General features: G+C 69.3%; 49 protein-coding genes (2 of these 49 only partly in view). 27 read left to right on the top strand and 22 right to left on the bottom strand.

Annotated features, from left to right (window positions below; genetic code table 11):
- Positions 1-388, bottom strand: the beginning of a protein-coding gene (ntrB, locus tag ACAV_RS14880; protein ID WP_013595396.1) for a nitrate ABC transporter permease. 560 nt of this gene lie to the left of the window's left edge; the window shows 388 of its 948 coding nt (coding positions 1-388); its start codon is at positions 386-388; its stop codon lies off the left edge, out of view.
- 40 nt (positions 389-428) lie between these two features.
- A complete protein-coding gene (locus ACAV_RS14875) occupies positions 429-1,673 on the bottom strand; it encodes a CmpA/NrtA family ABC transporter substrate-binding protein (protein WP_013595395.1) in 1,245 nt (414 codons plus the stop codon).
- A 452-nt stretch (positions 1,674-2,125) separates the two neighbouring features.
- Between ACAV_RS14875 and ACAV_RS14870 the strand changes: the two genes are divergently transcribed.
- Positions 2,126-2,596, top strand: coding sequence for a hypothetical protein (locus ACAV_RS14870; RefSeq protein ID WP_013595394.1), 471 nt, complete (start codon positions 2,126-2,128; stop codon positions 2,594-2,596).
- Between the two features lie 24 nt (positions 2,597-2,620).
- Here ACAV_RS14870 and ACAV_RS14865 read toward each other — a convergent pair whose 3' ends face one another.
- The gene (locus ACAV_RS14865) at positions 2,621-3,247 is read right to left on the bottom strand and encodes an ANTAR domain-containing response regulator (RefSeq protein WP_011795264.1); all 627 of its coding nucleotides are present in this window, start codon (positions 3,245-3,247) and stop codon (positions 2,621-2,623) included.
- A 167-nt stretch (positions 3,248-3,414) separates the two neighbouring features.
- Here ACAV_RS14865 and ACAV_RS14860 point away from each other — a divergent pair, with 167 nt between their 5' ends.
- Complete coding sequence (locus ACAV_RS14860) at positions 3,415-4,599, top strand: branched-chain amino acid ABC transporter substrate-binding protein (RefSeq protein ID WP_013595393.1); 1,185 nt, start codon at positions 3,415-3,417, stop codon at positions 4,597-4,599.
- A gap of 72 nt (positions 4,600-4,671) precedes the next feature.
- Complete coding sequence (tsaD, locus tag ACAV_RS14855) at positions 4,672-5,718, top strand: tRNA (adenosine(37)-N6)-threonylcarbamoyltransferase complex transferase subunit TsaD (protein ID WP_013595392.1); 1,047 nt, start codon at positions 4,672-4,674, stop codon at positions 5,716-5,718.
- A 102-nt stretch (positions 5,719-5,820) separates the two neighbouring features.
- Here the strand turns inward: tsaD and ACAV_RS14850 are convergent, their stop codons facing one another.
- Positions 5,821-6,195 (bottom strand): Hsp20/alpha crystallin family protein, encoded by a 375-nt coding sequence (locus ACAV_RS14850; protein ID WP_013595391.1) that lies wholly within the window; start codon positions 6,193-6,195, stop codon positions 5,821-5,823.
- Between the two features lie 244 nt (positions 6,196-6,439).
- On the opposite strand from ACAV_RS14850, the gene ACAV_RS14845 reads away from it, so the two are divergent.
- The 3 genes from ACAV_RS14845 to ACAV_RS14835 all read left to right on the top strand — a co-directional run bounded on the left by ACAV_RS14845 (position 6,440) and on the right by ACAV_RS14835 (position 9,795).
- Positions 6,440-7,318 (top strand): DUF2242 domain-containing protein, encoded by an 879-nt coding sequence (locus ACAV_RS14845; protein WP_013595390.1) that lies wholly within the window; start codon positions 6,440-6,442, stop codon positions 7,316-7,318.
- A gap of 126 nt (positions 7,319-7,444) precedes the next feature.
- Entirely contained in the window at positions 7,445-8,797 is a 1,353-nt protein-coding gene (locus ACAV_RS14840; protein WP_013595389.1) for a branched-chain amino acid ABC transporter substrate-binding protein, read from the top strand.
- Between the two features lie 98 nt (positions 8,798-8,895).
- A complete protein-coding gene (locus ACAV_RS14835) occupies positions 8,896-9,795 on the top strand; it encodes a hypothetical protein (RefSeq protein WP_041828788.1) in 900 nt (299 codons plus the stop codon).
- A gap of 52 nt (positions 9,796-9,847) precedes the next feature.
- On the opposite strand, the gene ACAV_RS14830 is transcribed toward ACAV_RS14835, so the two are convergent.
- Both ACAV_RS14830 and ACAV_RS14825 read right to left on the bottom strand, forming a co-directional pair.
- The gene (locus ACAV_RS14830; protein WP_157768774.1) at positions 9,848-11,428 is read right to left on the bottom strand and encodes a choice-of-anchor Q domain-containing protein; all 1,581 of its coding nucleotides are present in this window, start codon (positions 11,426-11,428) and stop codon (positions 9,848-9,850) included.
- A 265-nt stretch (positions 11,429-11,693) separates the two neighbouring features.
- On the bottom strand, positions 11,694-12,236 hold the full coding sequence (locus ACAV_RS14825; protein ID WP_041828787.1) for a TetR/AcrR family transcriptional regulator: 543 nt from the start codon (positions 12,234-12,236) through the stop codon (positions 11,694-11,696).
- 105 nt (positions 12,237-12,341) lie between these two features.
- On the opposite strand from ACAV_RS14825, the gene ACAV_RS14820 reads away from it, so the two are divergent.
- On the top strand, positions 12,342-13,883 hold the full coding sequence (locus ACAV_RS14820; protein ID WP_013595385.1) for an MFS transporter: 1,542 nt from the start codon (positions 12,342-12,344) through the stop codon (positions 13,881-13,883).
- A 55-nt stretch (positions 13,884-13,938) separates the two neighbouring features.
- Here the strand turns inward: ACAV_RS14820 and ACAV_RS14815 are convergent, their stop codons facing one another.
- From ACAV_RS14815 to ACAV_RS14795, 5 genes are all read right to left on the bottom strand, one after another.
- Positions 13,939-15,135 carry an NnrS family protein gene (locus tag ACAV_RS14815; RefSeq protein WP_013595384.1) on the bottom strand — a complete coding sequence of 399 codons (1,197 nt, stop codon included), beginning with the start codon at positions 15,133-15,135 and terminating at the stop codon, positions 13,939-13,941.
- 122 nt (positions 15,136-15,257) lie between these two features.
- Positions 15,258-16,442: a lipid-transfer protein gene (locus tag ACAV_RS14810; protein WP_013595383.1), complete on the bottom strand. Its 1,185-nt coding sequence runs from the start codon at positions 16,440-16,442 to the stop codon at positions 15,258-15,260.
- On the bottom strand, positions 16,439-17,998 hold the full coding sequence (locus ACAV_RS14805; RefSeq protein ID WP_013595382.1) for an AMP-binding protein: 1,560 nt from the start codon (positions 17,996-17,998) through the stop codon (positions 16,439-16,441). The genes ACAV_RS14810 and ACAV_RS14805 overlap by 4 nt, the downstream gene beginning before the upstream one ends.
- Before the next feature lie 44 nt (positions 17,999-18,042).
- Positions 18,043-19,188: a DUF5938 domain-containing protein gene (locus ACAV_RS14800; RefSeq protein WP_013595381.1), complete on the bottom strand. Its 1,146-nt coding sequence runs from the start codon at positions 19,186-19,188 to the stop codon at positions 18,043-18,045.
- 32 nt (positions 19,189-19,220) lie between these two features.
- A complete protein-coding gene (locus ACAV_RS14795; protein ID WP_013595380.1) occupies positions 19,221-20,024 on the bottom strand; it encodes an SDR family NAD(P)-dependent oxidoreductase in 804 nt (267 codons plus the stop codon).
- 129 nt (positions 20,025-20,153) lie between these two features.
- Here ACAV_RS14795 and ACAV_RS14790 point away from each other — a divergent pair, with 129 nt between their 5' ends.
- Positions 20,154-20,846, top strand: coding sequence for a TetR/AcrR family transcriptional regulator (locus ACAV_RS14790; protein ID WP_013595379.1), 693 nt, complete (start codon positions 20,154-20,156; stop codon positions 20,844-20,846).
- A gap of 31 nt (positions 20,847-20,877) precedes the next feature.
- Here ACAV_RS14790 and mltB read toward each other — a convergent pair whose 3' ends face one another.
- The 4 genes from mltB to ACAV_RS14770 are packed head-to-tail and all read right to left on the bottom strand — an operon-like array spanning position 20,878 to position 26,002.
- Positions 20,878-21,975 (bottom strand): lytic murein transglycosylase B, encoded by a 1,098-nt coding sequence (gene mltB / locus ACAV_RS14785; RefSeq protein ID WP_013595378.1) that lies wholly within the window; start codon positions 21,973-21,975, stop codon positions 20,878-20,880.
- 40 nt (positions 21,976-22,015) lie between these two features.
- On the bottom strand, positions 22,016-24,070 hold the full coding sequence (locus ACAV_RS14780) for a transglutaminase TgpA family protein (protein ID WP_013595377.1): 2,055 nt from the start codon (positions 24,068-24,070) through the stop codon (positions 22,016-22,018).
- A 49-nt stretch (positions 24,071-24,119) separates the two neighbouring features.
- Complete coding sequence (locus ACAV_RS14775) at positions 24,120-25,085, bottom strand: DUF58 domain-containing protein (protein WP_013595376.1); 966 nt, start codon at positions 25,083-25,085, stop codon at positions 24,120-24,122.
- Entirely contained in the window at positions 25,082-26,002 is a 921-nt protein-coding gene (locus tag ACAV_RS14770) for an AAA family ATPase (RefSeq protein ID WP_013595375.1), read from the bottom strand. The genes ACAV_RS14775 and ACAV_RS14770 overlap by 4 nt, the downstream gene beginning before the upstream one ends.
- Positions 26,003-26,044: 42 nt before the next feature.
- On the opposite strand from ACAV_RS14770, the gene ACAV_RS14765 reads away from it, so the two are divergent.
- The 9 genes from ACAV_RS14765 (at position 26,045) to ACAV_RS14730 (ending at position 37,039) form a co-directional block, all read left to right on the top strand.
- Positions 26,045-27,001: a histone deacetylase family protein gene (locus ACAV_RS14765; RefSeq protein WP_013595374.1), complete on the top strand. Its 957-nt coding sequence runs from the start codon at positions 26,045-26,047 to the stop codon at positions 26,999-27,001.
- A gap of 43 nt (positions 27,002-27,044) precedes the next feature.
- On the top strand, positions 27,045-27,875 hold the full coding sequence (locus tag ACAV_RS14760; protein ID WP_013595373.1) for an enoyl-CoA hydratase: 831 nt from the start codon (positions 27,045-27,047) through the stop codon (positions 27,873-27,875).
- Positions 27,876-28,231: 356 nt separating this feature from the next.
- Complete coding sequence (gene aave2166, locus ACAV_RS24145; protein ID WP_013595372.1) at positions 28,232-29,311, top strand: type III secretion system YopJ family effector Aave2166; 1,080 nt, start codon at positions 28,232-28,234, stop codon at positions 29,309-29,311.
- A gap of 248 nt (positions 29,312-29,559) precedes the next feature.
- On the top strand, positions 29,560-30,873 hold the full coding sequence (locus ACAV_RS14755; RefSeq protein ID WP_013595371.1) for a mechanosensitive ion channel family protein: 1,314 nt from the start codon (positions 29,560-29,562) through the stop codon (positions 30,871-30,873).
- A gap of 163 nt (positions 30,874-31,036) precedes the next feature.
- Positions 31,037-31,786, top strand: a complete 750-nt coding sequence (locus ACAV_RS14750; protein WP_013595370.1) for an electron transfer flavoprotein subunit beta/FixA family protein — start codon at positions 31,037-31,039, stop codon at positions 31,784-31,786.
- Positions 31,787-31,812: 26 nt separating this feature from the next.
- The gene (locus ACAV_RS14745) at positions 31,813-32,745 is read left to right on the top strand and encodes an electron transfer flavoprotein subunit alpha/FixB family protein (protein ID WP_013595369.1); all 933 of its coding nucleotides are present in this window, start codon (positions 31,813-31,815) and stop codon (positions 32,743-32,745) included.
- 127 nt (positions 32,746-32,872) lie between these two features.
- Positions 32,873-34,666, top strand: a complete 1,794-nt coding sequence (locus tag ACAV_RS14740; protein WP_013595368.1) for an acyl-CoA dehydrogenase — start codon at positions 32,873-32,875, stop codon at positions 34,664-34,666.
- 71 nt (positions 34,667-34,737) lie between these two features.
- Entirely contained in the window at positions 34,738-35,694 is a 957-nt protein-coding gene (locus tag ACAV_RS14735; RefSeq protein WP_013595367.1) for an NAD(P)H-dependent flavin oxidoreductase, read from the top strand.
- 160 nt (positions 35,695-35,854) lie between these two features.
- Entirely contained in the window at positions 35,855-37,039 is a 1,185-nt protein-coding gene (locus ACAV_RS14730; protein ID WP_013595366.1) for an acyltransferase family protein, read from the top strand.
- A gap of 103 nt (positions 37,040-37,142) precedes the next feature.
- Here the strand turns inward: ACAV_RS14730 and ACAV_RS25115 are convergent, their stop codons facing one another.
- The gene (locus ACAV_RS25115; protein WP_244875474.1) at positions 37,143-37,757 is read right to left on the bottom strand and encodes a hypothetical protein; all 615 of its coding nucleotides are present in this window, start codon (positions 37,755-37,757) and stop codon (positions 37,143-37,145) included.
- 137 nt (positions 37,758-37,894) lie between these two features.
- Between ACAV_RS25115 and ACAV_RS14720 the strand changes: the two genes are divergently transcribed.
- The gene (locus ACAV_RS14720) at positions 37,895-39,013 is read left to right on the top strand and encodes a PA0069 family radical SAM protein (protein ID WP_013595364.1); all 1,119 of its coding nucleotides are present in this window, start codon (positions 37,895-37,897) and stop codon (positions 39,011-39,013) included.
- 25 nt (positions 39,014-39,038) lie between these two features.
- On the opposite strand, the gene ACAV_RS14715 is transcribed toward ACAV_RS14720, so the two are convergent.
- Both ACAV_RS14715 and ACAV_RS25110 read right to left on the bottom strand, forming a co-directional pair.
- Entirely contained in the window at positions 39,039-39,956 is a 918-nt protein-coding gene (locus tag ACAV_RS14715; protein WP_013595363.1) for a DMT family transporter, read from the bottom strand.
- 208 nt (positions 39,957-40,164) lie between these two features.
- Positions 40,165-41,328, bottom strand: coding sequence for a hypothetical protein (locus tag ACAV_RS25110; RefSeq protein WP_244875473.1), 1,164 nt, complete (start codon positions 41,326-41,328; stop codon positions 40,165-40,167).
- A gap of 139 nt (positions 41,329-41,467) precedes the next feature.
- Between ACAV_RS25110 and ACAV_RS14705 the strand changes: the two genes are divergently transcribed.
- Together ACAV_RS14705 and ACAV_RS14700 are read left to right on the top strand one after the other, a co-directional pair.
- The gene (locus ACAV_RS14705; RefSeq protein WP_013595361.1) at positions 41,468-42,166 is read left to right on the top strand and encodes an HAD-IA family hydrolase; all 699 of its coding nucleotides are present in this window, start codon (positions 41,468-41,470) and stop codon (positions 42,164-42,166) included.
- Positions 42,163-43,344: an amidohydrolase gene (locus ACAV_RS14700; RefSeq protein ID WP_013595360.1), complete on the top strand. Its 1,182-nt coding sequence runs from the start codon at positions 42,163-42,165 to the stop codon at positions 43,342-43,344. The genes ACAV_RS14705 and ACAV_RS14700 overlap by 4 nt, the downstream gene beginning before the upstream one ends.
- A gap of 663 nt (positions 43,345-44,007) precedes the next feature.
- Here ACAV_RS14700 and ACAV_RS14695 read toward each other — a convergent pair.
- The 4 genes from ACAV_RS14695 to ACAV_RS14680 form a co-directional block, all read right to left on the bottom strand.
- The gene (locus ACAV_RS14695; RefSeq protein ID WP_013595359.1) at positions 44,008-44,502 is read right to left on the bottom strand and encodes an Lrp/AsnC family transcriptional regulator; all 495 of its coding nucleotides are present in this window, start codon (positions 44,500-44,502) and stop codon (positions 44,008-44,010) included.
- Positions 44,503-44,570: 68 nt separating this feature from the next.
- A complete protein-coding gene (locus tag ACAV_RS14690) occupies positions 44,571-45,974 on the bottom strand; it encodes an aspartate aminotransferase family protein (protein WP_013595358.1) in 1,404 nt (467 codons plus the stop codon).
- A 163-nt stretch (positions 45,975-46,137) separates the two neighbouring features.
- Positions 46,138-47,064, bottom strand: coding sequence for a 2-hydroxyacid dehydrogenase (locus ACAV_RS14685; RefSeq protein WP_013595357.1), 927 nt, complete (start codon positions 47,062-47,064; stop codon positions 46,138-46,140).
- Positions 47,064-47,957, bottom strand: a complete 894-nt coding sequence (locus ACAV_RS14680) for a GNAT family N-acetyltransferase (RefSeq protein ID WP_013595356.1) — start codon at positions 47,955-47,957, stop codon at positions 47,064-47,066. Before ACAV_RS14680 ends, ACAV_RS14685 begins: the two co-directional genes overlap by 1 nt.
- Positions 47,958-48,581: 624 nt before the next feature.
- On the opposite strand from ACAV_RS14680, the gene ACAV_RS14675 reads away from it, so the two are divergent.
- From ACAV_RS14675 to ACAV_RS14645, 7 genes are all read left to right on the top strand, one after another.
- Positions 48,582-49,247: a haloacid dehalogenase type II gene (locus ACAV_RS14675; protein WP_013595355.1), complete on the top strand. Its 666-nt coding sequence runs from the start codon at positions 48,582-48,584 to the stop codon at positions 49,245-49,247.
- Positions 49,248-49,304: 57 nt separating this feature from the next.
- Positions 49,305-50,594 (top strand): NAD(P)/FAD-dependent oxidoreductase, encoded by a 1,290-nt coding sequence (locus ACAV_RS14670; RefSeq protein ID WP_013595354.1) that lies wholly within the window; start codon positions 49,305-49,307, stop codon positions 50,592-50,594.
- Positions 50,595-50,668: 74 nt separating this feature from the next.
- Positions 50,669-52,288 carry an ABC transporter substrate-binding protein gene (locus ACAV_RS14665; protein WP_013595353.1) on the top strand — a complete coding sequence of 540 codons (1,620 nt, stop codon included), beginning with the start codon at positions 50,669-50,671 and terminating at the stop codon, positions 52,286-52,288.
- A 297-nt stretch (positions 52,289-52,585) separates the two neighbouring features.
- Positions 52,586-53,542 carry an ABC transporter permease gene (locus ACAV_RS14660; RefSeq protein WP_013595352.1) on the top strand — a complete coding sequence of 319 codons (957 nt, stop codon included), beginning with the start codon at positions 52,586-52,588 and terminating at the stop codon, positions 53,540-53,542.
- Positions 53,543-53,573: 31 nt separating this feature from the next.
- Positions 53,574-54,473 (top strand): ABC transporter permease, encoded by a 900-nt coding sequence (locus ACAV_RS14655; protein ID WP_013595351.1) that lies wholly within the window; start codon positions 53,574-53,576, stop codon positions 54,471-54,473.
- Positions 54,473-56,113 (top strand): ABC transporter ATP-binding protein, encoded by a 1,641-nt coding sequence (locus ACAV_RS14650; RefSeq protein WP_013595350.1) that lies wholly within the window; start codon positions 54,473-54,475, stop codon positions 56,111-56,113. The genes ACAV_RS14655 and ACAV_RS14650 overlap by 1 nt, the downstream gene beginning before the upstream one ends.
- A gap of 21 nt (positions 56,114-56,134) precedes the next feature.
- Positions 56,135-56,243, top strand: partial view of a tartrate dehydrogenase gene (locus tag ACAV_RS14645; protein WP_013595349.1) — the 5' end (the start) only. It continues 983 nt past the right edge of the window; the window shows 109 of its 1,092 coding nt (coding positions 1-109); it begins with the start codon at positions 56,135-56,137; its stop codon lies off the right edge, out of view.

Raw genomic sequence — 56,243 nt, 5'->3', positions numbered from 1 at the left:
CGGCTACGCGCTCGAGCGAGGCCAGCACGTTCCAGCCCACGCCCTGGTCGTTGGGGCCGTTGCGGTAGAACGGGTCGCTGAAGATCTCCACGGCCTGCTTCCAGGTGTCGGCCGGGTTGGGAATGCTCCCGCCCGTGGTGGTGGAGACGATGGCCCACACCACCAGCAGCAGGCCGATGCCGCAGGCGGGCGGCAGCACCGCGAGCCAGAAACGGCGCAGGGCGGCGGCGGTGTCGCGCGGTGCCGGGACGGCAGCGGCGGGTGCTGCGGGGGCGGGCGGGGAGGCGGTCTTCATTGTGGGTGCGGGGGAGGAGGGGGCCGGGGCGGAATGCGCGGCGGTGGCTGCGGTGGCGGGCTCCGGGGGAGCATGGAAGACGGCGCTGACCATGGTGGACTCCTTCGCGGGTGATCGGGGTGGGGGCCGGCGCTCAGGCCTTGATCTTGAAACCGTCCGCGTATTTCGCGGGGTCCTTGCCGTCCCAGACGATGCCGTCCACCAGCTTGCTGGTGCGCATGTCGCTCTTGGGCAGCGGGGCCTTGGCGGCCGCGGCGGCCTGCTTGTAGAGGTCGATGCGGTTGATGGACTTCGCGACGCCGAGGTAGTCGGGGTGGTCCTTGATCAGCCCCCAGCGCTTGTGCTGGGTGAGGAACCACATGCCGTCCGACAGGTACGGGAAGTTCACCGCGCCGTCGTTGTAGAACTTCATGTAGTCCGGGTCGTCCCAGGTCTTGCCCAGGCCGTCCTGGTAGCGGCCCAGGATGCGCTGGTTGATGGCGTCCACGCCGGTGTTCACGTAGGCCTTGCCGGCGATGGTCTCGGCCATCTTGTTCTTGTTGGCCAGGCTTTCGTCGATCCAGCGGCCGGCCTCCAGGATGGCTGCGGTCACGGCGCGGGCCGTGTTGGGGTACTTCTGCACGAACTCCGACGTGGTGCCGAGCACCTTCTCGGGATGGTCCTTCCAGATCGCCTGGGTGGTGGTGGCGGTGATGCCGATGCCGTCCATGATGGCGCGGTGGTTCCAGGGCTCGCCCACGCAGAAGCCGTCCATGTTGCCCACGCGCATGTTGGCCACCATCTGCGGCGGCGGCACGGTGATCACCTTGGCGCCCTTCATCGGGTCGATGCCGTTGGCCGCCAGCCAGTAGTAGAGCCACATCGCGTGCGTGCCGGTGGGGAAGGTCTGCGCGAAGGTGTATTCGCGTTTTTCCGTGGCCATCAGCTTGGCGAGCGAGGCGCCGTTCACGGCGCCCTTCTCTGCGAGCTTCCTGGAGAGCGTGATCGCCTGGCCGTTGTTGTTGAGGGTCATGAGCACGGCCATGTCCTTCTTGGGGCCGCCCACGCCCAGGTGCACGCCATAGACGAGGCCGTAGAGCACGTGGGCGAAGTCCAGTTCGCCGTTCACCAGCTTGTCGCGCACACCCGCCCAGCTGGCTTCCTTGCTGGGGATGATCTTCACGCCGTACTTCTGGTCGATGCCCAGCACCGAGGCCATCACCACGCTGGCGCAGTCCGTGAGCGGGATGAAGCCGATCTTCACTTCCTTCTTCTCGGGCGCATCGGAGCCCGCGGCATGCACCAGGGAGCGCAGCGCCGGGCTCACGCCCGCGGCGCCCACCGCGGCGGCCTGCAGCACGGTGCGGCGGTGGAGGCTGGTTTTCGAGAGATCGGTCATCGGGGCTTCCTTGAAGAGTGAAATAAAAAAGGCGTCCACACCGCCTCGCGGCGGTGGCCGCGAGGGGTGGGGACGCCTTTGTCCGGTGGTCGGGACGCCATCCGCCGTTGGATGGAAAGCCCGAAGACCCAGCGATGGGTGCTGGCGAGGGTTATGCAAGGCCTATGCCAGAGGATTCACCAGCGGTTTGCTCCTGACGCGATGCCGCGGGTGATGCGGAAAGCCGTGCGCGCAGGGCCTGAATGGTGCAGTGCCGCAAGCCCGGCGCACCCTCTTCGTGCGCAGGGCGCCACGGGTTTGTGCATGCCGGCCCGTGGAGTTCGCATCGAGGGCCATCGTTTCGGACCTGCGCTGCCGCCGGGCGTCGCATTCACTAAAAATCGCGGCAGTGTTGCCCGGTGGCATCGTCCATCGGTGCAGCGAAATTTCACTTAAATTTCTCAGCAATACCCATGTTCAACAGAGTTACAGGAGGCGGATGGAATCCGTACCCGACCTTCAATGTGTCCCCGAACAGTTCGCCCGAGCGTGCCCAGCAGGAATCCCACGACAAGGTCGCCAGTTGGGACTTTTCCGCCAGCCCGCCGCGCGCTGCGAACCGCCCACCCAGGGCCGCGGCGGAATCGTCTTCTTCCATGGCGCCCAGGGGGCTGACCTTTTCCGCGAGCACGAAGTACGAAGGCCGAGGCCCCCTCGACGAACGGCACGTCTCGGGTGACGGTGGCGATCCCAAGATGAGAAAGCAGCTCTGGCGCAACTCGAAAGCGGGTGGCTTGCTGCACAGCTATCCGCATGGGCTGCCCGACAATCTCAAAAAAGAAATCAAGGACGGCACGGCACTGAATGCGACCCCCCACGAGGGCAAGGCCGTCTATGAGCTCTACAAGAAGATGGTGAAAGAGAAGGCCAAGGGACTGATGTAGCCTCTTCTCGGCCGTCGCCCCCTGTCAGCCCAGCAGCTCGAAGGCATCGAGCATGCGCTGGGCGACTTCCGCCAGCTTCAGGCCCTTGTCCATCGCGAGCTTGCGCAGCTTGTCGTAGGCGGCCTGCTCCGTGAGGCCGTGGCGCTGCATGAGCAGGCCCTTGGCGCGGTCGATGGTCTTGCGGTCCTGCAGCGCGCCGCGGGCGTCGGCCAGTTCGGCCTTCAGGGCCTGTTCGTGCTGGAAGCGTGCCATCGCCACGTCCAGGATCGGGCGGATGCGCTGCGGCGCGAGCCCGGCCACGATGTAGGCGGTCACGCCCGCGGCCACGGCATCGCGCACATGGGAGGTGTCCTCGTCGTTGGTGAACAGCACGATGGGGCGGGGCGCCTCGCGCGTGGCCATCACCACGTGCTCCAGTGCGTCGCGCGCGGCGCTTTCCGCATCCACGATCACCATGTCGGGCTGCAGCTGCGCGATGCGCTCGCTCAGGAAGACGTCCGCCGGCAGCGTCGCCACCAGGTTGAAGCCGTTTTCCAGCAGGCCGATGCGCAGCGCGCGCGAACGCTCGGCCTGCTCCTGGGCATGCTCGTCTTCCTCCCCGGGCGTGGACAGGTCCGGGGCCACCACCACGATGCGCAGCGACTCGTTCATATCCCCAGCCTACAGCAAGAAACACGCCAAATTGGTGCAACGCGGCCGCGTCGTGCCGGGATTGGAACTTGCTATCAGGCAGGAGTTACCCGATAGCGTACGGGGCAAGGCTCTTATATACCTTGCGTCCCATGAATCAACCGAACTCAATGGATGGAGCGACCGTGATGCAGACGACGAGGCAGGGGATGGACGGGGTGGTGGGGCGGGACGGCCGGCGCGCGGCTCTGGCGGGACTGGCGATGGCGTGCGCCGCGCTGTCGCTGGCGGGCTGCAGCCGCGTGCCGGACACGGTGAAGATCGGCGTGGCCCAGCCGCTGTCGGGCCCGCTCGCGGCGCTGGGGCAGGACATGCTCAATGGCGTGAAGCTGGCGGTGGACGAACTGAACCAGTCCGGCTTCATGGTGGATGGCAAGCGTGTCACCCTGGAGGTGGTGGCCCAGGACGATCGCGCGGACGCCGCCACCGGCAAGACCGTGGCGCAACAGCTGGTCGAATCGGGCGTGGTGGCCGTGGTGGGCCACCTGAACTCCGGCGTCAGCATCGAGGCCGCACCCATCTACGCCGCCAAGGGCATCCCGCAGCTGGCCATCTCCACCCATCCGCACTTCACGGAGCTGGGATTCCCGGGCACCTTCCGGCTCGTCGCGAACGACGCCCTGCAGGCGCGCGCCATGGGCTCTTTCGCAGCAACGCAGCTGTCCGCCTCCAGCTACGCCGTGCTCGACGACGGCACGCCGTACGGCAAGGGCCTGGCCGACGGTGCAGCGGCGCAGATCGCGCAGGACAAGCGCAAGGTCTCGGTGCGCGAGTCCTTCGACGACAAGACCACCGACTTCAAGGCACTCGCCGGCAAGCTCCAGCAGGAGCGGGTGGACGTGATCGTCACCACCCTCAACGACTTCCAGGTGCTCGCCCTCATCGATGCGCTGGTGCAGGCGAACTACACCCGCGTCAGCATCCTGGGCGGCGACACCATCAAGACCACCGACATGCTCAAGGGCGACCGCAAGCTGGCGGCCATCTACGCCACCTCGCCCGTGCTGGAGGCGCGCGAGTTCATCGCGGGCCGGCAGTTCCTGGACCGCTACGACCGCGCCTTCAAGCGGGCACCGGCCTATGGAGGCCACTACAGCTACGACGCTACCTACGTGCTCTCGGCGGCCATCCAGCAGGCCAAATCGGCCGATCCGCGCGAGATCACGAAGGCGCTCCACGCCATCAACGGCTACGCCCCCGTCACCGGCACCATGAAGTGGGACGACAAGGGCGAGCAGCGCTACGGCGCCGTCGGCGTGTACGGCATGCGCGCGGGCCAGTGGGAGCTGCGCATGCGGTCCGACCGCTGGTGAGCGGTGGCGCCGCAGGCCGGCAATGAACGGGTTGCGGCGGCGGCCGGCCAGGGCGCCTACACTTGCGCGCCTATGGTCAAGAGTCAGCTCATCCTCGGAATCGAATCCTCCTGCGACGAAACCGGCGTGGCCCTGGTGCGCGCGCCGGCGGACGGCAGCGTGCCCACGCTGCTCGCCCATGCCCTGCACAGCCAGATCGAAATGCACCAGGCCTACGGCGGCGTGGTGCCCGAGCTGGCGAGCCGCGACCACATCCGGCGCGTGCTGCCGCTGACCGAGACCGTGCTGGCCGAGGCAGACTGCCGCCTCGCGGAGGTGGACGTGGTGGCCTACACGCGCGGGCCGGGCCTGGCCGGTGCTCTGCTCGTGGGGGCGGGCGTGGCCTGCGCCCTGGGTGCGTCCCTGGACAGGCCGGTGCTGGGCGTGCACCACCTGGAGGGCCATTTGCTGTCGCCCTTCCTGAGCGCCGACCCGCCGGAATTCCCCTTCGTCGCGCTGCTGGTCTCGGGCGGCCACACGCAGTTGATGCGCGTGGACGGCGTGGGCCGCTACGAGTTGCTGGGCGAGACCATCGACGATGCGGCCGGTGAGGCCTTCGACAAGTCCGCGAAGCTGCTGGGCCTGGGATACCCGGGCGGGCCCGCACTGTCCCGGCTGGCGGAGCAGGGCGACGACGCGGCCTTCAAGCTGCCGCGGCCTCTGCTGCACAGCGGCAACCTCGATTTCTCGTTCGCCGGCCTCAAGACGGCGGTGCTCACGCAGGCGAAGAAGCTCGGCGACGACCTTCCATCACGCAAGGCCGACCTGGCCGCCAGCACGCAGGCGGCCATCGTCGACGTGCTCGTGAAGAAAACCCTGGCGGCACTGCAGCAGTCCGGCCTGCGCCGCGTGGTGGTGGCCGGCGGCGTGGGGGCCAACCGGCGGTTGCGCGCGCAACTGGATGCCGCCTGCGCCCGCATGGGCGTGCGCGTGCACTATCCCGAATTGCACCTGTGCACCGACAACGGCGCGATGATCGCGATGGCCGCCGCCATGCGCCTCCAGGCGGGGCGCGAGGCCCCCAACCGCGAGTACGCTTTCGACGTGAAGCCGCGCTGGCCGCTGGACGCACTGGCGTAGCGGACCTGCCCAGGCACGCGGGACCCGGGCAAAAAAAAGCGCCCGGGCCAGCGAAGGCACGGGCGCAAGGGCGACAACCGAGGGCGGAGCCGGATGCGCCGATCAGCCGATGGCGAGTTGGGTGGCGCGGCTTTGCGGCACCGCCTTGGCGAGTACCAGCGTGAGCACGCCGTTCTCGAGCCTGGCGGAACTGGCGGATGCGTCGATCTCTTCGGCCAGTTCCCAGGCGCGCTGCACCTGTCGGGGCGCGCCTTCGACGCTGGAGAGCCGCACCTGCTGGCCCTCGATGGTCACGTTGAGCTGTTCGCGGGCCAGGCCCGGAACGTCGATCTGCAGTGTCACGGTCTTGTCGTCCTGCGACACCGTGGTGCCCTGGCTGGCCAGGGTGCTCTGCATGAAGCGCTGCAGCGCGAAATCTGCAGGAGCGGCGGGACGGGCGCCATAGGCGGTGCGGCGGATGACGGGGGCGAAGAACATGTAGGAACTCCTTGAAAAGGGCGGCGCACGGAGCGCCTGGAACACTGTGGGACGCGGCGCCCGGGTTCGCCGCTTGGGATGCAGATGCGCATGCCCCAGCGCTTTTCAAGGGGTTTTTTCGCGCAGGGAACCCTGCGTGCCACGGCAGAATCGCACCCTGTGTTGCGAGAGGTTACAACCCCTTCGCAACCGCGCGAAATCGCAACCAGCACAATGCAGGGTCAGGAATCCTGCCGCCAAGCCCATGCCTTTTTGCCTTCAAGACATCCTGCGACCGCATTCCCGCCCGCACCCCCACCCGTATGACCGCCCGCTGCGTGCGGCCGCTGCCGCGGCTGCCGTCGCCATGCTCGCCGGCTGCACGGGGGTGCCCAACTCCATGCCGGGCCTGGACCGGGCCTCCCGCTTCGATCCCGACGATTTCAACACCAGCGCCAGCATCTACACGCGCCACATCGACGCGCCCCCCGCCAGAGTGTGCGAGGGCGCCCGCCGCGCGCTGCTGAGCCAGGGCTACCTCGTGGGCACTGCCAGCGCGGAAGTGGTGGCCGGCCGCAAGTACTTCCAGCCGTCCACCGACATCCACTACCAGGTGGAGATGCGCGTCGTCTGCGCCTCCGAAGGGCCGGAGAAGCAGCGCACGGCGGTCTTCGCCAGTGCACTGCAGGACCGCTACGTCATCAAGAAGATCAACAATTCGGCCTCCCTTGGCGTGGGGGCGCTGGGCTCGCTGTCGCTGCCCGTGACGGCCAGCGACGACACCCTTGTGAAGGTGGGCAGCGAAACCGTCACCGACGCACGCTTCTACGACCGTTTCTTCCAGGTCTTCGACCGATTCATTCCGCCGCGCGAGGCACCCACGGAGGTGGGGCAGGCCTCGCCCAAGGTGCCCAAGACGCCCGATACCGAGGCCATGGTGCGCGAGGCGCGCGAGTCCGGCGAGGTGAAGGATCCGGCCGAAGGCCCTGTCAAAACCTCTCCGGTCGCACCGCAGCGCGCGCCGGCCTCCGACCCGCTGCCCGAGGTGCTGCCGTACCCCGTGTTCGCGACGCCGCCGGTCCCGCCCGCTTCCGCGGCCTCGGCGCCCGCGATTCCCTCGGGGCCACCTACCATCTCTCCCTGACCGACCTGGCCGGGGCGGCACCGCCCGCCGCGGTCCCGCCACCGGTCCGGGCCCGGCGCTGCCGTTCCGGCGAGACGCCCCCCGGGCCGCGCGGGTGCCCCTTCGCGCCATTCCCTCACCGCTTCCATGAACGCTTTCATTCCGCGCCTCTCGTTCCCGGCACCTGCCGTGGCCCGCCACGCTGCCGCCGCGCTCGCGGCCACCCTTGCGATGCTGGGCGCTGTTCAGCCGGCCGGCGCGGCCTCCGCGTCCACGCCTGCCGCGTCGGCGCCGTCGCCCGCTGCCGCGCCCATCAGGATCGCGCTGATCGAAAGCCTGTCCGGCCCGTTCGCCAACACGGGTGAGGCCGTGTACCGCAATGTGCTCTGGGCCACCGAGCGGGTGAATGCCCGTGGCGGCGTGAAGCTGCCCGCCGCGGCGGGCGGTGCGCGCCCGCTGGTGCTGGAGCGCTACGACAGCAAGGGCCAGAACGAGGAGGCGCTGTCCGCGCTGCGCGCGGCCATCGATGCCGGCGCGCGCGTCGTGCTGCAGGGCAATTCGTCGGCCACGGCGGCCGTGCTGATAGAGGCCATCAACAAGCACAACGAGCGAGATCCGGCGCGGCGCGTGCTGTTCCTGAACTATTCCGCCGTCGATCCCATCCTGACCAACGAAAAGTGCAGCTTCTGGCACTTCCGCTTCGATGCCCATGCCGACATGCGCATGGCGGCCCTGATGCAGGCCATCCGTGCCGACAATGACCTGCAGGGCGTGTACCTGATCGGCCAGGACTACAGCTTCGGCCAGGCCGTGCTGCGCGAGGCGCGGCGCCAGCTGGCCGCGCAGCGGCCGGACGTGAAGATCCTCGGCGAGGAACTGCATCCCGTGGGCCGCGTGAAGGATTTCGCGCCCTATGCGGTGAAGATCCAGGCCAGCGGCGCGCAGGCCGTGGTCACCGGCAACTGGGGCAACGACCTCACGCTGCTGGTCAAGGCCGCGCGCGAGGTGGGCTATGCCGGCACCTTCTACACCTTCTACGGCAATGCCCTGGGGGCGCCCGCGGCCCTGAGCGACGCCGGAGTGGACAAGGTCGTGGCGGTGGCCGACTGGCTGCCCAACGTGCCCACGAAGGAGAGCGAGGCCTTCTACCGGTCGTTCCGCCAGCGGTTTCCCAGCCCCGCCGACGACTACGTGCACATGCGCATGCAGCTCATGGTCGAATCGCTCGCCGAATCGATGGAGCGCGCCGGCACGACCGACACCACCGCCGTCGCCCGCGCGATGGAAAGCTCGCGCGTGCAGCTGGCCGGGCAGGCCGGCGCCATGCGCGCCGCCGACCACCAGTTCCAGCAGCCGCTGGTGGTCGGCGTGATGGAGCGCGCGGGCACGCCGGGCGTGCCGTTCGACGTGGAGGGTTCGGGCTACGGGTTCCGCGTGGTGCGGCGGATCGCGGCGGAGCAGGCCGAGATGCCCTCGCGGTGCGAGATGCGGCGGCCGTAAGACGCCGTTCGCGCGGCTGAAGAGGCATTCGCGCTGCGCTGCCGGGGTCGCCCGGCGGGGCGCGAAGATCGTGAAAGTAGCTTTCTGCTTTCACTGTGATGGACTTCTTTCAGACCTCTCCCGCCTTGTACGATCCCGCGGCCTATGCCGCTTTCCGGCACCAGACCGCTGCGCGCGGCAATTCCGCCGGATCGCCCCCTGAGTCCCCTCGGGGCTCCTCTTCGTTTTCCACCCATGCGCTGCGCGAAGCGTTGCCGTCCCTTCCGCGCCGCGCGAGCGGCCACCACCACGAAGCTCCGATGGCAATGGCGATGGCGCCGGCGTGGGGAGTTCCGGCGGCCATGCACGCAAGCGCTGTCTCGCATGCTGTCCCTTCATCCACCGTGACCCCACAGGTGGCCCACGCATGGCTCAACGTGTCCTCGTCGCTGCGATACGACACGGATGACCAGAGGATTACCCAGGCGATCCAGGATCTCTTCTTCGTGTTCGCGCATTCTCCGACCTTTCGCCAGACCATGCAGGCAGTCCAGGCAGGCGGCCCGGTGAACATCCGCGTCGATCCCGAGGTGGCTACCGGGTATTGCGATACCTTGCAGCGGACCGTGGTCCTGGGCGATATCTACATGCGCAGCCGCTCCCATGCCGTGGCCATTCTCGCTTTCGAACTGACCAATGCCTCCCTGGCGAATGCATTCGCTGCGCACTATGAAGCGGCGGCAAGAACCCGGATGACTCCCCGTGAATTCGCCGACGGCATGGAGCGGGTCGAATACAACACCATACGCGCCTGCCAGGCCGCCTATCTGGAGGCGCGCCCGGCGTTGCAGGAGGAGGGCATCGACAACCCGGGTTCGTGGAACTGCCGGATTACCCCGGAAGGATATGCCGAGCCGGCGATCGCTTCGGAAGAGGACGCATTGCGCAGTACACAGATGTCGGGCCATTTCGGCCGCTACGAGCAGGGCTACGCCGGCATGCTCGCTCAGATGCGCTGACCCGCCCCCCGCCGGTGCCGGAGGCGGCGGCGGGGGGGCGTCAGGGTGGCGTTCAGCGCACTTCCACGGCCCCGATGTCGCAGCGGCTGGTGTCGCGCGCCACGCCGCGCTGGTCGGTGGCTTCGCAGCCGGCGCCGGCCTTCAGCACGGCGCTGCCGGAGCCGGGCAGCATGGTCGGCGTGGGGCCGCCGTTGTCGGCCGGGGCGGCGAGCAGCGGGTTGGCGGCCGTCACGTTCTGGATGCAGCGGTCGCCGCCGCCGTTGGCCGTGGCGTTTTGCCACTGCACGACGTGGTCGCCCGTGCCGGTGCTGCTGCACGACAGCGCCTGCTTCCAGGGGTTGCCGGCGGTGTTGTCCACGAACACGGTATTGCGCAGCGTGAAGTTCTTGCCGAAGAGCGCGCCGCCGTGTCCGCCCGCGCTGTTGCCGGCGAAGGTGACGTTGCTGTCCTGGTGGCCGTCGCCGAAGATGGCCCCGCCGTAGGACTTGGCGGAGTTGCCCTGGAAGGTGCTGTTGCGGATGGCGCAGCTGGGGGCGCACTCCAGGTAGAGCGCGCCGCCGTTGCCGTCGCTGGCGTTGGCGAGGAAGCTCGAATCGCGGATGGTGATCGCACCGTTGCTCACGCGCATGCCGCCGCCGGTGCCGGGGTTGTTGCGGCCATTGGGTTCCGCATGGTTGTTGGCCACGGTGGTGCGGTCGATGGTGATCTTGTCGGGCGGGTACACCCAGAGATAGGCACCGCCGCCGTTGCCGCGTCCGGTGTTGCCGGTGATCTGCGTGCCGCAGATGCGCACCTCGCCGCCCTCGGAGTCGTTCGGGCTGGCGGAGGCTCCGTCGGTGCCGATGGCGCCGCCGTCGCCGAGCTTGCCACTGGTGTTGGCGCTGTTGCCCTGGAAGACCGAATTGACCACCGTGAGCGGCGACAGCAGGCTGTACACCGCGCCCCCGTACCACGCGCCATTGTTCTTGAAGGTGCTGCCTGAGATCACCAGCGAGCCGGCGGTGCCCACCCCCACCGCGCCGCCGCCACGGCCGGCGTTGTTGTTCTCGAAGGTGCTGTGGATCACCTCGATGCGGTTCAGGTAGGGGCCGGAGACGGCGCCGCCGATGCCTTCGCCCTCCATGGTCTGCGCGGCCGTGCCGTTGATGAAGCGCAGGTTGCGCACCGACAGGGAGCGGTTGTTGCCGGACACGAGGATGCGGTTCTTGCCGCCGCCGTCCAGGGTGACGAGGTTGCCGCCGTCGATCACCGTGTTCTGCGGCGCGCGCAGTTCGCGCGTGACGGCGATGGTGACGGGCGCGCTGCCGCAGGCGAAGGTGACATGGCCGCCGGTCTCCACGGCCTGGGCGAGGGCCTGCAGCGTGCAGCTCTGGGGCGTGCCGTTGCCGACCACGGTGCCGGTGGCCGGTACGGCCATCGGGGTCGGGGCGTCGCAGCTCGCCGCCGTGGCACGGGTGTCTGCGGTGACCGCTGCATTCGCGTCGGTGGGCGCCGCCTGGGCCGCGGCGCTGGCGGGCTCGCTGCGCGCGGTGTCGGCAGTTGTGCCGCCGCCTCCGCCGCATGCCGCCAGTGCGGCGAGCGCCAGGGTGCCGGCGAGCCCGCGCAGGCACCGATGGTGGAAGGATGTGTGCATGTGTTTTTTCTCCCCGAGGGTGTTGGACATGGATCTGGCCCGCCGGCGGAGAGGCGAGTGGCGTACACAATTCCGCTCCGCGGAAGGCGGCCGCATGATAGGCACCGGATCCGGGAGGCCTTGTAAGCGCGTGTTCAGGGGGTTGCTCGGCCGCATGGCGTCGTTTCCGTCGCCCGCCGGGGGCAGCGTGGCTGGCCGGAATGCCATCGGCGGGCGTTTTCGCCGCAGGCCGCGCACAGCTGCTTACAGATGAGCTGGGAAACCGTCAGGTGCCCGTGATCTGGCCGAGGAGGGCGTCGATATCGTCCAGCAGGGCCAGCCAGCGCGCGCTGTCGTCGATGCCGCCGATCCTCAGCAGGAACAGGCCTTCCACGGCGAGGAAAGCGACGCGGGCCGCGCGTGCCTGGGGCGTGGTGCCGCCCAGGCGGGCGAGGGCTTGCTCGTACCACGCCCGCATGTCGCGCAGGTTGTCGGGGTCCTGCAGGTAGGCGATGAGCAGGCCCGCCATTTTCGCGTCCGTGGCGGTGTCGGAAGACCGCATGGCGCCGATGTAGCCGCGGACAAAGCCGAGGGCACAGGTGCCGGTGTCCTGCGCCGCCATCGCCGCGTCGAACGCCTGCGTCCAGCGCGCGACCAGCCCGCGGACGAGGTCTTCCTTGGAGGCGAAGGAATACTGCACGCCCCCCTTGGAAATGCCGGCCGCCCTGGCCAGGGCATCGATGGTGAGGCCCCGGGCGCCCTCGGCGCGGACGATCTGCTGCGCGAGGTCGAGCAGTCTGTCGCGGGTGATGGTCGGTTTTCTGCCCATGGCTGGCGTTCCGGACGGCATTGTGCCCTGGAATCCGAAGGCCATGGGTTGAAATAAATACGTATGTATTTATATTTCACGGCATTGCGTTTATCCGGGTGGTGCATGTCCGCGTTGTCTTCCCCTTCCACGTCGTCCACGCAGCGGTGGCTGGTCCTGGCTGCGGTGATGCTGGCCTTCCTGCCGGTCGTGATCGACATGACGATCCTGCACATCGCCGTGCCGTCGCTCACGCTGGCGCTGAGCGCATCGGGCACGCAGGTGCTCTGGATCATCGACATCTATCCGCTGCTCATGGCGGGCCTGCTGGTGCCCATGGGGACGCTGGCAGACCGCACCGGCCACCGGCGGCTGCTGCTCGCCGGCCTGGCAGTCTTCGGCCTCGCGTCCTTGCTGGCGGCATTCGCGCCCAGCCCGTCGCTGCTGATCGCGGCGCGCGTGCTGCTCGCGCTCGGCGGCTCGATGATCATGCCGTGCGTGCTGGGCATCATCCGCCGCACGTTCGAGGATGAAAGGGAGCGCGCGATGGCGCTCGGCCTCTGGGGCACCGTGGGTGCGGCGGGGGCCGCCGTGGGGCCGCTGGTCGGCGGGGCGCTGCTGGAGCATTTCTGGTGGGGCGCTGCGTTCCTCATCAACGTGCCGGTGATGCTGGTCGTGTTCCCGGCCGTTTTCCTGCTGCTGCCGCGGTCGGAGCGCACGGTGGCCGGCCGGTGGCCTGCCGGGCAGGCGCTGCTGCTGATCGCGGGCATGATCGCCGCGGTGTACGGCCTCAAGTCGGGCTTCGGGGGCGGGCAGCCGCCGGCCGTGGCGGCATCGGCGCTGGCGGCCGGGGCGGCGCTGCTGGCGGTGTTCGCGCGCCTGCAACTGCGCTCGGCGGCGCCGATGCTGGATCTGTCGCTGTTCTCGCGCCCCGCGATCCTCGCCGGCATCGCCATGGCGGTCGTCGCGAGCGGGGCCCTGGCCGGGGTGGAACTGACGCTGGCGCAGGAGCTGCAATACGTGCTGGGCAAGAGCCCGCTGCAGGCCGGCCTCTTCATGGTGCCGATCATGGCCGCGGCAGCCGTGGGCGGGCCCCTGGCGGGCACCCTGTCGAACCGCTTCGGCCTGCGCCGGGTTGCCAGCCTGTCGCTGGCGGTATCCGGCGCGGTCCTGGCGTACCTGGCCCGGGCGGATTTCCACGAGGGCGGTGTGCCCGTGGCTGCAGCGCTGGAGCTGCTGGGGCTGGCGCTGAGCGTGGGGCTGACGGCATCGTCCATCGCGATCATGGGGTCGGTCGAGTCGGACCGGGCCGGTGCGGCCGGGGCGCTGGAGGCCACCGGCTACGAGCTGGGCAGCGGCCTGGGCATCACCCTGTTCGGTGTGTTCATGTCCGTCGTGTTCAGCCACGCGATCGCGCTGCCGCCGGATCTTGCGCCGCCGCTCGCCGCCCAGGCAGCCCGCTCGATCGGCGATGCCTACGTGGTCGCGCAGCAACTGGCACAGGGCCCGGCGGCGGCGTTGATCGGGGCAGGGCAGGCGGCCTTCTCGGTCGCCCACCGGGTGCTGCTGAACACCTCCGCGGCACTGATCGGGCTGCTGGCGATGGCCGTGTTCTTCCTGCTGGCCAGCTACCGCGGCGGGGTCGGGACGAAGGCTGGCGGGCATTGAGGCGCCGTACCGGAGCACGTGGCCGCCGCGGAAAGGGGGAGCAGTGCTCCCGTGATCAACCGGGCCGGCTGTCGAGCCGGGGGCGGGAGAGCAGCGGCCCGTAGCGCAGCGCATACAGCCCGAAACCGGCCGACCACAGCACGGCCGAAACCAGCACTGCATGCAGCAGGTGGGCCGGCGCGGCCAGCGGCCCGGCGACGCGCACGAGGGCGGCGGCCAGCACCAGCGCGTAGCAGGCCGTTTCCCACCGGTCTGCGCGCAGCGGCCGGCCCGTGTGGCCGCGCGCGGTGCGCGTGACCATGCCGACGACGAGGCCGCCGATGGCGCCGACGGTGAGCGCATGGGTGGCCAGCGTGGGGGCCACCGCCCCGGTGGCCGCCAGGGCGCGCAGCAGCAGGTGCACGGGCACCCAGGCATAGCCTGCGTGCAGTACCCAGACCAGCGGCACCCGCCGCGTGCTCCATGGCTGCCAGAGCCACCAGCGCCAGGCGTGCAGCACGGCGGCGACGGCTGCCAGCGCCGCGAGCGGCAGGCCCGCCACGCCCGCGACATCGGCCGCCATGAGCGCGAGCACGGCGCCCAGCGCAGCCTGCTCCAGCCGCGCATGGCGGCGCGGCCGGGTGCCGGGCACGCCGTTCTGCGTGAACATCGGAATCACCCGCCCGCCCATCACGCAGAGGATGAACAGCACCGCATCCAGCGCCAGCTGCACGCCGCGCCAGGGCAGGGCGCCCGTTCCGGCGGGCGCGAAATGGATGCAGGCCGCCGCCGCGGCCATCATCGCCAGCAGGCCCACGAAGAAGTAGTTGCGCCGGCTGCGCGCCCGCACCAGCGGCACGGCCAGCGCGATGGCCGCCGCCAGCGGGAAGGCGATGTTCGCCCAGGCTGCGGCCGTCGTGAAGGGCGTGAGCACCAGCACCCGCGCCGACAGCCAGAGCGCCACCAGCGCCGCCAGGCCCGCGCCGGCGGGTGTCGGCTGGCCCGTCCAGTTGCGGCCGGCAGTGAACAGGAAGCCCACGATCATCGCCAGAGCGAAGCCGAACAGCATTTCGTGCGCATGCCAGAGCGGTCCGGCGAGGTAGGGCCGGCCCAGCCACCCGGAGAACTGCAGCGCCCACAGCGGGACCGAGATGGCCGCGAAGGCCGCTGCCAGCAGGTAGAAGGGGCGGAAGCCGAGCGCGAACAGCGCGGACAGCGAGGTGCCGTGGCGTGGCGTGCGCGGTGGTTCGTCGATGGTGAGCAGCGTGGCCATGGCGGGCAGTCCTTCCGCAGCATTAAAGATTCATTGAATATGAATCTATTCTAGGTGGCACGCCGCCGCAGGAGCGGTGAAATCCGTCCACGTTGATGCAGGTCAGATACCCGAGGCGGACCTCAGGCGGCTTCGTACAGCGTCACCACGCAGGCGCCTCCCAGTCCCAGGTTGTGTTGCAGCGCATGCCGCGCGCCCGCCACCTGGCGGTCGCCGGCGCTGCCGCGCAGCTGGTGCGTGAGTTCGTAGCACTGCGCCAGGCCGGTGGCACCCAGCGGATGGCCTTTCGAGAGCAGGCCGCCCGACGGGTTGGTCACCACGCGGCCGCCGTAGGTGTTGTCGCCCGCGTCCACGAAGGCCTCAGCGCCGCCCTCGGGGCACAGGCCGAGGGCTTCGTAGCTGATGACTTCGTTCTGCGCGAAGCAGTCGTGCAGTTCGACCACGTCGATGTCCTCGGGCCCCATGCCCGCGCGCTCGTACACCTGCTGCGCCGCGCTGCGGGCCATGCCGTAGCCGACGACCTGCATCATGTCGTGGCTCTGCAGGCTCTCGGGCGTGTCGGTGGTCATGGCCTGCGCGGCGATGCGCACACCGGTGCGCAGGCCGTGCCGGCGCGCGAACGGTTCGGACACCAGCACCGCCGCTGCCGCACCGCAGGTAGGCGGGCAGGCCATCAGCCGCGTGAGCACGCCGGGCCAGAGCATGGGGGCGTTCAGCACGTCCTCCACGCTGAGTTCCTTGCGCAGCAGGGCCAGCGGGTTGCGCGCCGCGTGGCGGCTGGCCTTGGCACGCACCTTGGCGAAGGTGGACAGCGGCGTGCCCCAGCGCCGCATGTGCGCCTGTCCCGCGCCGCCGAAGTAGCGCAGCGCCAGCGGCAGATCGTGCACGTCCACCAGCGCGTCGGCCTCCTGGTCGAAGAGATCGAACGGGCTGGGCCGGTCGTGGAACACCGTGCCGAGCGCGCCCGGGCTCATCTGCTCGAAGCCCAGCGCCAGCACGCAGTCGGCCGCGCCCGATGCGACCGCCTGGTGGGCGAGGAAGAGGGCCGTGGAGCCGGTCGCGCAGTTGTTGTTCACGTTGACGATGGGGATGCCGCTCATGCCCACGCCGTAGAGCGCGCGTTGGCCGGCGGTCGAATCGCCGTACACGTAGCCTGCAAAGGCCTGCTGGACATCGCGGTAATCGATGCTGGCATCGGCCAGCGCCAATTGCGCGGCCTCGGCCGCCATCTGCGGATAGGGGGCGTTCGCGCCGGGTTTGGTGAAGGCGATCATGCCGACCCCGGCCACACAGGCTTTGTTGTTCATCGGGCAGTCTCCTTCATTGTCGTGGCGTGTTGCAGCAGGGTAGCGCGGACTTCCTTCTTCAGCACCTTGCCCACCTTGGAGCGGGGCAGGTCGGCCCACACCTCCACCTGCTTCGGGGCCTTCACGCTGCCGATGCGTGCCTTCACGAAGGCCTGCAGACCGGCCGTGTCGGGCGCTGCGCCGGCCTGCGCCTGGACCACCGCCACCACGCGCTCGCCCCATTTGCCATCGGGCAGGCCGACCACCGCGCATTCATGCACGTCGGGGTGCTGCAGCAGCGCCTGTTCCACCTCGACCGAATAGACGTTGAAGCCGCCGGTGATGATCATGTCCCTGGCGCGGTCCACGATGTAGAGGAACCCGTCCGCATCGACGTGTCCGATGTCGCCCGTGCGGTGCCAGCCGTGCGAGGAGGCCTCGGCCGTGGCCTGGGGGTTCTTGTAGTAGCCCATCATCACCAGCGAGCCGCGTACCGCGATCTCGCCCGTCTCGCCGCGCGGGAGGGGCCGGCCTTCCGCATCCAGGGTGATCACCTGCACCAGCGGACCGGGCCGGCCGGCGCTGGCCAGCCGCCCGCGCGCGATGCTGCCGTCGGCGTGGAAATGGTCCTTTGGCGCCATGGAGGAGATCATCATCGGCGCCTCGGTCTGGCCGAAGAGCTGCGCCATCACCGGGCCGATCCTCTGCAGCGCTTCTTCGAGCCGCGCTGGCGAGATGGGCGCGGCGCCGTACCAGAAGCACTGCAGCGAATCGAGCCGCGCGGTCGCGAGGGCCTCGTGCGCCAGCAGCATGTAGATCAGCGTGGGCGGCAGGAAGGTGTGCGTCACGCGGTGGCGCCCGATGAGCGCGAGGAATTCGCCGAGGTCGGGTTGGGGCATCACCACGATGCGGCCGCCCAGCGCCATGATGGGAAAGCACAGCACGCCCGCGGCATGTGTGAGCGGTGCCAGCGCGAGATAGACGGGGCGGCCGTCGAAGGGGTAACCCATGAGGGTGAGTGCCGTCATCGTCTCCAGGTTGCGCCCCGAGAGCATCACGCCCTTGGGGGCGCCGGTGGTGCCGCCGGTGCCGGCGATCATGGCCAGATCGCTCTCGGGTTTCACCTCCAGCGGCGCATCCTCCACGCCTTCCAGCCAGGCGGCGAGGGAGCGCGCGAACGGCAGTTCCCTGTCCAGGCAGATCCACAGGCCCAGGTGCGGCAGTTGCGCGTGCATCTGCTCCGCCATGCCCGCATAGGCGCTGTGGAAGACGAGGCACTCGCAGTCGAAGGCCTCGAGCACATGGCGGTTCTCCGCCACCTCGTTGCGCGGGTTGACAGGGCACCAGACGGCTGCGGCCCGCGCAATGCCGAACACGCAGGCGAAGGCCGTGGCGTCATTGCCCGAGAGCACTGCCACCTTGGCCCCGGGCGCGATGCCCGAGGCCTGCAGCGCGCGGCCCACGCGGTGGCTCCAGGCCTGCACCCGGGCATAGCTCCAGGTGTCCTCGCCCATCACGAGGCAGGGCGCATCGGGGCCGAGCTGCGCCCCCTTGTCGAGATAGTCGGTCAACCGCATGTTCGCTCCGCTGTGTCTGTTGCTGCCATGGATCGCGCCGCGCGTCAGTTCTGCACGGTGAGCAGCGGCGGCTGCACGAGGCCGAAGGCGCGCAGTGCACCCAACAGCGCATGGTGTCCGAAAGCCTGGCAGCCGGATGCGAAGCCCGTGCGCCGGGGCGGCTGCTGCAGCAGCCAGGAGGCGGCGAACGCCTGCAGCAGGCCGGTCTGCTTGTAGTTGCAGTTGCCGTGGATGACGCAATGCGCGCGCCCCAGCGGGCCGGAGGCATGCACCGAGTCGACCGACTTGTTGATGCGCGGGTTCTCGCGCGGCGGCATGGTGTTCATCACGCCGGCCGCGGTCTGCGTGAGCGCCTGGTAGCGTGCGTCGGGGTCCATGTCCCTGGTGGCCTCGAGCGCGGCTTCGACGATCTTCGGCACGCCCAGCATCAGCGGTTTGTTGAAGACGCCGCCCAGCACGCGCACGTTGGCCACGCGCGGGTCGCGCCTGAACCACACCGGGTGCGACGTGCCGCCCCAGGGCAGCGCCAGCGCCACCTCGTGCTGGCCGGGGATGGCGAGCTGGTAGAGACCGGCATCGGGTTGCCATTCCTTGTACTGGTTCTGCTCCAGGTAGAAGGCCTTGGCGGTGGCAGCATTCACCAGGATGGTCTGGGTGGAGGCGATCGTCGGGCTGCCGCCCCAGAACACGGCGATGTCCAGCGTGTCCAGGCCCGGCGTTTCCAGCGCGAGCTGGGCTGCGATCTCGCCCGTGGTGTACATCTGCGCGAGGCCTGGCGAGAGCAGCAGCCCCGCATCGGCGAAGCGGGTGCCGTACTGCTCGTCCAGAGTGATGAGCCAATCCTGCTCGCCCGTGGTGTCGGTGTAGTGGCAGCCGGCGCTCAGGCAGGCCTCGACCACCTCGGGGCCGAACTTGGTGAACGGCCCGACGGTGTTGAGCACCACGGAGGCGCCCTGGAACAGCGCGGTGAGCGATGCCACGTCGTGCGGCACTTCCACGATGTCGTACGTGGCGGTCTCGATGCCGGGCACGTGCGAGCGCATCGCCGCTTCGAGCTTCTCGCGGCTGCGCCCCGCCGCGGTGAAGGGAATGCCGTATTCGCGCAGGTATTCGCACACGAGTCGGCCGGTGTAGCCGCTCGCGCCATAGACCACGACCGGGTGCCGGCTGGGCTGTATGTCTTTGCTCATCAGGAGTCTCCTTGAGGGTGTTGCAGTGGCCTTCACATGCCCATGCCGCCATCGACCGGCAGGCCTGCGCCGGTGATGAAGCGCGAGGCATCGCTGCAGAGGAACACCACCGCATCGGCCATGTCGCCCACCTCGCCCAGCCGGCCGAGCGGCGTCTGTTCGATGACCGCGCCGATGGCGGCTTCCACCGAGGGGAACAGGCCTGCGCTCACCACGTCGGCGGCCAGCTTCTGGCCCATGACCGTGGGGACCAGGCCCGGATAGATGCAGTTCACGCGCACGCCGTAGCCGAGCTGGCCGGACTCCATGGCCCCCACGCGCGTGAGCCGGTCCACGGCCGATTTGCTGGCCGAGTAGCCCGCGATGCCGGGAAAGGCGATGGTGGCCGCGACCGAAGAAATGTTCACCACGGTGCCCCCCTGGCCGGCCGCGCCGCCGGGCCGCATGGCGCGGAAGGCGTGCTTCATGCCCAGCGCGGTACCCACCACGTTCACGTCCAGCATGCGGCGCAGGTCGTCGGCGTCGGCATCGACGAGCGGCGAGGTGATCTCCACGCCTGCGTTGTTGACCAGCAGGTCGAACCCGCCGAGCTGCTGCACCGTGGCGGCCACGGCGTCCTGCCATTGCGCATCCTGGGTGACGTCCAGCCGTGCGAAGCCGGCCCGGGCGCCTTGGGCGGTGAGGGTGGCCACCGTCTCGTGTGCGGCGTCTTCCAGCACGTCCGCGACCATCACCGCGGCGCCCGCGGCCGAAAGCGCCTGCGCGATGGCCGCGCCGATGCCGCGCGCGCCCCCTGTGACCAGGGCTTTGCGGCCCTGCAGAACCTGAGCATTCATTCTTGTCTCCGTTGGTCTTTTGGACACTTGTCAAGCAAGTGCGGAGCCGAGGTTATGGCCGCCCTTGACAGTCGTCAAGAAAAAATTGGACGACTGTCAAAAAATTCGGGAAAGTCCTAGAATCCGCCCATGCCCGCCACCTCCCGTACCCGAGACGACAAGTTCAACGAGCGCCGCGCCGAACTGGGCGCGGCCACGCTCCAGACGCTGGCGACGCTCGGCTACGCACGCACCAGCCTGCGCGAGATCGCCCAGAACTCGGCTTACTCGCACGGCGTGCTGCACTACTACTTCACCGACAAGGTGGACCTGATCCTGTGCAGCGTGCGGCAGTACAAGGCGGTCTGCGTCACACGCTACGACCGCGTCACGGCGGAGGCGGGCAGCTACGGCGAGCTGCTGGAGCGCTTCTGCGACAAGATGGCCGAGACGCTGCGCGAGGAAACCGCGATGCACCGGCTCTGGTACGACCTGCGTTCGCAGGCCATGTTCGAGGAGTCGCTGCGCGCCGACGTGCAGGCCATCGACAAGAGCCTGGAGTCGATGATCTGGCGCGTGCTCGCGCGCTTCGCGGAACTGGCCGCCGCGCCTGTGCGGGTTTCACGCGACATCGCCTATGCGATGTTCGACGGCGTGTTCCAGCATGCCCTGCAGAAGTACGTGGCGGGTGACCAGGAGGCACTGGGCGAACTGCAGCGCAGCGTGGCGCTGCTGGTGCGGCAGCTCATCGATGAGCCGAAGGCCGTCGCACGCCCGCGCAGCCGCGCCGCGACCGGAGCGCGGGCCGGCACGGCGAAGTCCAGGGTGTCGCGCCCGGATTGAAACCGGGCGAAGCCGCCCCGCAGGCCATGCGCTACCGCGCCGCCGCCACTTCCCGCCCGAGCTCGATCACCGCCATCGCGTAGTAGCTCGACCAGTTGTAGCGCGTGACCACGTAGAAGTTGCGCGTGCCGGCCACGTAGGCCGCGGGGGCGCTGCCGTTTTGCAACTCGATCAGCGCCAGGGGCCCGGCGGCATCGGGCTGGATGGCCGCGCCGTCCGCAGGCAGGGGGCGGGCGCCGAGCTCCTGCATCCCGGCGGCGGTGAAGCTGGGCAGGATGTCCGGCGCGAGCAGCTCGGGCAGGCGCAGGCTCCCTTCGTCGAAGGCCACGGCGTAATGCGTGGGCAATCCGCTTACCCAGCCGTGGGCCTGGAAGTAGTTGGCCACCGAGCCGATCGCGTCGGCCGGGCTGTTGAACAGGTCGATGCGGCCGTCGCCGTCGAAATCCACCGCCCAGCGCGCCCAGCTGGTGGGCATGAACTGGCCCATGCCCATGGCGCCCGCATAACTGCCGCGCAGGGCGAAGGGATCGGCCCCGACGCGGTCGGCCAGCGTCAGGAACTGCTCCAGTTCGCCCCGGAAGAAGGCCTGCCGCTCGGTGGCGCGCGGGTGCGCTGCCGGAAAATCGAAGGCCAGCGTGGCGAGCGCGTCCATCACGCGGAAGCCGCCCATGTGCTGGCCGTAGAGAGTCTCCACGCCCAGGATGCCGACGATGATCGCGGCCGGCACACCGTATTCGCGCTCGGCGCGCGCGAGCGTGTCGGCATGCTCGTTCCAGAAGCGAACGCCCGCGCGGATGCGTACTGGCTCCACGAAGCGCGCGCGGTACGCGGTCCAGTTCTTGGCGGTGCCCCTGGGGGCCGGCAGCATGAGGCGCGGCACCTGCGGCAGGAACCGGGCCTGCCCGATGGCCTGCCGCACCCACTCGCGGTCCAGGCCGCGGCGCTCGGCGAGGTCGTCGGCGAAGCGCAGTGCCTCTGGCCGCTGCGCGTAGAGCACTTCCGGCGCGGCCTGTTTCTCCTTTTTCCGGGCGGGTTTCTGGGCCAGGGCGGCCGGCGGCACGACCAGGGCGGTGGCGCAGGCGAGGACGAGGAAGGCGGTGGAACGGGCGAAAGGCATCGCGAAAGGCATGGAGTCGAAGACAGGAAAAGGCGGCGGGCCGGGCCCGCGATCAGTGGTGCGCCGAAGGGGTGCCTGCGGCGGGCCAGCGCAGGCCGCGCAGCTCCCGCCGCAGGAGCGCCAGCGTGGCATCGGAGTGGCGAGCGTAACGTGCCTGGTCCATGCGCAGCAGCCAGCCCGCGGTCGGTTCGGCGGACTCGCCGAAACGGTCCCGCACCTGCTGCGCCATGGCGCGCGGCGGCAGGTGGCCGGGCAGGGGCAGGCCAGCCCGCGCGAGCCGGCGGCGCGCCCGGTCCAGCAGCCGCAGCCAGGGGTCCTGCCTGCGGCGCTCCCACAGGTTCCAGCCGACGCCGGCCAGCGCCGCGGCCGCGGCCAGCGCGCCGAGCACGCGGGCCAGGTCCTGCGCGTCGGGCGATCCGATGCCCAGGGCCTTGAGCAGGTCCAGCTGCTGGCTCTGCGTGTAGTTGAGCACCCATTGGTTCCAGCGGTTGTTGACGGCCTCCCACACGGCGCGCGCCCGGGCGGCGATGCCGCGGCCGATGACGGTGTCCACCGCCGTGCCGAACACGCCGCGCGGCGCCTGCAGGCGCTGGAAGTTGCCGATGCGGGCCGGCGAGACGGCTCCGGTCGGGTCCACGCGCACCCAGCCGCGGCCCGCGAGCCAGACTTCGGTCCAGGCATGGGCGTCCGCCTGGCGCACGGTCCAGTAGCCGTCCACGCCGTTCATCTCGCCGCCCTGGTAGCCCGTCACGATGCGCGCCGGGATGCCCGCCGCGCGCAGCAGCACCGCGAAGGCCGACGCGATGTGTTCGCAGAAGCCCGCCTTCTGGTCGAACCAGAAGGCATCGGCCGTGTGCTCGGCATAGACTCCCGGCTCCAGCGTGTAGCTGTAGCCGCCCGTGCGCAACCGCTCCAGCGCGGCCTGCACGAAGGCCGCGGCGCCGCCCGCGGCGACGGCCGGCTCCGCCAGCATCTGCCGGGCCAGGGCGCGCGTGCGCGGATCGAAGCCCTCGGGCAGTTCCAGGTAGGGACGCAGCCGCGGAGAGTCCTCCATCGGGCCGTGCGTGAAGCGCGGGTAACTGGCGGCCCGGTAGCGCAGCACTTCGTTGATGGGGCGGCTCGCGACCCAGGAGAGTTCGGGCGCCATCGACGCGCGCAGGCCCGGCGGCAGTACGGGCGACTCGGGCGCGGCATCGAGCGTGAGCAGCCAGGGAACGCGCAGCGCTTCCAGCGTGACTTCGTAGCGCAGGGGCTCGCCCTCGACCTGCAGTGACGGGGGGGCAGGGGGGCGCCAGGACGCTGCCGGAGCGCCCGGCTGGCCGAAGGCGAACCATTCGCGCCCATCGAAAGCCGAGAACACCGGCCCCCGGAAATACAGCGCGCTCTGCGGCGGGGGCTCGCCGCCCGGCGTGTCGAAGCGCACGCGCAGGGCGATGCCGTCGTCGAGCGCGAGCGAGGCCACGTTGCCGATCTCCATGCGGCCCGACAGTCCGCTGCGGCCCGTCGGGTTCTCGCTGGGCATGCCCCAGAGCGGCGCCATGCGCGGGAACAGCAGGAACAGCGCGAGCATGACCGGCGCGCCCAGCAGCGCCATGCGCCCCGCCAGCCGCAGCGGCACGGACAGCGGCGGCCGGCCCACGGGCATGTGGGCGTTGACCAGGGCGGTCAGAAGGCCCAGCAGTGCGACCAGCATCGCTGCGGCCGTCGCGAGCGACTGCGAGAAGAAGAAGTTGCTGAGCATCGTGAAAAAGCCCAGGAAGAACAGCACCATGGCGTCGCGCCGCGCGTGCACTTCCATGGTCTTGAGCGCGAGCAGCATCACGATGAGCGTGACGCCCGCGTCGCGGCCGACGATGGTGCCGTGCGACACCACCGTGAGCGCGACCGATGCGGCCAGCAGCACGCCCAGTTGCCAGCGCCCCGGCTGCGGACGGCCGCGCAGCGCGAGCACGCCCCGCCAGACCAGCACTGCGGCAGCGAGCGCCGTGGTCCACGCGGGCAGGTAGGGCGCCAGCGGCAGCACCACCCAGCCCACCGTGGCGAGCAGGAACAGCGTGTCGCGCGCCTCGCGCGGCTGGTTCGAGAACGTCCGGCGCAGCGCGGTCATGCGGACCGGCCTTCCGGCGGGCGGCCGGGGCGGGGAGGATGGATCGAGGTCAGCACAGCGCAAGCGCCTCCAGGCAGCGCCGCTCGTGCGCCGGGCCACTGCCCTGGGCGATCTCGCCCGACGGCAGCCGCAGGCCGTAGTCCAGGCCCTGCCGCTCGGCCTGCAGCACCCAGGATGCGAGGCGGGAGATGCGGGCCTCGGGATCGGTGAGGCTGGTGAGCGCCATGTCGAGCCACAGCTCCTGCCGCCGCGTCTGCTGCGCGTCGCGGCTCACGAGGTCGTCCGTGCCGGTGGCGATCGACCGCGCGGCCTTCTTCCAGACCACGAGCTTGAGCGGATCGCCCCGCCGGTAGGCGCGCACGCCGTCGAACTCGCCGATGCCCTGCGCCGGCGCGCTGCCCGCGCCGCCCGGGCTCGGCTCGCCCGCGGGAAGGGGGGGCGGCGGCAGCTCGGGACGCGGATAGACCAGCACCTGCGCGGCCGGGCGCCAGAGCGTCCACACCCGGAACGTGCCCAGCGGGAAGCGCGTTTCGGCCGTGAGCATCGGCACGTCGTGCAGGCCCCTGCGCTGCGGCTGGAAGGCCACCTGCACGCTGGCCGTGCCCTGGGCGGGCACGTCCGTCCACGCCCAATGCGGTGCGCCGCCATGCACCGCCAGCGCGATGCCGTGGCGTGGCGACTTGCGCGAGCTCGACAGCTGGATCTCGAACACCGCGCTCTGCCCCAGGAAGCACGGCTCCGGCGGCAGCAGGTGCAGCGTCAGCCCGCGCAGCGTGGCATGGCACACATGCATGCCCGCCACCGCGCTGCCCGCCAGCAGGAAAGTGAGCAGATAGCCCAGGTTGAGCTGGAAATTGATCGACGCCACCAGCAGCACCAGCAGCGTGAGCGCCAGCATCCACCCCGCGCCCGTCGGAAGGATGTACACATTGCGCTGCGTGAGCAGCGTGGTGTCCGTGCGCGGCAGCCTCGCCTGCCACCAGCGCTGCAGCCGCCCGAGGGGGTGTCTCGTCACTTCAGGGGCACCGCTTCCACCATCGCCACCACCTGCTCCGCAGCGCCCCGGCCAGCGTCGCCCACGGGCACGAGCCGGTGGGCGATGGTCTGCGGCAGCACGGCCTGCACGTCGTCCGGCGCCACGTAGTCGCGGCCGGCGATCAGGGCCTGCGCCTTGGCCGCGCGGATGAGCGCGATGCCGGCACGCGGCGAGAGGCCCTGCAGGAACCAGCGCCCGGAGCGCGTCGCGGCGATCAGGTCCTGCACGTAGTCCAGCAGCGGCTCGGCCGCATGCACCGCCAGCACCTGCTGCTGCAGCGATTCGAGCTCCCCGGGCGAGAGCAGCGGCAGCATCCCTTCCACCATGTCGCGGCGGTCGCCGCCGGCCAGCAGCTGGCGTTCGGCCGCGCGGTCGGGGTAGCCGATGGAGATGCGCATGAGGAAACGGTCGAGCTGGCTCTCCGGCAGGGCGAAAGTGCCGAGCTGGTCGTGCGGGTTCTGCGTGGCGATCACGAAGAAGGGATGGGGCAGGGCACGCGTCTCGCCCTCCACCGTGACCTGCTTCTCTTCCATGGCCTCCAGCAACGCGCTCTGCGTCTTGGGACTGGCGCGGTTGATCTCGTCGGCCAGCAGCACCTGGGCGAACACCGGGCCGGGATGGAACACGAAGGACTCGCGGCCGCGCTCGTACACCGAGACCCCCGTCAGGTCGCTGGGCATCAGGTCGGCCGTGAACTGCACCCGCGAGAACTGCAGCCCGAAGGTGCGCGCCAGCGCATGGGCCAGGGTGGTCTTGCCGACGCCCGGCACATCCTCGATCAGCAGGTGTCCGCCGGCAAGCAGGCAGGCCACGCAGTCCTGGACCTGCGGCTTCTTGCCCACGATCACCGTGTTAAGCTGATCCAGAAGCGACCGGATCTTGTGCTGTGTGTTCATGAGACCCGAAGTTATCCGAAAAAAACCAGAGACAAGGGATTCATGGTGGGCGGCACAGGCTATTTCACGCACCGCGAATGCTGGAAGCACGAGATGGGACCGGGCCACCCGGAATGCCCGGGACGGCTGGATGCCATCGAGGACCGGCTGCTGGCCACCGGCGTGGCCGACGCGCTGGAGCGCTTCGAGGCGCCCGAGGCCTCGCTGGCCGACGTCGAGCTGGCGCACGACCGCATGCACGTGGCCGCGCTGCGCGGCCTGTCCGACCGGCTCGCGGAAGAGATCCTGGCCGGCGGCCCCACGCATGCGCAGGTCGATCCCGACACATCCATCAACTCCCACACCTGGCCGGCCGCGCTGCGGGCCGCGGGCGCGGCCCTGGCCGCCACCGACGCCGTCATCGCGGGCGAACTGGAGAACGCCTTCTGCTGCGTGCGCCCGCCCGGGCACCATGCCACGCGCAGCAAGGCCATGGGCTTCTGCTTCTTCAACAACGTCGCGATCGCGGCCAGGTACGCGCTGCAGCGCTACAAGCTGCAGCGCGTCGCAGTGGTGGATTTCGACGTGCACCACGGCAACGGCACCGAGGACATCCTCGCAGGTGACCCGCGCGCGCTGATGGTCGGCATCTTCCAGCACCCGTTCTACCCGTTCAGCGGCGACCAGGACCCGGCGCCCAACATGCTCAACGTGCCCGTGGCCGCCTACACGCGCGGCATGGACATCCGCGAGCTGATCGAGATGCTCTGGATACCGCGCCTGGAGGCCTTCAAGCCCGAGATGATCTTCGTCTCGGCGGGCTTCGACGGCCACCGCGACGACGACATGGGCCAGCTCGGCCTTACCGAGCAGGACTACGCCTGGATCACGCAGCGCATCAAGGACATCGCCCGCCGCTACGCCAAGGGCCGCATCGTCTCCTGCCTGGAGGGCGGCTATGTGATGGACGCCCTCGCGCGCAGCGTCGAGGCCCATGTGCGCGTGCTGGCCGACCTCTGACGCGCACTGCCTGCCGCCAACGTTCCGAGCCTTTTCTCCCGCCATGACCGAACCTGCCGCCTCCGCTCCCGATGCTCCCTTGCTGCACACCGCGCGCGATGCCCGCGGCGTCGTCACGCTCACGCTGGCCGACCCTGGGCGATTGAATGCGCTCGGCGACGGCATGCTCTCGGCGCTGCAGCGGGCGCTCGACGCGGTCGCGCAGGACACGCAGGCGCGCGTGGTCGTGCTGGCCGCGCAGGGCAAGGCCTTCTGCGCCGGCCACGACCTCAAGGACATGGCCGCGCACCCCGATGCGGCCTGGTACAAGCGCCTCTTCGCGCAATGCAGCCGCATGATGGTGTCGATCCAGCGCCTGCCGGTGCCGGTGATCGCGCGCGTGCAGGGCATCGCCACCGCGGCGGGGTGCCAGCTGGTGGCGCAGTGCGACCTCGCGGTGGCGGCGGAGGGCGCGCGCTTCGCCACCAGCGGCATCCATTACGGCCTGTTCTGCGCCACGCCCAGCGTGCCGCTGGTGCGCAACGTGCCGGCCAAGCGCGCCATGGAGATGCTGCTCACCGGTGACTTCATCGATGCACGCACCGCGCTGGCCGAGGGCCTGGTCAACCGGGTGGTGCCACCCGAGGCGCTGGATGCCGAGATCGAATCGCTGGTGCGCTCCATCCTCGAGAAGCCCCGCGCCGCCGTGGCCATGGGCAAGGCGCTCTTCTACCAGCAACGTGAACTCGGCGTGGAGGCCGCCTACCAGCTCGCCGGCCAGGCCATGGCCACGAACATGATGGACGGGACGGCGCAGGAGGGTGCGCGCGCGTTCGCCGAGAAACGGGAACCGGCCTGGAAAGCCACGAGCGAGTCGTCGCACAGGCCTGAGTGAGATTGCGCTTCAGTATCGATAAGTGGCTCTAGCGTTCCTCCTGCTGCGCGGTGCATCTATGCCGCGTCGAGCGCGGCCAGTGTGTCCCATGCGCAGAGTGGTAATGCTCCCCAGTTTGTCTGTCGGGCAAATCGTCGCTTTGTTGCATGCCAGGTCGAAATTGATAGTTTCGTGATCCCTTCAACTGATTCGGATTTCTGATTGTCACCCTGGGTCGGATGGGAATAATTGATGAATTATTCTGCCGACTCTTGTGTTGGGCTTCTGCTGGGCCGATTTTTTGTGAGTGGATCAGCGTTGAAGTTTTGCTCAGAGAAGGTGGAGGCTTACTGAATATTTGCAATTAAGAGTGGTTTATGAAGAATTTCATGCGATCGATAGGATTGGGCTCAAGCAGGAGCAGCCGGAACGATCGAAGAGATAGCGCTGCATCCGGACGAGGTTCCACATCGGCAGGGTCGTCGAGTTCAACCCACGGAAACTCTGGAGCACTCTCAGGCCTGTCATCAAGAACTGCCGGAAGTGGAGAGTTCGGGTTTCTGCCAGAGCGTCCCCGTCAGAAGGCAATAGCTTTGCGCGAAGCACTGAATCGTGCGGAAAACACCCCTCCGGACCTGCGGGCATATGCCGAGGCCGCATTGACAGCGGCAAAAACCGGCAGTACGGCACGCATGACGGATCTGGATGTGGAAAACAAGCAATACCTGGCCGATGCATACAACACCCGCTTTCCTGATCTCAACCTGATTTGTCATGATTCCGCTCAGGCGTTTTTCTCGGATTTCATGACTTCCGAAAAGCCGGTGTGGCGATCCCTCGTGCAGTTGAGCCCCCATAGCTTGCATCATGTGGCCATCGATGTTCGTTTGCAGGATGGAAAGCGCACGGCGGTGGTGTTGGAGCCGGCAATTGGCTATGGAATGAGGTCAGACAAAGAGATAACGATGTTGGCCGGATACGAACCGCTGGGCAGAAATATTCAGAAATATCTAGGAGAAAACGGCGATATGGCGGTTGTGCAGTTGGGCGCCCAGAAGTCGCATTATGATTGCATTATTTTTTCTTTGAATCTCGCATTGTGTGCCTATCAGCGGGATGATGTGATCGATGGTCTGCATGAAAGTCTTCGTGGGCATTACAGATGTTTTGCATCCGGCGAAAATAAATCTCAATTGCATCAGAATATAGAATTCATAGACGGCACGACATTTTTGCCTCCGGTTTTTTTCAAGCATTCGCACGCCAGGTCAACTATTTCTGAGGTCTTGGAGAACCAGCCTGACATATCGGATAGAAATGTCAGCACTGGAAGTAGTAATCCCCGGGAAACGCTTTCCGAGCGGGTGGAAAATTTCCGTGTGGATCGAGGAGAAATGGCATACAGCATGTCGATTGAAGCGTCCCGTTTGAGAAAAATCAGAAAAGCTATCGAATGATTTTCTGATGGGCATGGCGAAAACAAGTTCGCAGAGCAGCGTGGAAGCACGAAAAAAGGCGGCAGTAAGGCGGTAGCTGCACTGGCTTGCTGCTTGCCTTGGCATGTACGGCAGGTCTGCGGTCGTGCGAGACTGAGATAGCTGGCCCTGGGGCCTTCACGCCGGGGTAAGCTTGCCGGCTCTCCTGCCGGGAACGCCGCCGCGTTCCGGTCCTGCCGTCCCCCATCGATGCCCCGACATACCCGCCCATGGAAGCCCTGCACGCGCTGATCCGCGATTTCAGCCAATCCCGTTCCTGGCTGGAGGCAGCCGTGCTGGCCGCCTGCCTCGCCCTGGCGTATGGTGCGAGCCGTATCCTCGGCCGCCAGCAGTCGCCCGAATCGGTGTGGTTCGGGCGCCGCACGGTCGATGGGCTGATGTTCCCGCTGCTGGCGCTGGCCCTGGCCTATGCCGCCCGCGTGGGTGTGGAGACGGTGCTGCTGCAGCCCGTGTTCCTGCTGCGCGTGGCGGTGCCGGTGCTCAGCTCGCTGGTGCTGATCCGGTTCTTCGCGCGCATCCTCGCCAACGCGTTCCCGAAATCCGCGGCCATGCGGCTGGTGGAGCGCATCGTCTCGTGGCTGGCCTGGGGCGTTGCGGTGCTCTGGATCGTGGGCCTGCTGCCCGCGGTGCGCTCGGAGCTGTCCGACGTCGCCATCCATTTCGGCAAGTCGCAGGTCACGGCACTCACGCTGATCGAAGGTTCGCTCTCGGCCACCGTGGTGATGCTGCTGGCGCTGTGGCTCTCTTCCACGGTGGAGCGGCGCCTGCTGGACCGAACTATCGTGGACCTCTCCATGCGCAAGGTGGCTGCCAACGCCACGCGGGCGGGGCTGCTGCTGGTGGGCCTGCTGTTCGCGCTGTCGGCCGTGGGCGTAGACCTGACGGCGCTGTCGGTGCTGGGCGGTGCCGTCGGCGTGGGCCTGGGCTTTGGCCTGCAGAAGCTCGCCTCCAACTACGTGAGCGGCTTCGTGATCCTGCTGGAACGTTCCCTGCGCATCGGCGACAACGTGCGCGTGGACGGCTTCGAGGGCCGCATCACCGACATCAAGACCCGCTACACCCTGATCCGCGCGGGCAACGGGCGGGAATCCATCGTGCCCAACGAGACGCTTATCACGCAGCGCGTGGAGAACCTCTCGGATGCCGATCGCAAGTTCAACATCACCACCAACATCACCGTGGGCTACGACAGCGACGTGGCGCGGGTGCAGGCCATCCTCTGCAGTGCCGCGGCCGCGCAGTCGCGCGTGCTGGCCGACCCGGCACCGGTGGCCTACCTGGTGAACTTCGCACCTGACGGGCTGGAGTTCAGTCTCAATTTCTGGGTCAGCGACCCTTCGGCCGGCACGGTCAATCTGCGCTCGGCGATCAACATCGCCATCCTGGACGGCCTGCGCGCCGAGGGCATCGACATCCCCTATCCGCAGCGCGTGGTGCGCCTCCAGGCCGATGGCCCACCGCCTGCGGGGCCCCTGCAGGTCGCGCATGTCGCACAAGCGTCCGCGCCGCCGCCCACGGCGTGACCGGACGCGGATATACTCCGATAAAAGCACGATCGTTCTTTTTTGTGCGCGACGGATTCGCCGGCGCGATTCACCTCCCGCGTGCCAGGCTGCGCACGGGGCGGCGCATAGAATGGTTCGGTTTACGTTACGTCAATCAATCAACCCCTTAGGAGCCGCAGCAATGAAGGTCTTGGTCCCCGTCAAGCGCGTGGTGGACTACAACGTGAAGGTCCGCGTGAAGTCGGACAACACGGGTGTGGACATCGCGAACGTGAAGATGAGCATGAATCCGTTCGACGAGATCGCGGTGGAGGAGGCCGTGCGGCTGAAGGAAAAGGGCGTGGTCACGGAGGTGATCGCGGTCTCGTGCGGCGTCACGCAATGCCAGGAAACGCTGCGCACGGCGATGGCGATCGGCGCGGACCGCGCGATCCTGGTGGAGACGTCGGAAGAGCTGCAGCCCCTGGCCGTGGCCAAGATCCTCAAGGCCCTGGTGGACAAGGAGCAGCCGCAACTGGTCATCCTGGGCAAGCAGGCGATCGACGACGACTCGAACCAGACCGGCCAGATGCTGGCTGCGCTCGCGGACCTGCCGCAGGCGACCTTCGCCTCCAAGGTGGAGGTGAGCGGCGACAAGGTGAACGTGACGCGCGAGGTCGACGGCGGCCTGGAGACGCTGGCGCTCACGCTGCCGGCGATCGTCACCACCGACCTGCGGCTGAACGAGCCGCGCTACGTGACGCTGCCCAACATCATGAAGGCCAAGAAGAAGCAGTTGGACACGGTCAAGCCCGAGGACCTGGGCGTGGACGTGAAGCCGCGGCTCAAGACCCTGAAAGTCACCGAGCCCCCGAAGCGCGGCGCGGGCGTGAAGGTGCCCGATGTCGCCACGCTGGTGGACAAGCTGAAAAACGAAGCCAAAGTGATCTGAACGGACTGGGACAAGGAACACACGACATGACCGCACTCGTCATTGCAGAACACGACAACGCGACCATCAAGCCTGCCACCCTGAACACGGTCACGGCCGCTGCCGCTTGCGGCGGTGACGTGCACGTGCTGGTGGCCGGCCAGGGGGCGGATGCCGCCGCTCAGGCTGCCGCGCAGATCGCGGGCGTCTCCAAGGTCATCCTGGCCGACGGCGCCAGCCTGAAGGACGGCCTGGCCGAGAACGTGGCCGCCCAGGTGCTGGCCATCGCTTCCAGCTACAGCCACATCCTGTTCCCGGCCACGGCCGGCGGCAAGAACGTGGCTCCGCGCGTGGCCGCGAAGCTGGATGTCGCGCAGATCAGCGACATCACCAAGGTGGACGGCCCCGACACGTTCGAGCGCCCGATCTACGCGGGCAACGCGATCGCCACGGTGCAGAGCAGCGACGCCGTGAAGGTGATCACCGTGCGCACCACGGGCTTCGACGGCGCGGCCGCCACGGGCGGCTCGGCGGCGGTGGAGAAGGCCGATGCGGCCGCGGATTCGGGCAAGAGCCAGTTCGTGGGACGCGAGGTCACGAAGAGCGACCGGCCCGAACTCACGGCGGCCAAGATCATCGTCTCGGGCGGCCGCGCGCTGGGCAGTGCGGAGAAGTTCAACGAGGTGATGACGCCGCTGGCGGACAAGCTGGGTGCTGCGATCGGCGCGAGCCGCGCGGCGGTGGATGCGGGCTATGCCCCGAACGACCTGCAGGTGGGGCAGACGGGCAAGATCGTGGCGCCGCAGCTCTACATCGCGGCGGGTATCTCGGGCGCGATCCAGCATCTGGCCGGCATGAAGGACTCCAAGGTGATCGTGGCGATCAACAAGGATGCCGAGGCGCCGATCTTCAGCGTGGCCGACTACGGGCTGGAGGCGGACCTGTTCACCGCCGTGCCCGAACTCGTGAAGTCCCTCTGACCCCGGCGGCCCCGACGGAGCCGCAGGCTGCCGGCAGGGCCTCCACGAGGGCATCGCATGCGGTGCCCTTTTTTTTGCCCGGCCCGCCCGGTCCGTGGCCGTTTTCATCGATTCCGGAGACATTCCCATGAGCTACACCGCCCCCGTCAAGGACATGCTGTTCGCCATCGAGCACCTCGCGGGCATCGCGCAGGTCGCCGCGCTGCCGGGCTTCGAGGAGGCCGGCCTGGACACGGCGCAGGCGGTGCTGGAGGAATGCGCGCGCTTCAACGAGGGCGTGGTGGCGCCGCTCAACGTGGCGGGCGACCGCAACCCGTCGTCCTGGAAGGACGGCCGGGTGACCACCACGCCGGGCTTCAAGGACGCGTTCCGCCAGTTCGCGGAAGGCGGCTGGCAGGGCTTGCAGCATCCGGTGGATTTCGGCGGCCAGGGCCTGCCCAAGACCATCGGCGCGGCCTGCGCGGAGATGCTCAACAGCGCCAACATGAGCTTCGCACTGTGCCCGCTGCTGACCGACGGCGCCATCGAGGCGCTGATCACCGCCGGCAGCGATGCACTCAAGACCACCTACCTGGAAAAGCTGGTGACGGGCGAGTGGACCGGCACCATGAACCTGACCGAGCCGCAGGCCGGCTCGGACCTGGCCCTGGTGCGCACGCGCGCCGAGCCGCAGGGCGATGGCACCTACAAGGTCTTCGGCACGAAGATCTTCATCACCTACGGCGAGCACGACATGGCGGAGAACATCGTGCACCTGGTGCTGGCCCGCGTGGCAGGCGCACCGGAAGGCGTCAAGGGCATCAGCCTGTTCGTGGTGCCGAAGTTCCTGGTGAATGCCGATGGATCCCTGGGGGCGCGCAATGACGTGCAGTGCGTCTCCATCGAGCACAAGCTCGGCATCAAGGCCTCGCCCACGGCGGTGCTGCAGTTCGGCGACGGGGGCGGCGCGGTGGGCTACCTCGTCGGCGAGGAGAACCGCGGCCTGGAATACATGTTCATCATGATGAACGCGGCGCGCTACGCCGTCGGACTGCAGGGCATCGCGGTGGCCGAGCGCGCCTACCAGCAGGCCGTGCAGTACGCGCGCGACCGCGTGCAGAGCCGCCCCGTGGACGGCAGCCTGCCGGGCAGCGCGCCCATCATCCACCACCCCGACGTGCGGCGCATGCTCATGACCATGCGCGCGCTCACCGAGGGATGCCGTGCCATGGCCAGCGTGGCGGCCGCGGCATACGATGCCGCGCACCACCATCCCGACGCGGCGGCGCGCAAGGAAAACCAGGCGTTCTACGAATTCATGGTGCCGCTCGTGAAAGGCTACAGCACCGAGATGAGCCTGGAAGTGACGAGCCTGGGCGTGCAGGTGCACGGCGGCATGGGCTTCATCGAGGAGACGGGCGCGGCGCAGCACTACCGCGACGCACGCATCCTGCCCATCTACGAAGGCACCACGGCCATCCAGGCCAACGACCTCGTGGGCCGCAAGACGGCGCGCGACGGCGCGGCCACGGCGCTGGCCGTTGCGGCGCAGGCCCGCACGACGGCCGACGAACTGCGCGCGGCCGGCACGCCCGAAGCCCAGGCCGTCGCACGCCGCCTTGCCGAGGCCTGCGATGCCTTCGAGGAAGTGGCGCGTTTCATCGCGGGCAACACCAAATCCGACCCGAACGCCGCCTTCGCGGGCAGCGTGCCCTACCTCATGCTGGGCGGCAACCTCGTCGCCGGCTGGCAGCTGGGCCGCGCGCTACTCAAGGCGCAGTCGCTGCTCGCGGACGGGCAGGGCGATGCGGCCTTCCTGCAGGCCAAGGTGGCCACGGCGCGCTTCTACGCGGAACACATCCTGGTGCGCACGAAGGCCCAGCGCGACGCCATCGTGGAAGGCGCAGCCAGCGTGACCGCGCTCGCACCGGACGCCTTCTGAGCGGCCTCTTGCCACCACAGCAGCCAACGCCCTTCGCAGTCCAGTCCACAACAACATCCGGAGACTTCCCCATGCGCAGCACCCTGCCGCCCGTGTTCCAGAAACTTTCGCTGCCGGTCATCGGCTCGCCGCTCTTCATCATCAGCAATCCGAAGCTGGTGATCGCGCAGTGCCAGGCCGGCATCGTCGGCTCCATGCCGGCACTCAACGCCCGGCCCGCCGAACTGCTGGACGAATGGCTCGCCGAGATCACCGAGGCGCTCACGGCCTGGGACCGCGCCCATCCGGAGTCCCCTGCCGCGCCGTTCGCGATCAACCAGATCGTGCACAAGAGCAATGACCGGCTGGAGCACGACATGGAGGTCTGCGCCAAGTACAAGGTGCCGATCGTCATCACCAGCCTGGGCGCGCGCGAGGACGTGAACCAAGCCGTGCACGGCTGGGGCGGGGTGGTGATGCACGACATCATCAACAACAAGTTCGCCCGCAAGGCCATCGAAAAAGGCGCCGACGGCCTGATCGCCGTGGCGGCGGGCGCCGGCGGCCATGCAGGCATCAAGAGCCCGTTCGCGCTCATCCAGGAAATCCGCCAGTGGTTCGAGGGGCCGCTGGCGCTCTCGGGCTCGATCGCCTCGGGCGGAGCCATCCTGGCCGCGCAGGCCATGGGCGCCGACTTCGCCTATATCGGCTCGGCCTTCATCGCCACGCACGAGGCGCGCGCGCAGGAGGCCTACAAGCAGGCCATCGTCGACGGCAACTCCGACGACATCGTCTACAGCAACCTCTTCACGGGTGTGCATGGCAACTACCTCGCGCCCTCCATCCGTGCCGCGGGGCTCGATCCGGACCACCTGCCCGAATCGGATCCCAGCAAGATGAACTTCGGCGGCGATGCGAAGAAGGCCTGGAAGGACATCTGGGGCTGCGGGCAGGGCATCGGCGCGATTACCGAGGTGACGGGCGCCGCCGATCTGGTCGGGCGCCTGCGCCGCGAGTACGCCGCAGCCCGCGAACGCTTGGCACTCTGAACGGCTGCGGCGCTTTCCGCGCACCGGGGCGGTGCGGCCACCCGCGGACGGCCGTGCTGGGGCAAAATATCGCCCCCACGGACCCCACACAACACCAAGAACCGTTCTTCCGCGCCGCGCCACCCCTGTACGGGTGCGCCGCGATGTGCGCGCTTGCCGCATGCCGTCCTCACCGTCCCGCAACACCCTGATCGATTCGGTCAAGGGCATCGCCTGTGCCACGATCGTGGCGCACCACCTGGCCTTCTACGGGCCCATGTCCGAAGTGGCCCAGCCCTTGATGCCGGGTTTCATCGCCTGGCTGACAGATTACGGCCGCATGGCCGTGCAGGTTTTCCTGGTGCTGGGCGGCTACCTGGCGGCGGGGCGGCTGGCGGCGGCGGGAGGGCCACGCTGGAGCGGCACCGCGCCGGAGATCGGGCGGCGCTTCGTTCGCCTCGTGGTGCCGTATGCCGTGGCCCTGGTGCTGGCCGTGCTGGCCGCGGCGGCGGTGCGGCCCTGGCTGGACCATCCTTCCGTGCCGGCGGAGCCGAGCCTGCCGCAGCTGCTGGCCAACGCGCTGATGCTGCAGGATGTGGTGGGCGAGGAGGCGCTGTCTGCCGGCGTCTGGTATGTGGCGATCGACTTCCAGCTTTTCGTGTTCTCGGCGCTGCTGCTGGCCGCCGCGCGCCACGGCGCCCGCGTGCTGCCGGTGCGGGCCCGCGGTGCTGCCCAGCCGGCGGCACGGGTGGCCGTGGCCGCGGCCACGGCGCTCTCGCTCTGGGAGCTCAACCGCCATCCGTCACTCGATGCCTGGGCGGTGTATTTCTTCGGTGCCTATGGCCTGGGCATGATGGCGCGCTGGGCCGTGGCCGCACCGCGCGGCAGCCGCGCCGCTGCCGCATGGCTGGTGCTGATCGGCGTGTGGGGCGCGGTGGCGCTGGCGCTGGATTTCCGGGGGCGCATCGCGGTGGCATGGTGCGCGGCACTCGGGCTGGTGCTGCTGCTGCGCTGGCAGGAGGGCCGCGCGGCGCTGCAGCGAGCCGGCATGCCGGCGGCGCATCGGGCACAGTCCGCCTGGAGCGGCGGATTGGCACGGCTCGGCCGCATTTCCTATTCGGTCTTCCTGGTGCACTTTCCCGTGTGCCTGCTGGTGAACGCCGCAGTCACCAAGGCCTGGCCCGAGTCTGTCGCGCTCAACGCCCTGGGCATGGTCGCCGCGCTCGCGCTCTCCATCGCGGCGGGATGGCTTCTCTATGAGCGGGTGGAGCGGCAGGTGCCGTCGTGGACCATGGCGCTGCGCTGGCAGGCGGGCCTGGTGGGTGCCGGCCTGGTAGTGGCCCTGGCGGCAGGGCACCTGGGCTGAGAAGCACCGGGCACCGCAGCCCCCATGCCCGCCCGCAGTGGCGGCGGATGCCATCCGGGCACGGGCCGTATGGCGTGGCTGGGCTGCCAGGCGCTGGAGCCGGTCAGCGGGCCCGACCCGCAGGCTGGTGCGGGGGATCGAGGAGGCCATCTTCCGGCCCGCCCGGCAAGGCGCTGGCGGTTGCCGGTAGCGCGGGGGTGGATAGCACCGCCATCACCGGCAGGCCGTCTTCCATCGGCACCACGGCCAGCGCCGCGCGCTCGCGTACGCCGCGGCGCCAGTCGATGAACCATGCCATGAACGGCAGCAGCAGCATCGATCCCGGCACCGCCCAGATCAGCAGGTAGGGACTGACGGAGGAGGCCGAGCGCATCAGGCCGCGCAGGCGCTCCCGCTCCTCGGCGCTCCAGCGGCCCTGGCGGCGCTGACGCAGCAGCCACGCCACGGAGCCGCGCATGGTGGCCAGCTCCTGGCGGAAACGGCCTTGCTCGCGTCGGTTGCCCGCCAGGAAGGCGCAGAACCATTCGGGGGTCCAGTCGCCGCGCAGCCAGCGCCGGGTGGCCGCGCAGCCGGTCTCCGCCGCCACCGGGCGCATGCGGGCCGGCCCGGGTGCTGGTGCCGGCATGCCGTCGTGCGGCGATCCGGACGGCGGAAAGGCCTCCGGCAGGGGCGCCGGAACCTGGGGGTCCACTGCGGATGCGGCAGAAGGCGGGTTCATGAGGTGGGTGAACTGGTGATGCGGGGCAGGGAGCACCGGGATATCAGCACTGTGCCATGGCGTGAAATCTCTTGCTGCGCACAGTGTATCCGATGGCTGTATATTCATACAGTTTCCTGGTGCATCCGGAGTTGCCCATGACCGAAGTCCACATCCCCCTGCAGAGCATCAAGGGCCGCGGCACGGCGGCACGCACGCCGCACCGTTTCATGCGCGATGCCCGCGCCGCATTCGACGATGGCTGGGGCGGTCCCGCTGCGCAGGAGGGCGAAGACGGGGCGCCGCCTCCGCCCGCCACCCAGGTCATCCTGGAAACCGCGCGCAGTGCGATCTGCGCCAACGATTCGCCCGACATCTTTTTCGACCACTCCGTCAATCCCTACCGCGGCTGCGAGCACGGGTGCGTGTATTGCTACGCGCGGCCAACGCACAGCTACCTCAACCTGTCGCCCGGGCTGGATTTCGAGACCCGCATCATCGCCAAGCACAACATCGCGGAGGTGCTGCGCGACGAGCTCGCGCGCCCGGGCCACGTGCCGCACCTGCTCAACGTGGGCTCCGCCACCGACTGCTACCAGCCGGTGGAGCGCGACCTGGGTCTCACGCGGGCCGTCATCGAGGTACTGCGCGACGTGCGCCACCCGTTTTCGCTCATCACCAAGTCGAGCGGCGTGGAGCGCGACCTCGACCTGCTCGCGCCGCTCGCGCACGACCGCCTGGCCGCGACCTACGTGACGATCACCACGCTCGACCCCGTGCTGGCGCGCCGGCTGGAGCCGCGCGCCGCGGCCCCGCACCGCCGGCTGCGCACCATCCGCACCCTCGTGGAGGCGGGCATTCCGGTGGGCGTGAGCGTGGCGCCGCAGATCCCGTTCGTCACGGAGGACATGGAGCAGGTGCTGGAAGCCGCGCGCGATGCCGGCGCCACGTCGGCCTTCTACACCGCCATCCGCCTGCCGTGGGAACTGGACGGCCTGATGCGCGAGTGGCTGGAACTGCACTATCCGCAGCGCGCCGAGCGCGTGATGGCGCGCATCCAGGACCTGCACGGCCTGGACGCCGAAGCGCGCGCGGCCGGCCGTACCTATGACAGCCGCTTCGGCTCCCGCATGAAAGGCAAGGGCCTGTGGGCCGACCTGCTGCGCCAGCGGTTTATGGCCGCGTGCCGGCGGCTGGGGCTGAACCGTGAGCGCATCGAACTGGACATGGCGCAGTACCGGCCGGGGTTGGCGCGGGGGCAGGGGAGCCTGTTCTGAATTGCCGGGCGCAAGTCTCCAGGTATCAAGCGCTGCCTCGGGCTTTTCCCGAAGTGCGCCCGGGCAGCGCCATCGCCGCAACCCCCGCCACCACGCATCCCACGCCGATCCACGCCGTAGGCTGCAGCCTTTCCCCGAGAAACACCACGCCGATCCCCACGCCGATGGGCACGCGCAGATAGGCCTGTGCCGTGGTGCCCACGCTGCCCAGGGTGCGCAGCAGGCGAAAGTAGAGGGCCAGGGCGAGCGCGGTCGAGAGCACCGAGAGGGCGAGCAGGGCCAGCAGGGATGCTGGGCTGGGGGCGATGGTCCACGGGCGTTCGCAGAGCAGGCTCAACGGCAGCAGGACGGCCGCGCCGCACAGCAGCGATCCGGCGGCAGGCAGCACCGGGTCCATGCCGCTGAACCGCCGCCCGAAAAGCGATGCCGCCCCATAGCACGCCGAGGCCGCCACGATGGCGAGCTGGGCCCAGGTGCCGTGCCCGAGGCCCTGCCAGGCCTCGATGCCGACGATGCAGCAGGTGCCCAGCAGGCCGCAGGCCACGCCCATCCATCGGCGTGCCGTGGCGGCTTGATGGCGGCGCGCGAGCGCGGCGAGCAGCACGGCGAAAAGGGGCGAGGTGGCGTCGAGCACCGTCGCCAGCCCTGCGTCCACCGTCTGCTCGGCCCAGGCGATCAAGGTGAATGGCACGACGCTATTGAGAGCGGCCTGCAGCAGGAACGCCGTCCAGGTCTTTCCATCCCGCGGCAGGTGCAGGCCGCGCCAGAGGGCGATGCCGAGCAGCAGCAGGCCTGCGATGAGGGTACGGGCCGCGATCAGGGTGACAGGCGGAATGCTTTCGACGCCGATGCGGATGAAGGTGTAGGACGCGCCCCAGCAGGTGGAGAGCGCGAGCAGCACGGCCAGTTCACGGACGATGGGGACAGGTGGGCTGGATGGCATGGCGTTTTTTCCGGTGGCCGCTGGTGCGGGACACCGGGAAGTCTCCTGCCGGGTCGGGAGCGGATGTTTCGTGCTGGAGCGAAGGGTTGCTTCCTGCACCGGAGCAGCGGAGCGGCTCCACCGGGTTCGCGGCGATCTGGCCATGCCGCGCGAGGCATGCCGCTGCGGTCGGTTGGCGTCCGCGTATCTTGTGCAGCATGCACGGGCGTCAGTCCCGCTTCTCCTGCATTTGGAGCCGTGCCAGCAGGGCATCCCTGGGCGGCATGGGTTCCGCCAGCCAGCGATCGAGCATGATGCCGTGGCCGGACGCCGGACTCGCGGCAGTCCGGACATCGGAGGCCGGGCGAGGGGCGTGATCCTCTGCCTCCGTGCCCGTATCCGTCGGGTTTCCAGTCTCTGGCAGCGATGCCAACGCATCATGGTAGGAAGCCGTACTGGCCAGGGACGGCGGCGGTGCTTCCGGGCGGAGGCTGGCGGGCGACCGGGAGGTCCGCGCGTCCTCGTATTCCGTGGACGGTGCGAGTGAATGCCAGTCTGTGGGGCTGCTGGCCCCCGATCCGTCCATGGGCGTGCGCGTAGCCGGGGAGTGCACGTGGTTGGGCGATGCCATCGGCCGCAAACGAGGGTATCCCGAGGGAGGTACTGCGGGTTTCGGGTTCTCTTCCCGGAGACGCTGGCGGCGCTCTTGCGCGTCCTCCACCTTTTCCCGCCGCAGCGCTTCCCGGAGCGTCATGCCTTCGGGAGGCTCCATCTCCTTCGCAGGGTGCTCGCGGATGGCTGCCAGGGACGGAGGGCGCGCCTCCTGCCTGCCAACGTGTCCTCTCGACCACGGGTTCATGGTGTCGGAGCGCCCTGGCCGCGGGCCGGCGTCTTCCATCTCGTGGGTTTCCCCGGAAATCCATCCATCGTCCCTCAGGCCCTTCAACAGGTTCTCGATGCCTTCGTCGCTGAGGTCCATCGCGGCATCGTCTGGAAAATCGTGGAAGCCTCCTCCGGCATGCGGGCTCGATGTGCCGGGGCGGCCTGCATCCCTCGGCATTTCCGGCAAGGCATTGCGCGGCGGCAGGCCCGATGCGGATCCCTGGGCATGGCGGGCCGAAATCGGCACCGATGGCGTGGTCTGCCTGCTGCTCCGGTGCGAGGAGTTGCCCGCGCCCGGCGTCGAGGCTTCCGGTACAGCCCCGGAAGGGGAGTGTTTGCGCGACGCCGTGCCGCTGTGGAGCCAGGCAAGGAGTTTGGTCATGGTGGTGGGCCGCGGTGGTGCGTGGAAGGGATTTCCATGCTGCGACAGACCGGCAGGCATCTTCGTGTGCCAGCGAAGTGCGGTGCGGCGGGGCGAAGAGATTCGCCTCCGCAGGGTGCGCGGATCCATGGAACCGCGGATGCAAGAAGAATCTGCGGCCACTGCCGTGAAAACGCAATTCGCTGCGGTTGCAAAGCCGGTTTCGGCCGCGCGGAGACGGCAGAAATTCCTAAGCTCGATGCCATCCCCCTTTCCAGGAGTTCGACCCATGGCCTTGCGTGATTTCAAAGTGCTCACTTTCGACGTTGTCGGTACCCTCATCGATTTCGAGGGGGGCATGCTGGCCTACCTGCGCGAGGCCGTGCCGGGTTCGCCCGTGTCCGACGAGGCGTTCCTCGCGGCCTACCGCACGGCCAGGAAGAGCGGCGATACCGATGCGTATCCCGATGACCTCGTGCGTTGCTGGCATGCGATCGCACCGCCACTGGGCCTGCCCGACAGCGACGCGCTCGCGCAGGGCTTTCGCGATTCCGTGCCGCGCTGGCCGGCGTTCCCCGACGCGCCCGAGGCACTGCAGCGCCTGCGCCGGCATTTCAAGCTGGTGACGATGACCAATGCGCAGGCCTGGGCGCTGGCGCATTTCGACCGCACGCTGGGCGCACCGTTCGACCTGCTGCTGTCCGCCGACGATGCCCTGTGCGAGAAGCCCGATGCACGCTATTTCGCCTATGCGCGCGGCCGCTACGAGGGCGCCTGGGGTTTCCGGCAGGCGGACAACCTGCATGTGGCGCAGAGCCAGTACCACGACATCGGCATCGCGCGGCAACTGGGCATCCGCAACTGCTGGATCGAGCGGCGCCACGGCATGAAGGATTCCGGCGGCACCATCGAGTCCGAGCACACCGTGCCGGATTACCACTTCCATACGCTGGCGCAACTGGCCGACGCGGTGGAGGCCGGGCAATGAGCCTGCAGGACGTCGCCCGGCCCGTTGCCGACCTGCTGCCCGACCTGGTCGCGCTGCGCCGCGACCTGCATGCCCACCCGGAACTGGCCTACCAAGAGCGCCGCACGGCCGGCATCGTGGCGCAGTCGCTGCGGCTGCTGGGCCTGGAGGTGCACGAGGGCATCGGCGGCACCGGGGTGGTGGGCACGCTGCGGACGGGCTCCGGGCCGCGCAGCGTGGGCCTGCGTGCCGACATGGATGCGTTGCCGATGGTGGAGCTGGGGCGCTCGGCATACGCGAGCCGCCATGCGGGCGCCCACCACGGCTGCGGGCATGACGGGCACACGAGCATGCTGATCGGCGCGGCGCGGCAGCTGGCGCGCGCGGGCGGGCTGGACGGCACGGTGCATTTCATCTTCCAGCCCGCGGAGGAGGGGCAGGGCGGCGCGCGCCGCATGATCGAGGACGGCCTGTTCGAGCGCTTTCCGTGCGACAGCGTCTATGCGCTGCACAACTGGCCCGACCTGCCCCTGGGCGCGGCGCGCACGCGGCCCGGCCCCATCATGGCGGCGGCCGACCGCTTCGACATCGCCGTGCGCGGCCGCGGCGGCCATGCGGCGCAGCCCCACCACACGCCCGACGCGATCCTGGCGGCGAGCCAGCTCGTCGCCCAGCTCAACACCATCGTGTCGCGGCGCATCGACCCCGGTGAATCGGCCGTGCTGTCCGTCACGCGCATCGAGGGTGGCCAGAGCCACAACGTGCTGCCCGCCGAGGTGCGCATCACGGGCACCGTGCGCAGCTTCGACCCCGAGGCGCAGGACCGGATCGAGGCGGCGTTGCGTGCCGCCTGCCAGGGCATCGCGCTGGCGAGCGGTACCACGGTGGAGGTCCATTACCTGCGCTACTACCCGGCCACCATCAACACGGGCCCCGAGGCCGCGCTGGCGCTGGAGGCGGCGGCTGCCATCGGGCTGGATGCCGAGGTGGCCCCGCGGGCGGCGTTCACCTCGGAGGATTTCGCGTTCATGCTGCAGCGCAGGCCGGGGGCGTATCTCTGGCTGGGGCAGGGGCGGGCGGATCCGGGGCCGGAGGGGGAGAGGCCTTTGCACCATCCTTGCTATGACTTCAATGATGAGGTGCTGGGGGTGGGGGTGCGGTGGTTTTGTGAGGTGGCGGGGCGGGCGTTGGTGGGGTGATTTGCTTCCGGGGGGCGGGATGTGCGCCCGGCGGCGCACCTGCTTTCTTTTGCTTCGCCAAAAGAAAGTAGGCAAAGAAAAGGCGAGCCCTGGTGTCTGCGTCCCCCTTCGCCCCGGGCGCGCTCCGCTCGGACAACCGCAGCCAGTCAGATCACGAAGCAGGCGTGTCCTTCGGCACGCCTACGCGCCTTGCCTCCTGCGCTCCTCGGCGCAGCCACGAGGGCGAGGTGCAGCATACGGGCCATTGCTTCGCTCGGCCTGGGGTGCGCGAGTGCTGCGCACCGTGCACCGTTTTTTTTGGTGCAGAGCGCTTGGGCTTTTGCCGAGCGCAGCGATGGCCTTGGGGCCGAGCAACGCGAAGGCCCGAGTCACCCCTTCTGGATGCGCCTGGGGCGCGCAGGGGGTGGGGTGGCGGGCGTGCCGCAGGACACGTCCGCTTCGTGAACTGACTTGCCGTGGTTGTCCGAGCGCAGCGCACGGAGTGCGCGCAGCGAGTTCCACGGCACACCCCACCCCCGAGCACCCCAGGTTGCCCCGTTCGCCCTGCGGGCGAACGGGGTCGCAGACAGCAGGGTCGCCCTTTCTTTGGTTACTTTCTTTCGGCGAAGCGAAAGAAAGTAACTCGCCCGCCGGGGCGAGACCCGGCCTCCGCCCTCAAGAGAATCACCTCTGATGCGGAAACAACCGCTCGATCGGACAGTGCGTCTTGATGAACGGCGACTTGATGACGATGTAGCTGAAGTACTTCGCAATGCCGATGTTGCGCTGCAGCAGTTCCTCGATCACTTCCTGGTAGTGGTTCACCCCCCGCGTGATAAAGCGCAGCAGGTAGTCGTAGCCGCCGCTGACCAGGTGGCATTCCAGCACCTCGTCCACCTCGCGCAGCGCGGCTTCGAAGCGGGCGAAGTCTTCGCGGCGGTGGTCCGAAAGGGTGACTTCGGTGAACACCGTGAGGGTGTCGCCGAGCTTTTCCAGGCGCAGGTGGGCGCCGTAGCCGGCGATGTAGCCCGCCTGTTCCAGGCGCTTGACGCGGATCAGGCAGGGGCTGGGCGAGAGGCCCACCGCATCCGCGAGGTCCACGTTGGTCATGCGCCCGTTTTTCTGCAGCTGCGCCAGGATGCGCAGGTCCAGTCGGTCGATCTTGAAGGCTTCGTTCATGGCGGCTTGGCAAGCAGGATACAGGCGGGAAGTGTGCGCGCTGCGGCCGGGTTCTGCGCGGTTTTTCGTCAGGCCGCGAGGGCTTTCCGCACGTCGGGCCAGTCCAGCACTTCGTCGAGCGTCTTGCGCAGGCGCTCGAACAGGAGGGTGAATTCCGTTTCGCTGAAGACCAGTGCCGGTGCGAAGCCGAGGATGTGGTCGCCGAAGGAGCGGAACACGAGGCCGTTGCGGTAGCCGGCGGCGAAGATGCGGTCGGCGAGGCCCAGGGCGGGGTCGAAGCCGCGCTTGGTGGCCTTGTCGCTGACCAGTTCCAGTGCGCCGAGCAGGCCGCGGTGGCGCGCGTCGCCGACCAGGGGATGGCCGCGCAGCATGTCCAGGCCGGCCGCGAAGTGCGCGGCGCCGTGCTGGCCATTGGCCAGGATGCCGCCTTCCTCGTAAAGCCGCAGCACTTCCAGTGCGACGGCCGCACTCACGGGGTGGGCGGAGTAGGTGGCGCCGTGGCCGATGGGGGCGCCTTTGGGGGCGCCGTCCGCGATGCCGGCATAGACCTTGTCGCTCAGCAGCGTGGCGCCCATGGGCGCGTAGCCGGCGGTCAGGCCCTTGGCCATGGTCATGATGTCGGGTTCCACGCCTTCGGCATCGCAGGCGAACATGGGGCCGGTCCGGCCGAAGCCCGTGATGACCTCGTCCACGACGAAGAGGATGTCCAGTTCGCGGGCGGCTTCGCGCATGGCCTTGAGCCAGCCTGCGGGCGGCACGATCACGCCGCCCGAGCCCTGGATGGGTTCGCAGAAGAAGGCCGCGACGTTGTCCGCGCCCAGTTCGGCCACCTTGGCGCGCAGGTCCGCGACCGAAGCGGCGATGAGTGCCTGCGCATCGGCGCCCGCGGGATGGCGGTAGGGGTTGGGGGAGGGGATGTAGTGCTGCGTGGGCAGGGGCAGGTCGAAGCCCCGGTGGAAGGCCGGGAGCGCCGTGAGGCCCGCACCGGTGGAGGAGGAGCCGTGGTAGCCGCGCTCCAGCGCGATGAAGTGCTTCTTGGAGGGCCGTCCGGTGTTGTTGTAGTACTGCACGATGAAGCGCACCGCGGCGTCCACCGAATCCGAGCCCCCCAGCGTCAGGTACACGTGGTTGAGCGACCGGGGCGTGATCTGCACCAGCTTCTCGGCGAGGCGGATGGCCGGTTCGCTGCTGAAGTGGAAGTAGCCCGTGGCGTACGGCAGGCGCCGCATCTGTTCGGCCGCCGCCTGCACCACGCTTTCCTGCCCGTAGCCGACGTTCACGCACCACAGCCCGGCGAAGGCGTCCAGCAGTTCATGCCCCCGGGCATCCGTCAGCCAGGCGCCGCGGCCGGACGACAGCACGGTCGGACCGCGTTCCTCGTGCGTGCGCCATGGCGACACGGGATGGATCAGGTGGGCCCGGTCGATGGCGTCGAGCGAGGCGAGCGAGGACAGGTCGGTGATCTGGTTCATGGCGTGGGGGCTCCTCCGGAAGCGGAATGGAATGGACAGGGCTGTCGATGCCGTACAGCTTAGGACGGGCGGCTTCCGCCTTGGTGCTGCTTTCCACCCCCGCTGCAAAGCAGGCTGCGGTTGTGCGGGGCCGAACGGCAGATCGTGCGGCGGGGATCAGCGCTCAGTAGCCGCGGCCCCGGTCCACCAGGCCTTCCATGGGCTCGCCCGCCTCGTAGCGGCGCAGGTTGGCGATGGCTGCGGCCGCAGCGGTGCGCGGCTGCGTCATGCTTGCGATGTGCGGCGTCAGGCGCACGCGGGGGTGCCGCCACAAGGCGTGCGTGGCGGGAAGCGGCTCGGGGTCGGCCACGTCGAGCACGGCCTCGGCGATCTGCCCTGTGGCGAGCGCGGCCAGCAGGTCCGCTTCCCGCAGCTGCGGGCCGCGGCCCACGTGCACGAGGCTGGCGCCCTGCGGCAGTCGGGCGAACAGCCCGGCGTCGAGGAAGCCGCGCGTGGCGTCCGTGAGCGGCAGCAGGCAGACCAGGATGTCGGTGCGAGCGAGGAATGCGGGCAGTTCGTCCTCGCCCGCGAAGCACTGCACGCCGGGTACGGCGTGGCGCGACCGGCTCCAGCCCGCGCAGGCGAACCCGAAGCCCGCGAGTTGCGCGAGCACGGCCTGGCCCAGCGATCCCAGGCCCAGCACGCCCACGCGGCGCTCCGCGGCGGTGCGCACCGGCAGCGGCTGCCATTCGGCCATCTGCTGCTGGCGCCGGTATTGCGGCATGTCGCGGTGCAGGTCGAGCACGGCGTGGCAGACGTATTCCACCATGCCGCGCACGATGCCCGGCTCCACCATGCGTACCACGGGCAACTGCGGCGGCAGCGCGGACAAGTCGAACTGATCCACGCCGGCGCCTGAGGAAAACAGCACCTGCAGCCGGGGAAAGCGCGTGGCGATGTCCGGGGGCGGTTCCCAGGCCGCGAGAAAGCGCACCCGCTCCGCGTCGCCTACGTCGGGCCAGATGCGGAACTCCACGTCCGGCGCCTGGGCGGCGAATACCTCGGCCCACTGGCGGCCGCGCACGGCGTCGGATTTGTAGAGGAACACCATCAGCCGACCGCCTGCGTCACGATCGCGAAGAGGTGCGCGCCGCCCTCCGGCGGCGCCTCCAGCGGGGTGCCGCGCACCATGGTGGTGGGGGCGTCCACCCGGAGCAGGCCGATGCTCTCCAGCCATTCGGCGAGGCCGCTGGCCCAGTCGATGTCGATGCGCGTGAAATGGCCCGCGTTCAGGCCCGCGAGGTGTGCGATGAGGGCTTTCGCGCCCTGGGCGTCCGGCGCCACCACGGGGCCGATGGCGTGGCCGCGGCCGAAGCGGCGCAGCATGGCGAAGCCGCGCGGCGTGGCGTCCTGGTCCACCAGCACGACGCAGGCTTCGGCCGTGGCCGCGAGGTCATCGACCAGTGCGTCGCGCGGCATGCCGCGCGCCTCGGCATCCAGGCGCCGCAGGGCCCCGGCCTCGTTGAGGCCGGCAGGGCGCAGGCGCCAGCCCGGCTCCAGCGCGATCAGCGGCGTGGACAGGGCCGTGCCCTGGTGCTGGCGGATCTCGCCGGTGCGGATAAAGCCCAGGCGTTCGTAGAGTCCCCGGCCCTCGGCCGTGGCGTGCAGCAGGACGGTGCGGTCCTCCATTCCTTCGAGCAGCGCATTCATGAGGCGGTGGCCGATGCGGCGGCCCTGGCAGGCCGGCGTGACGATCACCAGGCCGATGCAGGCATGCCGTTCGCCCCAGAGCCAGCGCTGCGCGGTGGCGACGATCTGCCCGTCGCGTTCGGCCACCAGGCCCTGCGCGTGCGCGAACATCTGTGCCCAGTCGCTGGGGCGGTGCGGCCAGCGCAGTTCCGCCGACAGCGCATGCGCCTGGGTGAGGTCGGCCTCGGTCATGGGGCGGATCAGCACGCCATCGTCGGCGACGGGGCCGGCGGCGAGCGAAGGGGTGGAAAGCATCGGCGAAGTCCTTTGGTGGGCGAAAGAGGGGTGTGGCCCCGTGCACGGTGGTCCTATCTTGGACGACATCCGCATGCCGTGCCAGAGCGCGCTAGGGGTTTGCCCGCAACTTGCAAGCTTCGTCTGCGCGATGGGGTGGTTTTGCAATTCGCTGCGGCGCGGCCCCCGCCAACGGACACAAATGCCAGGGGTTGTTGCCTAGGATCACCCATCACCGCGGCGCCCCTGGCGAGCGGTGCCTTTTTCACGGATCCGACGCACCATGCTCCTCCACGTTTTCTTCCGCGCTGCAATGCGTTCGCCCTGCTGCCGGGCCGCACGCGCGTGGCTGCGGCATGGCGCGGACGGGGTGCCATGCTTCAAAAGCGTGCCTGGCGCGCCTGCTGCGGCGCACCAACGGTGCAGTTCCGCACGCAAGCGGTGCGCGCCGCACAGCATGCCGCCGGGGCCCCTGCAAACCGCAATTTTCTCGCGTGCCGCCCCCGCAATTCCCAACGATGGCCGCGAAGCCGCGTGCTTCAATCAGTTCGTAATGAAAACGTCGCACAGGGCGCTCAGGCACCCGGCGGCCCGCCCCGGTCGGTGACCGGCACAAACCCGAGAGAACCTCAGGAAACCGAGACCATGACTTTCCGTCCCAAGTACATCACCTTCGACTGCTACGGCACGCTCACGCGTTTCCGCATGGGGGAGATGGCCCGCGAGATGTTCGCCGATCGCGTGCCTGCCGACCGCATGGAGCAGTTCGTCGCCGATTTCACGGCCTACCGTTTCGACGAGGTGCTGGGCGACTGGCAGCCCTACGAGCAGGTACTGAAGAACGCGATCCGCCGGCTGTGCAGGAAATGGAACCTCCAGTATTTCGACCACGAGGCCCAGCGCTACTATGACGCCGTGCCGACCTGGGGACCGCATGCCGACGTGCCCGCCGGCCTCGCCAGGGTGGCCAGGGAGATTCCGCTCGTGATCCTCTCCAATGCCTCGGACGACCAGATCCACCGCAACGTGGACATGCTGGGCGCGCCGTTCCACCGCGTCTATACCGCGCAGATGGCGCAGGCCTACAAGCCGCGCCTGAAGGCGTTCGAGTTCATGTTCGATTCGCTGGGCTGCAATCCCGAGGATGTGCTGCACGTGTCGTCCAGCCTGCGTTACGACCTGATGTCGGCCGACGACATCGGCATCGTGAACAAGGTGTTCGTGAACCGCGGCCATGGCCCGGGCAACCCGGCCTACCGCTACACCGAGATCCAGGATATCGGCGGCCTGGCCGGCGTCGTCGGTCTCTGATCCGGTGCACAGCGCGCCCGGCCTGATGCTCCGCCCACCACCTTTCGCAGCCCTTCCATGAAGCTCGATTCCTACTGGCTCGATTCGCTGCCGCCGCTGGCGACGCCCACGCCCGGCCTGCCTGCGCGGGTGGACGTGGCCATCGTGGGCGCGGGCTTCACGGGGCTGTCCGCGGCCCATGCCCTGGCCCGGCAGGGCGCCAGCGTGGTGGTGCTGGAAGCGGGCGAGACCGTGGCGCCGGAGGCGTCGGGCCGCAATGGCGGCCACGTGAACAACGGGCTGGCCGTGGACTATGCCGACGTGGCCGCACGCGTCGGCGTGGAGCAGGCGCGCGCCTGGTACCACGCCTACGATGCCGCGGTGGACACGGTGGCGCGGCTGGTGCGCGAAGAGGCCATCGATTGCGACTTCCTGCGGCACGGCAAGCTCAAGCTCGCCACCCGGCCGCAGCACCTGGACGCGCTGCGGCGCAGCGCCGAGAGGCTCGTCGCCGACGGCGTCGATACCGATGTCGAGGTGCTCGACGCGGCCCGCGTTGCCGCGGAAGTGCAGAGCGACCGCTTCGTCGGCGGCCTGCTCTACAAGCGCAGTGGCCAGATGCACATGGGGCGCTTCGCGCTGGGCCTGGCCCGCGCCGCGGTGCGCCACGGCGCGCAGATCCACCTGGGCACCCGCGTGGACCGCCTCGAGCGGCTGCAGGGCCAGGCCCACCGCCTGCACACGGCCCGCGGCCCGGTCGAGGCGAAGCAGGTGCTGCTGGCCACCGGCGCCTCGCGCCATGGCAGCTATGGCACGTTCGGCTGGCTGCGCCGGCGCATCGTGCCGATCGGCAGCTTCATCGTGGTGACGGAGCCGCTGGGCGCAGAGCGCGCGCAGGCCCTGCTGGCCGGCCGCCGCACCTACGTGACGATTGCCAATATCCATCATTACTTCCGCCTCATGGCAGACCACCGCCTGGTGTTCGGCGGGCGCGCGAAATTCGCGGTCTCCAGTCCCCAGCAGGATGCGGCCAGCGGCGAGATCCTGCGGCGGGGGCTCGCCGAGACCTTTCCGCAACTCGGGCAGGTACGCATCGACCACTGCTGGGGCGGACTCGTGGACATGACGCAGGACCGCCTGCCCCATGCCGGCGAGCGCGACGGTGTCTTCCACTCGATGGGCTACAGCGGGCACGGCACGCAGATGTCCGTCCACATGGGGCAATGCATGGCCGAGGTGATGGCCGGCAATGCCGCGGCCAACCCGTGGCGCGGCCGCGAATGGCCGGCCATTCCCGGGCACTTCGGCCCGCCCTGGTTCCTGCCGGCCGTGGGGCTCTATTACCGCCTCAAGGACCGGCTCGGCTGATGCCGCTGCCATCGCTCCGCTTTTTCTCTGCCGTCCCTTACTTCCCTTTCCCCAGGTCCCACAAGGAGTCCACCATGAGCGACAAAATCCCCGAGTTCGACCGCCTCGTCGGCCCCGCAGAGAGCCAGCGCGTGATGCAGTCGCTGGCACGCGGTGCATCGCGTCGCGATGTGCTGGCCATGTTCCTCGCGGGGGGCATGCAGGCCTCCCTGGCGGGCGGCCTCGCCACCATGGCTGCCAGTGCGCATGCGCAGACGCCGCGGCGGGGAGGGCGCATCCGCGTGGCGGGCGCCACCGCGGCCGCCACCGACACGCTGGACCCGGCCAAGCAGTCCAACCAGACGGACTATTCGCGCGGCAACATGCTCTACAACGGGCTGTTCTCGCTGGACGGCAGCCTCACGCCCCAGCCGGCGCTGGCCGAGTCGCACTCCACGGCCGACGCGAAGACCTGGGTCTTCAAGCTGCGCAAGGGCGTGGTCTTCCACGACGGCAAGGCCCTGGAACCCGAAGACGTGGTGTTCTCGCTCATGCGCCACAAGGATCCGGCCACGGCCTCCAAGGCCAAGGCGCTGGCCGACCAGATCGACAGCGTGAAGGCCTCCGGCCCCGGCGAGGTGACGGTGGTGCTTTCGCAGCCCAATGCCGACCTGCCCGTGATACTGGGTACCTTCCACTTCCATATCGTCAAGAACGGTACCACCGACTTCAACGCCGGCATCGGCACCGGTCCGTACAAGCTCAAGGAGTTCAAGCCCGGCGTGCGCTCCCTGGTGGTGCGCAACGATGCCTACTGGAAACCCGGCAAGCCCTACCTGGACGAGATCGAGTTCGTGGGCATCGGCGACGAGACGGCGCGCGTGAACGCGCTGCTGTCCGGCGGCATGGACCTCGTCGCCTCGGTGAATCCCCGGGCCGTGGCCCGCGTCAAGGGCACGCCGGGCTATGCGATTTTCACCACGCAGTCGGGGCAGTACTCCGACCTCATCCTGCGCAAGGACATGGGCCCGGGAGCGAACCCGGACTTCGTCCTGGCGATGAAGCACCTGTTCGACCGCGAGCAGATGAAGAAGACCATCGCGCTCGACTACGCGGTGCTGGGCAACGACCAGCCCGTTGATCCGACGAACCGCTTCTACTTCGCTGGCCTGCCGCAGCGCACCTTCGACCTGGACAAGGCCAGGTTCCACCTGCAGAAGTCGGGCGTGACGGGCAAGATCCCGATGGTCACCTCGCCGGCGGCGATGTATTCCACCGAGATCGCGCTGTTGCTGCAGCAGTCGGGCCAGCGCATCGGCCTGGACCTGGACGTCAAGCGCATGCCGGCCGACGGCTACTGGTCCAACCACTGGCTGACCAACCCGGTGGGCTTCGGCAACGTGAATCCCCGCCCCAGCGCGGACACGCTGCTCACGCAGTTCTTCAAGTCCGACGCGGCGTGGAACGAGTCGCGCTGGAAGAGCCCCCAGTTCGACCAACTGCTCGTGGCCGCACGCGCCGAGACCGACCAGGCCAAGCGCAAGCAGATGTATGCCGACATGCAGACCATGATCCACCAGGACGCGGGCATCGGCATTCCGCTGTTCCTCGCCAGCATCGACGGCCATAGTTCCAGGCTCAAGGGGCTGTCGCCGATACCGCTGGGAGGCCTGATGGGCTATGCGTTTGCGGAACACGTGTGGCTGGAGGCTTGAGGTCTGGAAAACACCCCCCTGAGCGGCTGCGCCGCTTCCGCGCAGCCGTCGGAGCCGGCAGCTCTTCGGGCACGTCCAAGCCTGCGCAGGCAGGCTCGGAGCCGCGGGCCTCAGCCCCTTTCTCGCCTTGCTGCGCAAGGCGGGCAGGGTGATGGCGCCAGTGGCCCGGCGAAGCCGGTTCCACGGCGTCTGCTGGCGTGGCCTGCTCCGCGGCCTCGGGCGGGTGGCGCCGCGCCGGTTGCAGTGGCTGCGGGTGACCCGCAATGCGATGGAAAACGGATACGGATCGGACCCTTCATGAACCGTGTGATTCTCAAGCTCCTGGCGCAGCGCGTGCTGCTCGCGCTGCTGTCGCTGCTCGCGGTGTCGGCCGTCGTGTTCGCCATCACGGCCGTGCTGCCCGGCGATGCCGCGCAGGAGCAGCTCGGCCAGGACGCCACGCCCGAGGCGCTGGCCGCGCTGCGATCGCAGATGGGGCTGGATGTGCCCGCGCCCCTGCGCTACGTGCGCTGGCTGGGCGGGGCGGTCCGGGGCGACCTGGGCATGTCGGCCACCACGCAGATGCCGGTGGGCGAACTGATCGCGAGCCGGCTGCCCAATTCGCTGCTGCTCGCGGCGGTGACGGCGCTGTTCTCGGTGCCCATCGCGCTGGCGCTCGGCATCGCCTGCGCGGTGTGGCGGGGCTCGTGGTTCGACCGGGTGGTTTCCACCGGGGCGGTGGCGGTGGTGTCCGTGCCGGAGTTCCTGGTCGCCACCCTCGCGGTGCTGGTGTTCGCGGTGCAGCTGCGCTGGCTGCCCGCCCTGTCCTATGTGAACGACATCGAATCCGTGGGCCAGATGCTGCGCGCCTTCGCGATGCCGGTGCTCAGCCTGTGTTGCGTGATCGTGGCGCAAATGATGCGCATGACCCGCGCGGCCGTCAGCGACCAGCTGCAGGCCCCCTACATCGAAATGGTCCGGCTCAAGGGCGCCTCGCCGCTGCGCACCGTGATGGCGCATGCGCTGCCCAATGCGGTGGGGCCCATCGCCAACGCAGTGGCGCTATCGCTGTCGTACCTGCTGGGCGGCGTGATCATCATCGAGACCATCTTCAATTACCCGGGCATCGCCAAGCTCATGGTCGATGGCGTGACCCAGCGGGACATGCCGCTGGTGCAGGCCTGCGCCATGATCTTCTGCGCGGGCTACCTGATCCTCGTCACGCTGGCCGACCTGTGCGGCATCGTCGCCAACCCGCGCCTGCGCCACCGCTGACATCGCGCATTCCGACCAAGGAGCCCCACCGATGGATACCGTTTCTCCTTCGCCCGGCGCACCCGCGGCGCCCGCGTCCCGGCGCGGCGGACTGCAGCGCGCGCTGCGCTGGCTCGGCGGCCTCGGCCCGCTGGGGCTGCTGGCGCTGGCCGTACTGCTGTTCTGGATGCTGGCTGCGCTGGCCGGCCCCTGGTTGCTGGGCGCCACGCCCACGGCGTCCGGCGGCGGCACGGACGTGTTCGCGCCCATCGGCGCGGCCCACTGGCTGGGCACGGACTATCTCGGCCGGGACATGCTGGCACGCGTCGTGAACGGCGCACGCTACACCGTCGGCGTGGCATTGCTGGCCACGCTCCTGGCCAGCGGCACCGGCACCGTGCTCGCGCTGCTCGCCGCGGCCGTGGGCGGCAAGCTCGACGCGGTGCTGAGCCGCGTGCTCGACACGCTCACTGCCATCCCGAGCAAGATGTTCGCGCTCATCATGGTCGCCGGCTTCGGCTCGTCGGTGGCCATGCTGGTGGCCACGGCCGCCATCATCTACGTGCCGGGCGCATACCGCATCGCGCGCTCGCTGGCGGTGAACATCAATGCGCTCGACTACGTGGTCGTGGCCCGCACGCGCGGGGAGGGCACGCTCTACGTGATGCTGCGCGAGATCCTGCCCAACATCCTGGGGCCCATGCTCGCCGACCTGGGACTGCGCTTCGTCTACGTGGTGCTGCTGCTCGCCAGCCTGAGCTTCCTGGGTCTGGGGATACAGCCGCCCGAGGCGGACTGGGGATCGCTGGTGCGCGAGAACATCGGCGCGCTGCCCGAGGGCGGTGCCGCCGTGATCGCCCCGGCCATCGCCATCGCGAGCCTGACCATCGCCGTCAATCTCGTCATCGACAACCTGCCGGGCCGCGCCGCCCGCGAACGAGGAGCCCGCTGATGGGAGCATCCGTCACCGTGCAGGACCTGCACATCACCGCGGGCGGCCAGACGCTGGTGGACCGCGTCAGCTTCTCGATCGCGCCGGGCGAGGTGCTGGCGCTGATCGGCGAATCCGGCTCGGGCAAGACGACCACCGCGCTGGCCCTCATGGGCCATGCGCGCGAGGGCTGCCGCATCTCCGGGGGCAGCGTGCGCATCGGCGACGTGGACGTGCTGGGGCTCTCCGCAGCAGGCCAGCGCGCCCTGCGGGGCCGCACCGTGGCCTATATCGCCCAGAGCGCTGCCGCCTCGTTCAACCCGTCGCGCACCCTCATGGACCAGGTGGTGGAGCCCGCGCGCATCCACGGCACCCTGCCGCGCGCCGAGGCCGAGGCGAAGGCCGTGCAGCTCTTCCGCGAACTGGCGCTGCCCGATCCCGACACCATCGGCAGCCGCTATCCGCACCAGGTGTCCGGCGGCCAGCTGCAGCGCATCATGGCGGCGATGGCGCTCATCACCGACCCGGACCTGGTCATCCTCGATGAGCCCACCACGGCGCTGGACGTGACCACGCAGATCGAGGTGCTGCGCGCCTTCCGCCGCGTGGTGCGCGAGCGTCGCGCCACGGCCGTGTACGTCAGCCACGACCTGGCCGTGGTGGCGCAGATGGCCGACCACATCCTGGTGCTGCGCGGCGGGCAGATGCAGGAGCTCAATTCCACCGCGCGCATCCTGGAGGCGCCGGAACATCCCTACACCCGCAGCCTGCTGGCGGCGGCGCGGCCGGCGGCGCGCGAGGGCGGCGCGGGCGGGGAGGGCGCCGTGCTGCTGGACGTGCGCCACCTGTCGGCCGGCTACGGCCCGAAGGATGCGCAGGGCCGGCCGGCGGCGTTGATCCTGGACGACGTGAGCCTCACGGTGCGCCGTGGCCAGGCCATCGGCGTGATCGGCGAATCCGGCTCGGGCAAGACCACGCTCGCGCGCGCCATCGCGGGCCTGATTCCCGCGCATGCCGGCTCCGTGGTGTTCAACGGGCGCGAACTCAGGCCCGCGCTCGCACAGCGCGAGCGCGAGGAACTGCGCCGCATCCAGATCGTGTTCCAGATGGCCGATACGGCGCTGAATCCGTCCCACACCATCGGCCGCATCCTGGCGCGGCCGCTGGAGTTCTACAAGGGCCTGCGCGGGCCGGCGCTGCAGCAGCGCATCCGCCAGCTGCTGGACCTCGTCAAGCTGCCGCACACCGTGGCGGACCGGCTGCCCGGCGGCCTCTCGGGCGGGCAGAAGCAGCGCGTCAACCTCGCCCGCGCGCTCGCGGCCGACCCGGACCTCATCCTCTGCGACGAAGTCACCTCCGCGCTCGATACCGTGGTGGGCGCCGCGGTGCTCGACCTCATGGCGGAACTGCGCCGGGAACTGGGCGTTTCCTACCTCTTCATCAGCCACGACCTGCACACGGTGCGCGCGGTGTGCGACGAGATCGTCGTCATGCAGCACGGCCGCAAGCTGGACCAGGTGGCGCGCGCGGATTTCGACCGCGGCCCCCACCATCCGTACTACGAACTGCTCGCCCGCTCCGTGCCTGAACTGCGCCAGGGCTGGCTCGAAGAGCAGGACAGGGCGGCCCCGGCCCGCTCCCTTGCGGCGCAGGCTGCATAACCCGACGAACCGAGGAAGACCATGGAGACCATTTTCCGCATCGCGGTGCTGCCCGGCGACGGCATCGGCAAGGAAGTCATGCCCGAGGGGCTGCGGGCGATCCAGGCGGCGGCCGGGCGCTTCGGCTTCG

It is taken from the genome of Paracidovorax avenae ATCC 19860 (assembly GCF_000176855.2).
Lineage (GTDB): Bacteria > Pseudomonadota > Gammaproteobacteria > Burkholderiales > Burkholderiaceae_C > Paracidovorax > Paracidovorax avenae.
This window is presented reverse-complemented; position numbering and strand designations above follow the sequence as displayed.

Bases quoted from the DNA above. Each gene is read 5' to 3' on its own strand.
- ACAV_RS14875 (WP_013595395.1), bottom strand. From the start codon at position 1,673: ATGACCGATCTCTCGAAAACCAGCCTCCACCGCCGCACCGTGCTGCAG.
- ACAV_RS14870 (WP_013595394.1), top strand. From the start codon at position 2,126: ATGTTCAACAGAGTTACAGGAGGCGGATGGAATCCGTACCCGACCTTC.
- ACAV_RS14865 (WP_011795264.1), bottom strand. From the start codon at position 3,247: ATGAACGAGTCGCTGCGCATCGTGGTGGTGGCCCCGGACCTGTCCACG.
- ACAV_RS14860 (WP_013595393.1), top strand. From the start codon at position 3,415: ATGCAGACGACGAGGCAGGGGATGGACGGGGTGGTGGGGCGGGACGGC.
- tsaD (WP_013595392.1), top strand. From the start codon at position 4,672: ATGGTCAAGAGTCAGCTCATCCTCGGAATCGAATCCTCCTGCGACGAA.
- ACAV_RS14850 (WP_013595391.1), bottom strand. From the start codon at position 6,195: ATGTTCTTCGCCCCCGTCATCCGCCGCACCGCCTATGGCGCCCGTCCC.
- ACAV_RS14845 (WP_013595390.1), top strand. From the start codon at position 6,440: ATGCCTTTTTGCCTTCAAGACATCCTGCGACCGCATTCCCGCCCGCAC.
- ACAV_RS14840 (WP_013595389.1), top strand. From the start codon at position 7,445: ATGAACGCTTTCATTCCGCGCCTCTCGTTCCCGGCACCTGCCGTGGCC.
- ACAV_RS14835 (WP_041828788.1), top strand. From the start codon at position 8,896: ATGGACTTCTTTCAGACCTCTCCCGCCTTGTACGATCCCGCGGCCTAT.
- ACAV_RS14830 (WP_157768774.1), bottom strand. From the start codon at position 11,428: ATGCACACATCCTTCCACCATCGGTGCCTGCGCGGGCTCGCCGGCACC.
- ACAV_RS14825 (WP_041828787.1), bottom strand. From the start codon at position 12,236: ATGGGCAGAAAACCGACCATCACCCGCGACAGACTGCTCGACCTCGCG.
- ACAV_RS14820 (WP_013595385.1), top strand. From the start codon at position 12,342: ATGTCCGCGTTGTCTTCCCCTTCCACGTCGTCCACGCAGCGGTGGCTG.
- ACAV_RS14815 (WP_013595384.1), bottom strand. From the start codon at position 15,135: ATGGCCACGCTGCTCACCATCGACGAACCACCGCGCACGCCACGCCAC.
- ACAV_RS14810 (WP_013595383.1), bottom strand. From the start codon at position 16,442: ATGAACAACAAAGCCTGTGTGGCCGGGGTCGGCATGATCGCCTTCACC.
- ACAV_RS14805 (WP_013595382.1), bottom strand. From the start codon at position 17,998: ATGCGGTTGACCGACTATCTCGACAAGGGGGCGCAGCTCGGCCCCGAT.
- ACAV_RS14800 (WP_013595381.1), bottom strand. From the start codon at position 19,188: ATGAGCAAAGACATACAGCCCAGCCGGCACCCGGTCGTGGTCTATGGC.
- ACAV_RS14795 (WP_013595380.1), bottom strand. From the start codon at position 20,024: ATGAATGCTCAGGTTCTGCAGGGCCGCAAAGCCCTGGTCACAGGGGGC.
- ACAV_RS14790 (WP_013595379.1), top strand. From the start codon at position 20,154: ATGCCCGCCACCTCCCGTACCCGAGACGACAAGTTCAACGAGCGCCGC.
- mltB (WP_013595378.1), bottom strand. From the start codon at position 21,975: ATGCCTTTCGCGATGCCTTTCGCCCGTTCCACCGCCTTCCTCGTCCTC.
- ACAV_RS14780 (WP_013595377.1), bottom strand. From the start codon at position 24,070: ATGACCGCGCTGCGCCGGACGTTCTCGAACCAGCCGCGCGAGGCGCGC.
- ACAV_RS14770 (WP_013595375.1), bottom strand. From the start codon at position 26,002: ATGAACACACAGCACAAGATCCGGTCGCTTCTGGATCAGCTTAACACG.
- ACAV_RS14765 (WP_013595374.1), top strand. From the start codon at position 26,045: ATGGTGGGCGGCACAGGCTATTTCACGCACCGCGAATGCTGGAAGCAC.
- ACAV_RS14760 (WP_013595373.1), top strand. From the start codon at position 27,045: ATGACCGAACCTGCCGCCTCCGCTCCCGATGCTCCCTTGCTGCACACC.
- aave2166 (WP_013595372.1), top strand. From the start codon at position 28,232: ATGAAGAATTTCATGCGATCGATAGGATTGGGCTCAAGCAGGAGCAGC.
- ACAV_RS14755 (WP_013595371.1), top strand. From the start codon at position 29,560: ATGGAAGCCCTGCACGCGCTGATCCGCGATTTCAGCCAATCCCGTTCC.
- ACAV_RS14750 (WP_013595370.1), top strand. From the start codon at position 31,037: ATGAAGGTCTTGGTCCCCGTCAAGCGCGTGGTGGACTACAACGTGAAG.
- ACAV_RS14745 (WP_013595369.1), top strand. From the start codon at position 31,813: ATGACCGCACTCGTCATTGCAGAACACGACAACGCGACCATCAAGCCT.
- ACAV_RS14740 (WP_013595368.1), top strand. From the start codon at position 32,873: ATGAGCTACACCGCCCCCGTCAAGGACATGCTGTTCGCCATCGAGCAC.
- ACAV_RS14735 (WP_013595367.1), top strand. From the start codon at position 34,738: ATGCGCAGCACCCTGCCGCCCGTGTTCCAGAAACTTTCGCTGCCGGTC.
- ACAV_RS14730 (WP_013595366.1), top strand. From the start codon at position 35,855: ATGCCGTCCTCACCGTCCCGCAACACCCTGATCGATTCGGTCAAGGGC.
- ACAV_RS25115 (WP_244875474.1), bottom strand. From the start codon at position 37,757: ATGAACCCGCCTTCTGCCGCATCCGCAGTGGACCCCCAGGTTCCGGCG.
- ACAV_RS14720 (WP_013595364.1), top strand. From the start codon at position 37,895: ATGACCGAAGTCCACATCCCCCTGCAGAGCATCAAGGGCCGCGGCACG.
- ACAV_RS14715 (WP_013595363.1), bottom strand. From the start codon at position 39,956: ATGCCATCCAGCCCACCTGTCCCCATCGTCCGTGAACTGGCCGTGCTG.
- ACAV_RS25110 (WP_244875473.1), bottom strand. From the start codon at position 41,328: ATGGATCCGCGCACCCTGCGGAGGCGAATCTCTTCGCCCCGCCGCACC.
- ACAV_RS14705 (WP_013595361.1), top strand. From the start codon at position 41,468: ATGGCCTTGCGTGATTTCAAAGTGCTCACTTTCGACGTTGTCGGTACC.
- ACAV_RS14700 (WP_013595360.1), top strand. From the start codon at position 42,163: ATGAGCCTGCAGGACGTCGCCCGGCCCGTTGCCGACCTGCTGCCCGAC.
- ACAV_RS14695 (WP_013595359.1), bottom strand. From the start codon at position 44,502: ATGAACGAAGCCTTCAAGATCGACCGACTGGACCTGCGCATCCTGGCG.
- ACAV_RS14690 (WP_013595358.1), bottom strand. From the start codon at position 45,974: ATGAACCAGATCACCGACCTGTCCTCGCTCGCCTCGCTCGACGCCATC.
- ACAV_RS14685 (WP_013595357.1), bottom strand. From the start codon at position 47,064: ATGGTGTTCCTCTACAAATCCGACGCCGTGCGCGGCCGCCAGTGGGCC.
- ACAV_RS14680 (WP_013595356.1), bottom strand. From the start codon at position 47,957: ATGCTTTCCACCCCTTCGCTCGCCGCCGGCCCCGTCGCCGACGATGGC.
- ACAV_RS14675 (WP_013595355.1), top strand. From the start codon at position 48,582: ATGACTTTCCGTCCCAAGTACATCACCTTCGACTGCTACGGCACGCTC.
- ACAV_RS14670 (WP_013595354.1), top strand. From the start codon at position 49,305: ATGAAGCTCGATTCCTACTGGCTCGATTCGCTGCCGCCGCTGGCGACG.
- ACAV_RS14665 (WP_013595353.1), top strand. From the start codon at position 50,669: ATGAGCGACAAAATCCCCGAGTTCGACCGCCTCGTCGGCCCCGCAGAG.
- ACAV_RS14660 (WP_013595352.1), top strand. From the start codon at position 52,586: ATGAACCGTGTGATTCTCAAGCTCCTGGCGCAGCGCGTGCTGCTCGCG.
- ACAV_RS14655 (WP_013595351.1), top strand. From the start codon at position 53,574: ATGGATACCGTTTCTCCTTCGCCCGGCGCACCCGCGGCGCCCGCGTCC.
- ACAV_RS14650 (WP_013595350.1), top strand. From the start codon at position 54,473: ATGGGAGCATCCGTCACCGTGCAGGACCTGCACATCACCGCGGGCGGC.